58 protein-coding genes and 2 tRNA genes (2 of these 60 running past the window's edge) are annotated in these 54,974 nt (G+C 65.0%); 19 read left to right on the plus strand and 41 right to left on the minus strand.

Features of this window, described 5'->3' with window-relative positions; all coding sequences use genetic code 11:
* The 8 genes from G570_RS00870 to G570_RS00905 form a co-directional block, all read right to left on the minus strand.
* Window positions 1-233: the start of a glycoside hydrolase family 3 protein gene (locus tag G570_RS00870; protein WP_037498158.1), read on the minus strand. 2,248 nt of this gene lie to the left of the window's left edge; the window shows 233 of its 2,481 coding nt (coding positions 1-233); its start codon is at window positions 231-233; its stop codon lies beyond the left edge, outside the window.
* A 61-nt stretch (window positions 234-294) separates the two neighbouring features.
* A complete protein-coding gene (locus G570_RS00875) occupies window positions 295-1,491 on the minus strand; it encodes an MFS transporter (RefSeq protein ID WP_245600230.1) in 1,197 nt (398 codons plus the stop codon).
* Window positions 1,488-2,537: a LacI family DNA-binding transcriptional regulator gene (locus tag G570_RS00880; RefSeq protein ID WP_084607409.1), complete on the minus strand. Its 1,050-nt coding sequence runs from the start codon at window positions 2,535-2,537 to the stop codon at window positions 1,488-1,490. Before G570_RS00880 ends, G570_RS00875 begins: the two co-directional genes overlap by 4 nt.
* A 58-nt stretch (window positions 2,538-2,595) precedes the next feature.
* A complete protein-coding gene (locus G570_RS00885; protein ID WP_037498165.1) occupies window positions 2,596-4,095 on the minus strand; it encodes a tryptophan halogenase family protein in 1,500 nt (499 codons plus the stop codon).
* Entirely contained in the window at window positions 4,092-5,114 is a 1,023-nt protein-coding gene (locus tag G570_RS00890) for a cupin-like domain-containing protein (protein ID WP_037498167.1), read from the minus strand. Before G570_RS00890 ends, G570_RS00885 begins: the two co-directional genes overlap by 4 nt.
* Before the next feature lie 3 nt (window positions 5,115-5,117).
* Window positions 5,118-5,828, minus strand: a complete 711-nt coding sequence (locus G570_RS00895; RefSeq protein WP_037498169.1) for a SapC family protein — start codon at window positions 5,826-5,828, stop codon at window positions 5,118-5,120.
* A 5-nt stretch (window positions 5,829-5,833) separates the two neighbouring features.
* A complete protein-coding gene (locus tag G570_RS00900; RefSeq protein WP_245600231.1) occupies window positions 5,834-7,369 on the minus strand; it encodes a tryptophan halogenase family protein in 1,536 nt (511 codons plus the stop codon).
* A 107-nt stretch (window positions 7,370-7,476) separates the two neighbouring features.
* On the minus strand, window positions 7,477-10,467 hold the full coding sequence (locus tag G570_RS00905) for a TonB-dependent receptor (RefSeq protein WP_037498171.1): 2,991 nt from the start codon (window positions 10,465-10,467) through the stop codon (window positions 7,477-7,479).
* Between the two features lie 308 nt (window positions 10,468-10,775).
* On the opposite strand from G570_RS00905, the gene G570_RS00910 reads away from it, so the two are divergent.
* Window positions 10,776-11,282, plus strand: coding sequence for a hypothetical protein (locus G570_RS00910; RefSeq protein WP_051503902.1), 507 nt, complete (start codon window positions 10,776-10,778; stop codon window positions 11,280-11,282).
* A gap of 229 nt (window positions 11,283-11,511) precedes the next feature.
* Window positions 11,512-12,156 carry a DUF1223 domain-containing protein gene (locus G570_RS00915; RefSeq protein ID WP_169731714.1) on the plus strand — a complete coding sequence of 215 codons (645 nt, stop codon included), beginning with the start codon at window positions 11,512-11,514 and terminating at the stop codon, window positions 12,154-12,156.
* An 18-nt stretch (window positions 12,157-12,174) separates the two neighbouring features.
* On the opposite strand, the gene G570_RS00920 is transcribed toward G570_RS00915, so the two are convergent.
* Window positions 12,175-12,264 (minus strand) — tRNA-Ser (locus tag G570_RS00920).
* Between the two features lie 144 nt (window positions 12,265-12,408).
* Here G570_RS00920 and G570_RS00925 point away from each other — a divergent pair.
* A complete protein-coding gene (locus G570_RS00925) occupies window positions 12,409-13,176 on the plus strand; it encodes a Crp/Fnr family transcriptional regulator (RefSeq protein WP_169731715.1) in 768 nt (255 codons plus the stop codon).
* Here G570_RS00925 and pyrC read toward each other — a convergent pair.
* The gene (pyrC, locus tag G570_RS00930) at window positions 13,173-14,192 is read right to left on the minus strand and encodes a dihydroorotase (RefSeq protein WP_037498172.1); all 1,020 of its coding nucleotides are present in this window, start codon (window positions 14,190-14,192) and stop codon (window positions 13,173-13,175) included. The two genes, G570_RS00925 and pyrC, sit on opposite strands and share 4 nt — an antisense overlap.
* A 22-nt stretch (window positions 14,193-14,214) precedes the next feature.
* Here pyrC and ygfZ point away from each other — a divergent pair, with 22 nt between their 5' ends.
* Entirely contained in the window at window positions 14,215-14,913 is a 699-nt protein-coding gene (ygfZ, locus tag G570_RS00935) for a CAF17-like 4Fe-4S cluster assembly/insertion protein YgfZ (RefSeq protein WP_037498174.1), read from the plus strand.
* Here ygfZ and G570_RS00940 read toward each other — a convergent pair.
* The 6 genes from G570_RS00940 to G570_RS00965 all read right to left on the minus strand — a co-directional run bounded on the left by G570_RS00940 (window position 14,898) and on the right by G570_RS00965 (window position 20,496).
* Window positions 14,898-15,557: a cyclase family protein gene (locus tag G570_RS00940; RefSeq protein ID WP_037498176.1), complete on the minus strand. Its 660-nt coding sequence runs from the start codon at window positions 15,555-15,557 to the stop codon at window positions 14,898-14,900. The two genes, ygfZ and G570_RS00940, sit on opposite strands and share 16 nt — an antisense overlap.
* On the minus strand, window positions 15,547-16,092 hold the full coding sequence (locus tag G570_RS00945; RefSeq protein WP_037498177.1) for a DUF4304 domain-containing protein: 546 nt from the start codon (window positions 16,090-16,092) through the stop codon (window positions 15,547-15,549). Before G570_RS00945 ends, G570_RS00940 begins: the two co-directional genes overlap by 11 nt.
* Window positions 16,093-16,104: 12 nt before the next feature.
* The gene (locus tag G570_RS00950; protein WP_342665214.1) at window positions 16,105-16,365 is read right to left on the minus strand and encodes a CBU_0592 family membrane protein; all 261 of its coding nucleotides are present in this window, start codon (window positions 16,363-16,365) and stop codon (window positions 16,105-16,107) included.
* A complete protein-coding gene (locus G570_RS00955; protein ID WP_037498179.1) occupies window positions 16,362-16,727 on the minus strand; it encodes a GFA family protein in 366 nt (121 codons plus the stop codon). The genes G570_RS00950 and G570_RS00955 overlap by 4 nt, the downstream gene beginning before the upstream one ends.
* Complete coding sequence (gene acnA, locus G570_RS00960) at window positions 16,724-19,402, minus strand: aconitate hydratase AcnA (protein WP_037498181.1); 2,679 nt, start codon at window positions 19,400-19,402, stop codon at window positions 16,724-16,726. Before acnA ends, G570_RS00955 begins: the two co-directional genes overlap by 4 nt.
* 116 nt (window positions 19,403-19,518) lie before the next feature.
* Complete coding sequence (locus tag G570_RS00965) at window positions 19,519-20,496, minus strand: magnesium transporter CorA family protein (RefSeq protein ID WP_037503278.1); 978 nt, start codon at window positions 20,494-20,496, stop codon at window positions 19,519-19,521.
* Between the two features lie 65 nt (window positions 20,497-20,561).
* Between G570_RS00965 and G570_RS00970 the strand changes: the two genes are divergently transcribed.
* The gene (locus G570_RS00970; protein WP_037498183.1) at window positions 20,562-21,125 is read left to right on the plus strand and encodes a DUF2585 family protein; all 564 of its coding nucleotides are present in this window, start codon (window positions 20,562-20,564) and stop codon (window positions 21,123-21,125) included.
* Here the strand turns inward: G570_RS00970 and G570_RS00975 are convergent.
* From G570_RS00975 to G570_RS00985, 3 genes are all read right to left on the minus strand, one after another.
* The gene (locus tag G570_RS00975) at window positions 21,122-21,655 is read right to left on the minus strand and encodes a DUF4142 domain-containing protein (RefSeq protein WP_037498186.1); all 534 of its coding nucleotides are present in this window, start codon (window positions 21,653-21,655) and stop codon (window positions 21,122-21,124) included. The genes G570_RS00970 and G570_RS00975 overlap by 4 nt on opposite strands.
* Before the next feature lie 17 nt (window positions 21,656-21,672).
* Window positions 21,673-23,064 carry a class II fumarate hydratase gene (fumC, locus tag G570_RS00980; RefSeq protein ID WP_037498189.1) on the minus strand — a complete coding sequence of 464 codons (1,392 nt, stop codon included), beginning with the start codon at window positions 23,062-23,064 and terminating at the stop codon, window positions 21,673-21,675.
* A gap of 186 nt (window positions 23,065-23,250) precedes the next feature.
* A complete protein-coding gene (locus G570_RS00985) occupies window positions 23,251-23,733 on the minus strand; it encodes an SspB family protein (RefSeq protein ID WP_037498197.1) in 483 nt (160 codons plus the stop codon).
* Between the two features lie 54 nt (window positions 23,734-23,787).
* On the opposite strand from G570_RS00985, the gene G570_RS00990 reads away from it, so the two are divergent.
* Window positions 23,788-24,165 (plus strand): histidine triad nucleotide-binding protein, encoded by a 378-nt coding sequence (locus G570_RS00990; protein WP_037503282.1) that lies wholly within the window; start codon window positions 23,788-23,790, stop codon window positions 24,163-24,165.
* A 101-nt stretch (window positions 24,166-24,266) separates the two neighbouring features.
* Window positions 24,267-25,838 (plus strand): amino acid permease, encoded by a 1,572-nt coding sequence (locus tag G570_RS00995; RefSeq protein ID WP_037498200.1) that lies wholly within the window; start codon window positions 24,267-24,269, stop codon window positions 25,836-25,838.
* A gap of 72 nt (window positions 25,839-25,910) precedes the next feature.
* On the opposite strand, the gene G570_RS01000 is transcribed toward G570_RS00995, so the two are convergent.
* A complete protein-coding gene (locus G570_RS01000; protein WP_037498203.1) occupies window positions 25,911-26,906 on the minus strand; it encodes an adenosine kinase in 996 nt (331 codons plus the stop codon).
* A gap of 104 nt (window positions 26,907-27,010) precedes the next feature.
* Between G570_RS01000 and G570_RS01005 the strand changes: the two genes are divergently transcribed.
* On the plus strand, window positions 27,011-27,373 hold the full coding sequence (locus G570_RS01005; RefSeq protein WP_037498206.1) for a hypothetical protein: 363 nt from the start codon (window positions 27,011-27,013) through the stop codon (window positions 27,371-27,373).
* Here G570_RS01005 and queG read toward each other — a convergent pair.
* Window positions 27,370-28,398, minus strand: coding sequence for a tRNA epoxyqueuosine(34) reductase QueG (queG, locus tag G570_RS01010; protein WP_037498210.1), 1,029 nt, complete (start codon window positions 28,396-28,398; stop codon window positions 27,370-27,372). The genes G570_RS01005 and queG overlap by 4 nt on opposite strands.
* Before the next feature lie 20 nt (window positions 28,399-28,418).
* Between queG and G570_RS01015 the strand changes: the two genes are divergently transcribed.
* Together G570_RS01015 and G570_RS01020 are read left to right on the plus strand one after the other, a co-directional pair.
* Window positions 28,419-29,372: an ABC transporter ATP-binding protein gene (locus tag G570_RS01015; protein WP_037498212.1), complete on the plus strand. Its 954-nt coding sequence runs from the start codon at window positions 28,419-28,421 to the stop codon at window positions 29,370-29,372.
* Between the two features lie 5 nt (window positions 29,373-29,377).
* Window positions 29,378-30,589 carry an ABC transporter permease gene (locus G570_RS01020; RefSeq protein WP_037503285.1) on the plus strand — a complete coding sequence of 404 codons (1,212 nt, stop codon included), beginning with the start codon at window positions 29,378-29,380 and terminating at the stop codon, window positions 30,587-30,589.
* On the opposite strand, the gene G570_RS01025 is transcribed toward G570_RS01020, so the two are convergent.
* From G570_RS01025 to G570_RS01040, 4 genes are read right to left on the minus strand one after another with little or no spacing between them, the layout of a single operon-like run.
* Window positions 30,586-31,326, minus strand: coding sequence for an isocitrate lyase/PEP mutase family protein (locus G570_RS01025; protein WP_037498215.1), 741 nt, complete (start codon window positions 31,324-31,326; stop codon window positions 30,586-30,588). The two genes, G570_RS01020 and G570_RS01025, sit on opposite strands and share 4 nt — an antisense overlap.
* On the minus strand, window positions 31,323-31,697 hold the full coding sequence (locus G570_RS01030; RefSeq protein ID WP_037498218.1) for a VOC family protein: 375 nt from the start codon (window positions 31,695-31,697) through the stop codon (window positions 31,323-31,325). Before G570_RS01030 ends, G570_RS01025 begins: the two co-directional genes overlap by 4 nt.
* A 19-nt stretch (window positions 31,698-31,716) precedes the next feature.
* Complete coding sequence (locus G570_RS01035) at window positions 31,717-32,520, minus strand: LytR/AlgR family response regulator transcription factor (protein WP_037498222.1); 804 nt, start codon at window positions 32,518-32,520, stop codon at window positions 31,717-31,719.
* Window positions 32,520-33,722 (minus strand): sensor histidine kinase, encoded by a 1,203-nt coding sequence (locus G570_RS01040; protein ID WP_084607725.1) that lies wholly within the window; start codon window positions 33,720-33,722, stop codon window positions 32,520-32,522. Before G570_RS01040 ends, G570_RS01035 begins: the two co-directional genes overlap by 1 nt.
* A gap of 60 nt (window positions 33,723-33,782) precedes the next feature.
* Here G570_RS01040 and G570_RS01045 point away from each other — a divergent pair, with 60 nt between their 5' ends.
* From G570_RS01045 to G570_RS01055, 3 genes are read left to right on the plus strand one after another with little or no spacing between them, the layout of a single operon-like run.
* A complete protein-coding gene (locus tag G570_RS01045; RefSeq protein ID WP_037498225.1) occupies window positions 33,783-34,358 on the plus strand; it encodes an HD domain-containing protein in 576 nt (191 codons plus the stop codon).
* Between the two features lie 13 nt (window positions 34,359-34,371).
* Window positions 34,372-36,303, plus strand: coding sequence for a M1 family metallopeptidase (locus G570_RS01050; protein ID WP_245600233.1), 1,932 nt, complete (start codon window positions 34,372-34,374; stop codon window positions 36,301-36,303).
* Window positions 36,304-36,359: 56 nt separating this feature from the next.
* On the plus strand, window positions 36,360-38,693 hold the full coding sequence (locus G570_RS01055; RefSeq protein ID WP_084607411.1) for a putative bifunctional diguanylate cyclase/phosphodiesterase: 2,334 nt from the start codon (window positions 36,360-36,362) through the stop codon (window positions 38,691-38,693).
* A gap of 4 nt (window positions 38,694-38,697) precedes the next feature.
* On the opposite strand, the gene G570_RS01060 is transcribed toward G570_RS01055, so the two are convergent.
* The 4 genes from G570_RS01060 to G570_RS01075 are packed head-to-tail and all read right to left on the minus strand — an operon-like array spanning window position 38,698 to window position 42,495.
* Entirely contained in the window at window positions 38,698-39,036 is a 339-nt protein-coding gene (locus G570_RS01060; RefSeq protein ID WP_037498228.1) for a hypothetical protein, read from the minus strand.
* A gap of 44 nt (window positions 39,037-39,080) precedes the next feature.
* A complete protein-coding gene (locus G570_RS01065; protein ID WP_051503907.1) occupies window positions 39,081-41,129 on the minus strand; it encodes a hybrid sensor histidine kinase/response regulator in 2,049 nt (682 codons plus the stop codon).
* Between the two features lie 47 nt (window positions 41,130-41,176).
* Complete coding sequence (locus G570_RS01070; RefSeq protein ID WP_037503302.1) at window positions 41,177-41,683, minus strand: flavin reductase family protein; 507 nt, start codon at window positions 41,681-41,683, stop codon at window positions 41,177-41,179.
* Between the two features lie 32 nt (window positions 41,684-41,715).
* The gene (locus tag G570_RS01075; protein ID WP_051503908.1) at window positions 41,716-42,495 is read right to left on the minus strand and encodes a hypothetical protein; all 780 of its coding nucleotides are present in this window, start codon (window positions 42,493-42,495) and stop codon (window positions 41,716-41,718) included.
* Between the two features lie 263 nt (window positions 42,496-42,758).
* On the opposite strand from G570_RS01075, the gene hutH reads away from it, so the two are divergent.
* The gene (gene hutH / locus G570_RS01080) at window positions 42,759-44,261 is read left to right on the plus strand and encodes a histidine ammonia-lyase (RefSeq protein WP_037503306.1); all 1,503 of its coding nucleotides are present in this window, start codon (window positions 42,759-42,761) and stop codon (window positions 44,259-44,261) included.
* Between the two features lie 3 nt (window positions 44,262-44,264).
* Here the strand turns inward: hutH and G570_RS01085 are convergent, their stop codons facing one another.
* The 3 genes from G570_RS01085 to G570_RS01095 all read right to left on the minus strand — a co-directional run bounded on the left by G570_RS01085 (window position 44,265) and on the right by G570_RS01095 (window position 45,409).
* Complete coding sequence (locus G570_RS01085; protein ID WP_037498232.1) at window positions 44,265-44,678, minus strand: hypothetical protein; 414 nt, start codon at window positions 44,676-44,678, stop codon at window positions 44,265-44,267.
* 153 nt (window positions 44,679-44,831) lie between these two features.
* Window positions 44,832-45,230 carry a DUF2147 domain-containing protein gene (locus G570_RS01090; protein WP_037498235.1) on the minus strand — a complete coding sequence of 133 codons (399 nt, stop codon included), beginning with the start codon at window positions 45,228-45,230 and terminating at the stop codon, window positions 44,832-44,834.
* Between the two features lie 88 nt (window positions 45,231-45,318).
* A tRNA-Ser gene (locus tag G570_RS01095) sits at window positions 45,319-45,409 on the minus strand.
* A gap of 89 nt (window positions 45,410-45,498) precedes the next feature.
* On the opposite strand from G570_RS01095, the gene G570_RS01100 reads away from it, so the two are divergent.
* Genes G570_RS01100 through G570_RS01110 form a run of 3 tightly spaced genes read left to right on the plus strand, consistent with a single transcriptional unit; the run spans window position 45,499 to window position 47,083 of the window.
* Window positions 45,499-45,897 (plus strand): metallopeptidase family protein, encoded by a 399-nt coding sequence (locus tag G570_RS01100; protein WP_037498238.1) that lies wholly within the window; start codon window positions 45,499-45,501, stop codon window positions 45,895-45,897.
* The gene (gene ccmA / locus G570_RS01105) at window positions 45,894-46,448 is read left to right on the plus strand and encodes a heme ABC exporter ATP-binding protein CcmA (protein WP_037498241.1); all 555 of its coding nucleotides are present in this window, start codon (window positions 45,894-45,896) and stop codon (window positions 46,446-46,448) included. Before G570_RS01100 ends, ccmA begins: the two co-directional genes overlap by 4 nt.
* Complete coding sequence (locus G570_RS01110) at window positions 46,445-47,083, plus strand: heme exporter protein CcmB (RefSeq protein WP_037498244.1); 639 nt, start codon at window positions 46,445-46,447, stop codon at window positions 47,081-47,083. The genes ccmA and G570_RS01110 overlap by 4 nt, the downstream gene beginning before the upstream one ends.
* Here the strand turns inward: G570_RS01110 and G570_RS01115 are convergent.
* From G570_RS01115 to G570_RS01145, 8 genes are read right to left on the minus strand one after another with little or no spacing between them, the layout of a single operon-like run.
* On the minus strand, window positions 47,080-47,949 hold the full coding sequence (locus G570_RS01115; protein WP_037498248.1) for a class I SAM-dependent methyltransferase: 870 nt from the start codon (window positions 47,947-47,949) through the stop codon (window positions 47,080-47,082). The genes G570_RS01110 and G570_RS01115 overlap by 4 nt on opposite strands.
* Window positions 47,946-49,172 carry a M16 family metallopeptidase gene (locus tag G570_RS01120; RefSeq protein WP_037498251.1) on the minus strand — a complete coding sequence of 409 codons (1,227 nt, stop codon included), beginning with the start codon at window positions 49,170-49,172 and terminating at the stop codon, window positions 47,946-47,948. Before G570_RS01120 ends, G570_RS01115 begins: the two co-directional genes overlap by 4 nt.
* A complete protein-coding gene (locus G570_RS01125; RefSeq protein WP_037498254.1) occupies window positions 49,165-49,755 on the minus strand; it encodes an SURF1 family protein in 591 nt (196 codons plus the stop codon). Before G570_RS01125 ends, G570_RS01120 begins: the two co-directional genes overlap by 8 nt.
* Window positions 49,752-50,132 (minus strand): DUF983 domain-containing protein, encoded by a 381-nt coding sequence (locus G570_RS01130; protein WP_037498256.1) that lies wholly within the window; start codon window positions 50,130-50,132, stop codon window positions 49,752-49,754. The genes G570_RS01125 and G570_RS01130 overlap by 4 nt, the downstream gene beginning before the upstream one ends.
* Window positions 50,132-50,974: a cytochrome c oxidase subunit 3 gene (locus G570_RS01135; RefSeq protein ID WP_037498260.1), complete on the minus strand. Its 843-nt coding sequence runs from the start codon at window positions 50,972-50,974 to the stop codon at window positions 50,132-50,134. Before G570_RS01135 ends, G570_RS01130 begins: the two co-directional genes overlap by 1 nt.
* A gap of 30 nt (window positions 50,975-51,004) precedes the next feature.
* Window positions 51,005-51,553, minus strand: a complete 549-nt coding sequence (locus tag G570_RS01140) for a cytochrome c oxidase assembly protein (protein ID WP_037498262.1) — start codon at window positions 51,551-51,553, stop codon at window positions 51,005-51,007.
* Between the two features lie 6 nt (window positions 51,554-51,559).
* Window positions 51,560-51,691, minus strand: coding sequence for a helix-turn-helix domain-containing protein (locus tag G570_RS14025; protein ID WP_281169491.1), 132 nt, complete (start codon window positions 51,689-51,691; stop codon window positions 51,560-51,562).
* On the minus strand, window positions 51,688-52,518 hold the full coding sequence (locus tag G570_RS01145) for a heme o synthase (protein WP_245600311.1): 831 nt from the start codon (window positions 52,516-52,518) through the stop codon (window positions 51,688-51,690). The genes G570_RS14025 and G570_RS01145 overlap by 4 nt, the downstream gene beginning before the upstream one ends.
* A 172-nt stretch (window positions 52,519-52,690) precedes the next feature.
* Between G570_RS01145 and G570_RS01150 the strand changes: the two genes are divergently transcribed.
* A complete protein-coding gene (locus G570_RS01150) occupies window positions 52,691-53,311 on the plus strand; it encodes a peptidylprolyl isomerase (protein ID WP_037498264.1) in 621 nt (206 codons plus the stop codon).
* A 217-nt stretch (window positions 53,312-53,528) separates the two neighbouring features.
* Window positions 53,529-53,873 (plus strand): hypothetical protein, encoded by a 345-nt coding sequence (locus G570_RS13530; RefSeq protein ID WP_156930269.1) that lies wholly within the window; start codon window positions 53,529-53,531, stop codon window positions 53,871-53,873.
* Window positions 53,874-54,079: 206 nt separating this feature from the next.
* On the opposite strand, the gene ctaD is transcribed toward G570_RS13530, so the two are convergent.
* Window positions 54,080-54,974: the 3' portion of a cytochrome c oxidase subunit I gene (ctaD, locus tag G570_RS01160; protein ID WP_037498267.1), read on the minus strand. The gene runs 782 nt beyond the window's last position; the window shows 895 of its 1,677 coding nt (coding positions 783-1,677); the start codon falls outside the window, past its right edge; its stop codon occupies window positions 54,080-54,082.

Here is a 54,974-nt window from a genome sequence, read left to right on the forward strand (position 1 = left end):
CTGATATCGGCCTGGATCAACTGGCCGACCTTCTGCTCCACCGTCATGTTCGAGAGCATCCGGTCGATGCGGCGTTCGGTCGCCGGATCGGTCAGCGCCTTCGGGCTATGCGCCGCGGGCCATTTCTTGGGATGGGCGACGGCATCGGCACCTTGCTGCGCATGACCCGTCACAGGACTGAGCGCGGTCGCGACCAACAACGACAGGCCCACGGCCCGACCCAGCTTGCCCATACTCGCATCCTCACCATTGTTAACGTTATCAATTGCACTTTGCCTGCAGCGGCGCACTTGATCAAGCGCTGCGTTTGCGGGTCACGGCGAATAGGAGAATTCCGGCTGCCAACGATAGGCCGCTCAGCAGCAGGAAAAGCCCGGAGAAGCCGAAATTCGGCACCATCGAAATGGTCAGCCACGGCATCAGCAACGACGGCGCCGTGTTGGTGAGATTGAATATGCCCAGATCGCGGCCGCGGCGCGCGGGATCCGACAGCACCCGCAACGTCTGCGCGGAATGGAGCGACAGGAAGATCGTCGAACCAAGCCCGAATATCACGTAGGAGGCAGTGGCCTGTACGGGATCGACTGCCAGCGCCATCCCGGCAAGGCCCAGCGACGCCGCCAATGCCGTCGCGATCAGCGGCAGGATCGGGCGATCGCGCCGGTCCGCCCAGCGCCCGACCGCCAGTGCCAACGGGACAGCGACACTGAGCACGATGCCGAATGTCCGCGCGATCGTCGCATCGTCGCTGCCTGGATCGACCGTCCGGAAATAATAGTAGAGATAGGCGAACAACGCCGCTTCCGAAATCTGGACCAAAAAGCGGGCTAGCCACATGCCGACGCGAAGCCCCTGCCCTCGCTTCACCGCAGGCTGTCGGTTCTGGTCCTGGCCGCTCGGTACCGCTTCGACCGGGGAGCCGACGACCAGTGCCGGCACGACGCAGACCACCACCATCAGGGCGACAATGACCAGCCGCCCGTCGGGCCCGCTGAGACCCGGGATGGTGACGATCGCGCCGGCGATCGATCCCATCGCCGGTGAAAAAGCGAGCAGCCCGCCGAGCGTGCCCAACTGCTGCGGCGGGACATGATCGGCCGCCCAGGCCGCGAGCGGCGACAGCATCATGTTGAGCGCCAACTGCCAGCACATGATGAGTAGCAGCAAATCCATCGGCTTTTTCGCCAAGGGCACTGCAAGCAGGAGCAGGACGCTGAGCAGCAACCCCGCCACGATCCACGGTTTCCGTCGCCGGCTGCGGTCGCTCAACCAGCCGAAAAGGATGCCCCCGGCACTTGCCGCCAATGCGCCAAAAAAGGTGATGATGGCCAGCCACTTCACCTTTTCATCACCGACGATCAGGGCCAGCCGGACCGGCAGCAGGATGGTGAGGAACGGTACGTAGGCGACCGCTCCGCCGGCCCAGGCAATGGCGTAGAGCCATAGGAAGGAGGCGGGCTGGTTACGGTCGGGTTGGCGCAGGAAGGTCACTTGGGCGGAGCGGTAGACTGACGCACCACCAGTTCGGCCTCCACCACGACCGGCTGATCGGGGATGGGTTCGCCCCGCTTGCGGGCAATGATCAATTCCATCGCACGCGACGCGGTCGCCGACACCGGCTGGTCGACGGCGGTCAGCGGCGGATCGACGAAGCGGACGACCGGCGTATTGTCGAAGCTGATCAGGGAGAGGTCGCGCGGAACGTCCAGCCCCAGTTCGCGCGCTACCGCCGCGCAGGCTAAAGCCATCCGGTCGTTGCTGGCGATGATCGCCGTCGGCGGCGTTGCCGAACCGAGCAGGCTGCGCGCCGCTGCCTCGCCCGATTCATAGCTGAAGTCGCCTTGCGCAAGCAGCGCATCGGTCGCAAGTCCGCGCCGCGCCATTTCGGCTTGCCATCCGCTCACGCGCCAATTGCTGAGCGAATATTCGGGCGAGCCGGCAATCATCGCGATCCGCCGGTGTCCGAGGTCGGCGAGGTGCGCGGTCGCCAGCACGGCGGCGTGCTCGTCGTCCATGGTCATGATGATCCCGCCATGCGCCTCGTTGGCGCCGATGCAGACAAATTCGATTCCCTCCGCCGCCAGCAATTCCGCGATCAGCGGGTTTTCGCTGTGCGGCGGCGTGAGGATGACGCCGTCGGGCTGCAGCGCGGCGATGGTCGCCTTCAGCTCGCGTTCGACATGGTCGCTGTGCGTGTCGACCAGCTCGAACATGAAGCGGTAGCCATATTCGGCACCCTTCAGCATGCCGCCAAGAAGCATCTGGTCGATCCAGTCGGTGCCCTGCCGTTCGCGCCAGTCGGCGATGGTGCGGTCGCGGTCGTTGAGGGCGAGCACCAGGTAGGATCGCGAGCCGCTCATCCGCTGGGCCGCCAGCGACGGCACATAGCCCAGCTTGTCGATCGACGCCTGCACGCGGCGCTGCATCTCGGGACGGACGTTGGGTTCGTTATTGATGACGCGGCTGACGGTTTGCAGCGACACACCGGCGTCGGCTGCGACATGCTTGATCGTCACGGACTGACGGCGACGTGCCATCAACATACCCCCCGCGCCGGATGCGCCGCGCGCTGTGTCGCGGTGGAATGCGCCGCGGTCAAGCGGCGCTGGCCTTGGGCGCGCCGCAATAATGCGCCACATAGTCGGCGTGCGGAGGCAGTTCGGCAACGGTCCGGGAGACCGATTCCCGGATGCCGCCGAGCAACCTCGCCAACTCCGCGTCGGTGAGTTTCCTTGCGACCGGATGATAATCGTGCGGGCGGATGCCCTGGCCCATCATGACCTGCACCCAGCTGTTTTCCTGGAACAGTTCTTCGTTGCGGCGGAACACCCGGCCCGTTTCGCGGAACAATGCGATCTTCTGGGCGAGCGTATCGGGCACGTCCATGTCGGCGACATAGCGCCAGAAGTCGCTGTCGCGGCGGTTGGTGACCTTGTAGTGCAGGATGATGAAGTCGCGGATCTGCACCATCTCCTGATGGTGCTGGTCGTTGAATTCCTGACGGTCTCGTTCGCTGACACGGCCGTTGGGCAGCATTCGCAGGATGCGCAGGATCGAACGCTGGATGAGGTGGATGCTGGTCGATTCAAGCGGCTCTAGGAATCCGCCCGCAAGCCCGACGGAAATGACATTGTGAGACCATTGCCGACGGCGTGTGCCGGCCGCGAACTTGAGATGGTTCGGCTTTGTCAGCACATCGCCTTCAAGATTGCCAAGCAGGCGTTCGAGCGCCTTGTCGTCGTCGAGATAGCGGCTGGAATAGACGAGGCCGTTGCCGACGCGGTGCTGCAAGGGGATGCGCCATTGCCACCCGGCATCGTGCGCCATCGCACGGGTAAAGGGCACCGGCGGGCGGACCGCCGAGGTCTGGAGCGCGATGGCGCGGTCGCAGGGCAACCAGTGCGTCCAGTCTTCGAACGCGCTGCCCAGCGTCTGGCCGATCAACAGGGCCCGGAAGCCCGTGCAATCGATGAAAAGGTCGCCCTCCACCCGCTCGCCGCTGTCGAGCAGGAGGCCGGTGACATCCCCGCTCTCGCTATCCTGTTCGACCGTGGCGATGCGGCCTTCCTGCCGCATGACGCCTTCCTTTTCCGCCAGGGAGCGCAGGAAGCGGGCATAGGCGGTCGCATCGAGCTGGAAGGCGTAATTCAAGCCATTGTCCTTGAGGTGCGCGAAGCGGCTCGCCCCTGCCGCCTTCAGCTCCAGACAATAGTCGTCGTAGGGTTCGTTGTGCCCGCGCTGCAGCCCGTCGAGCCAGAAATGCTGGAACCCGGCGGTCCAATGATCCTTGCCGGTGGTTCCGAAACTGTGGAAGTAGCTTTCGCCCACGTCCTTCCAGTTATCGAACTGGATGCCGAGTTTGAACGCGGCGTTGGTCGCGCGCATGAATTCGGCTTCGTTGATGCCGAGCAGCGTGTTGAAATTGACCAGCGGCGGGATCGTGCTTTCGCCGACTCCCACCGTCCCGATCGCGTCCGATTCCACCAACTTGATCTCGGCCAGGCGGCCCAGCGTCTTGCCGAACGCGGCGGCGGTCATCCAGCCGGCGGTTCCCCCGCCGACGATGACGATCCGACGATAGGGCCAGCCGGTCATTGCGATAGTCTCCTGAGCAGATAGTGGCGCAGCTTCTGCGCCTGTTGGGCATCGAGCGGCGCAAGGATGCCGCGCGCATTGTCGGGCAGATGATCGGCGTTCGAGCGATCGTCGGCGAACACATAATGATCGAACATCGCCTGCCACTGGCGGCGCGACGCCGGCGGCAAATCGCGGACGGCCAGGATGGCGTGGTAGAGGGCATCTTCAGGATGCCCGAGCCAGCGCGGCTCGTCGTTCCACCAATAGTTGACGAGCACGTTGAAGGGATCGAGCCCTTCGACATGATGGTACCAAAGCGCCGGGATGAACAAGGCGTCGCCAGCCGCCAGCTCTGCGACCATCGCCGAGTCCAGCGCATCGCGAAACCGCGGAAACCGTTCGAAATCCGGGTCGGCGAAATCGACCATGCTCACTGGCCGTCCGCCGGGCGAATGGTCGAGCGGACCCAAGTAAAGATTGGCGAACTGGCCGGGCGGGAACAGGATGAAGCGGCGGCGACCCACAGCCGCGACGGCAACATTGTTGGCCACGTCGTTGTGCGCCGCGACGCGCGTCCGGCCGCCGATCCAGATGCCGTCGCGCGTCGACCGTCCGCCGAGCTGAAGTGCGTTGTCATCTTCGAACCCGTCGAAGAACGCTGCGATGTCGATCGAGGGCATGTAGAGCAGCGGCGGCGAAGGCATCGCCTCGGCCTTGTCGATCAAGGCAAAAGCCTCGGCAAGGGGCAGCCTTCGATCCTCGAAATTGAGCGCCATCGCGTCGTCGTAGAAAATGCGGTTTTCGCCCGGCGGACCAATTTGCAATTCGAACAGCCGGTCGCGGGCATAGCCTAGCAAATGGGACCGGGCGGCGGCGGGGCCATCCTTGCCGGCAACCACCAACGGCCAGTCCGCTGCGATTCCTCGCATGACGAACGGGCGGTCCGCCCCGGCCAGGCGCGCGTCGAGGTCGGGCCCGGCTACCTGCGCTTCCGCAATGCGCGGAAGGTCGGCAACGAGGGACGCGACAGCCCCCATCGGCTAGCGGCGATTCCGCCGGTCGACGAGCGACGGCATGTTGGCGAGCGACGCCAGCGCCATGAACATCGGCATCAGATGGCCTTCGCGGTGAAGCTCGGCCACCGCCCCGTCTTCCAGTTCCTGCAGCCGATCCTCGTTGATGAGGTGGTAGCCGACCAACCGGTTTTCGGTGCCGTCGTCAAGCGTGATGTCGAGCGCGAACGGCTCGAGCAGTTGATGTCGCTCGAGCGCGTCGAAAAAGCCACGGCTGGCGCGCACCCCGACGTTCAACTGGTCGAGCATGTCGCTGACCTTTTCGAGGTAGCGGGTCGGTTTGCCGTCATCCTCGAAGACCCGCATGCCTTCGGGGTCGCCGACCCGGGGATGGTCAAGATCGATGTGGATTTGCGCCGGGGCGTCCGGATCGGCGGCGCGACCGATCAGGAACGGCTGGATGGCAAGCGCCATCGGACGATATCGCGCCGTCCAGCGACCCTCTTCGAAGTACAGGTTGTCACCCTGTTCGAACCCCATCAGCACCAGCGCGTGGAATCGGCCGCTTTCGGGATCGCGCTGGAACAGGATCGGGAATTCATTCTGCACCCGGCGGAATTCCAGCGGGACGGTGAAGCAGCTCATCACCTGGTCGCCCAGCGCCTCGCTTGGCGTGCCGAGGACCCTGAGGTCGCGATGGTCGGCAGGGTTGACCGGAACATGGGTCGTCAACGTCATTCTCCTCAGGCGCGGCGGCGAAGCGGCTCGGCCGCCAGCGCATCCAGATAGGCTCGATTGGTCGGCAGCGCAGCCAGCAATGCACGTTCTTTCTGGCGGAGCGCGGCGATTTGTCCGACGACCCGTGCGTCGGGCTGCGGCAAGCGGCCCTCCGTCCGTCCGCCCATGCCGTAATAGACGAACTGGTAGCTCGCAGCCGGAAACATTTCCTGTGCCAGTGCAAAGTCGAGATGGCTTGGCGGCTGGTCCTTCCACAACTGCATCAGGGAGGCCAGCCGATCGGGCACCGTCGCGGCATCGCGCTGCGCGCGCCAATAGGGCTGGTCGCGCTCGCTTAGGACATAATGAAGCTTGAGGAATTCGACGATCGAATCCCAACGCGCGCGGAACGTGCGGTTGAACCGATCGGAAAGCGCCGACAACGGGGCGGTGCTCGACGGGAAGCCGTCGGTCAGCATGTCGAGCGACGCTTCGATCAGCACGATCGCCGATGCTTCCAACGGTTCGACGAAGCCGGCGCTCAAGCCGACGGCAACGCAATTGCCGATCCAGAAACGTTCGCGGTGGCCGGTCGGGAATTTGATCAGACGCGGCTCGGCAAGCTCTGCCCCGCCGACACGGTCTGCGACATATGTACGCAGCGTCCGGAGCGCAGCCTCATCGTCGAGGAAGGCCGAGGAATAGACGCAGCCAACGCCGCGGCGCGTCGGTAGGCCGATGTCCCATATCCATCCTGCGTCGTGGGCAGTGGCAACCGTCGCCGAAGCGATCGGTGCGTCGGGCGCGGTCGCGACCTGGACGGCGAGCGCCCGGTCGTTGAGCATCACGTTCGACCGGTCGACCCAGCCCGACCCCAGATGGCGATCGATCAACAGCGCGGCGAACCCGGTGCAATCGATGAAGAAATCCGCTGCGATCGCTTCGCCGTCCGACGTGACGACCGCGTCGATACGGTCGCCTTCGCGCTGAACGCTCGCAATCCTTGCGCGTCGGTGTTCCACCCCTAACCGATCCACGGCATGCTGCGTCAGCATGGCCGCGAACTTCCCGGCGTCGAGGTGGTAGCCGTAATTGAGCGCCCCGGCGTAGGGCCCCATCGACCGCTGGCGTGGCGCCAGTCCTGCTGCCACCACCGCGTCCTGACTGGTCATGGTTGCTGCGAACAAGCCGCTGCCCGTCGCTTGCCACGCGGCCAGCAACTGACGAGCGTCGTCGGTTTCCGGCGGGGTCGTGAAGGGATGGAGATATTCGTCGTCGCCGCCGCGCCAACCGCGAAAAAGCGACCCCTGCTTGAACGAGGCGTCGCACGCGGTGAGGAAGTGGGCTTCGTCGATACCCACGCGGCGCAGCGTCTCGCGCATGGTGGGCCAAGTGCCCTCACCGACACCGATGGTCGGCGTATCGGGATCTTCGACCAGGGTAACGTGGGAGTCGAAGCCTTCATCGCGGGCCCATGCGGCGAGGCGGCAGGCCGACAACCATCCTGCCGTTCCGCCGCCTGCAATCAGGATTTTCGCAATTGGCCTTTCCACCTCGGCCACATTCTTTCCTTCGTCCCGATGAGTTCCCGGCTGGCCAGAGTGACGGGTCGGGAAGACCCTGATCACTCTGGCACGGGAAGAACCGGATCGAAACCCCAGTTACGCTCCTAGAAAGAGTAGCGCAGGCCCAGAGCGTAGCGGGCGTAGCCCGGGATCACGAACGTGACGTTGTTCGTGGTCCGCGAATAGCCGCGACGGTTGCTGCCGGTGAGGTTGATGCCTTCGGCGAAGACCGTGAGGCCCTTGCGGAACTCATAGCTCGCGCTCGCATCGACCTGGCCATAGGCTTCGACATAGCTCGGATCCTGGCCGTAGCCCGACAGGAACTTGTCGCGCCAGTTGTAGGCGACACGCGCCTGGAACCCGTTCTTGTCGTAGAACAGCACGGCGTTGGCGCTGTCCGACAGGCCCGAAATCGCAAACTGCGGCGAGCCCACCGGCAGGCTGTTGTCGAACTTGCCGCCGCCACGAACGCGGGTGTAGTTCAGGATCACGCCGAAGCCGGTGTCCCAGAAGCTGTGCTGGATAGCCGCTTCGATGCCGTGGAGCTTCTGAATGATGTCGCCGTTGACCTGCGTCGACAACTGAAAGTTGATCAGCGGATCTTCCGGCAGCGCAAAGATGTCGCCGGTCGTGTGACCTTGGCTGTCGGTGCCGGTGGCATTGGTCGAACCCGGATAGTTGGCGAAGATGTAGTCGCGGATCTGTTCCGACGTTGCGCCCGCACCGAGGGCCGCCACGGCCGCCAGGTAGCGCGGACCGCCGATCGGCGTCCTCAAACCGGCCAGGTTGGTGCTGGTCACTTGGTCAAAGATGAAGTTGCTGACCCGCTTGCGGAAGTAGCCGAGCGACACGTAGCTCGCCGGGCCGTAATACCATTCGGCCGACAGGTCGATGTTCTTCGACTTGTAGGGCAGCAGGCCCGGGTTGCCCGCCGAGGCGAGGCCGCCGGTGGCGCGCAGTTCGTTGTAGGTGAGCGCGCCCATCTGCGAATAGTTCGGCCGGGCGATCGTGTGGCTGTACGACGCACGAAGCTTCACGTCCTTGATCGGCGACATGTCGAAGTCGACGTTCGGCAGCCATTCCTTGTAGCTGCCCTTCAGCGAAGCAGCACTAGCGTTGTTGCCGTAGAGGAACGAGAATTCGTTGGCCGAAACCCATGCCGTATTGTCTGGCGTCTGCGAAAGGCCCGTCGAATTGATCCGGGTCTTCTCATAGCGCAGACCGAGCGTCAGGTGCGCCGGATTGCCGAACAGGTCGAACTTGTTGTTCAGCTGAACGTAGGGCGCCAGCGTGCGCTCCTTAATCCGGCTGTCGACGCGGGTATAATCGGCAAGACAGGTCGGACCGCCGTTGCAGGCGCCGAAGGTTTCAATGAACGTCTTAGTCAGTGCATCGGTGTCGAAGTAGAGGAACGCCGGCAGGATGTCGCCGTTCGCGCCCTTCAGCCCACCGAACAGGTCCGACGTCTTGATGGACGAGAAGATGTCATCTGGGACGTAGTAGGAAAGCGGCGGATTGCCGGCCGCCGGCACCAGCGGCTGCGCGCCGCCCCACGAAGCCTGTTCGAACACGCCGAACGCCGAACGCACGCCATTGTCGGTATAGGACACGCCGAAATCGAGGCTATCGAGGAAGCTGGTGTCGAAATCGTAACGGCCGCGGCCCTGAGCCTGCCAGATTTCGTCGCGGAAATAGCCGTTGCGATAGGAGTTGCCCGTCGCGAAATAGCCGGCCGGGTCGAGCGTATCGACACCGGTCGCTTCGTTATAGTTGATCTGCGGCAGGTAGGTGGTGAAGTCGATCCGCTTTTGCGTCGCGCCGAAGATGGCGGCCTGGACCGACTGGCTCGACCCATATTTGCTGGCCGGCAGCGAACGCGCAGTCGAACGGTGTCCGTCGAATTCCAGCGTCAGGCGGTCGGTCGGTTCCCACTTGGCGTTGAGGCCGAGCGAGTTGTTGAGGTTCTTGTTGGCCGTTTTCGCGCCTTCCAGCGCGATGTCGGTCGGCGACGCATAGTCGTCCTGGAAGTACAGCGGCGGTGCCGGATTGCCCTTGTCCCAGCCGCTGCTGAGCGCCGCACGCGCGAACCACAGGCCGACGCGATGCTTGTCGGCACGGACCTTGTTACGGCTGTGCGTGAAGTCGACGGTGAAGGTCAAGTTGTCGACCGGGCGAACCTGCAGCGTGGCCTGGCCGTTGATCCGCTGACGGTCGAGATCCATGAACGAATAGCCCATGGTGATCGGGGTCTGGACCACGGCGCCATCGTCCGGCGCGGGGTTGGCATTGCCATAGGCCCAGCTGCCGCCAGGCGCCTGGACGGTCGCCCACGATTGATAGAGCACGTCGGCCGCATTTTCGGTCGACTTGCGGCGCTGGTAGCTGCCCGAAATGGCGATCCCGACCTTGCCGTCGGCAAAGGTGTCACTGAACACGCCCGACAGTTCCGGCGCTGCCTTCGACCCTTCGCGGCGAGAGGAATCATAGACGCCCTTGACCGAGAAGCTGCCCTTGCGACCCGGCGCATCGAGCGGGCGCGTGGTCTTGATGTTGATCAGCGAGCCGATGCCGCCCGAAGGAACGGTCGCACGGCCCGACTTGTAGACTTCGAGGCCGGCAATGCCTTCAGAAGCGAGGTTGCCGAAGTCGAACGCACGGCTCGACGGCGCGCTCACGCCGTCGCCCAGGGTCGAGGTCGGCATCTGGCGGCCATTGAGCGTGACGAGGTTGAATTCCGGACCGAAGCCGCGGACCGTGACATACTGGCCTTCGCCGTTGGCGCGGTCGATCGACACGCCTGTGACGCGCTGCAGCGATTCGGCGAGGTTGGAGTCGGGGAATTTGCCGATGTCTTCGGCCGAAATCGCATCGACGATGCCCTGCGCGTTGCGCTTGACGTTCTGCGCGCTGCGGAGCGAGGCGCGGATGCCGGTGACGACGATGTCCTGGCTCGACGATTCCGGCGCCGGCGCCGCGGTGGCGTTATCGCCTTCAGCGGCCTGATCTTGCGCATAAGCGGCCTGAGGCGCCACCAGCGCCAGCATCGAGACACCGATTGCCAACCCGGCCAGCGAACGCTCGCGAATCACGGACATTAAACCCCTCCCTAATTTGATCGCGTCTATGGCGATTTGGCTTGGTGATGATTGTGAACGTTCACTTTGTCAACGCGCCGTAACATTCTCGCAGTGCATTGGGCGTGCACTGTTGCGCCAATAGCGCACCTCTTTCAAATGCGTCGGACGCGCGGTTGTTTGGCCGCATGGTCGTGATGACTGCGTCATTTTCACATCACTTTGAAGCAAAAGCATCGGACATCCGGCTATTCGAATTTTCGCGATGGAATTGGAACGACGTTCTGCCATTCATCGCGCACCCAGTTTTGGTATCAGGGGGAATATTGATGAAATCTGTTAATGGTCTTGCGGTCGCTGTTGCCGCCATCATGCTTAGCGGCTGCGCCACCGTCATGAACGGGACCAAGGTCGACTATGAAACCAAGTCGGAGCCCAACGGCGCCACGGTGAAGTTCTCGAACGGGTCGACCTGCACCACGCCGTGCACGCTCAACCTGCGCCGCAAGGACGATCTTCGCGCCGACATCAGCCTTGCCGGGTACAAGCCGACCTACGTGCTGATCCAGTCGAAGCTCGGCGGCCAGTCGTTCGGCAACATCATCCTTGGCGGCGGCGTCGGCGCCATCGTCGATGGTGCCAACGGTTCGTCCAACCGCCTTTATCCGCGTCCGCTGATCGTCCGCCTGGCGCCCGAAGGCTCGAGCGGCGAAGCCGTGCTGCTCGACGCCAAGGGCAATGTCGTGTCGACCGTCAAGGCGCACAACGACAAGGTTCGCGTCGACGTCGCCAAGACGATCGGCCCGAAGCTGGCTGGCCTCGAAGACCCGCAATAAGCCGGCTTGAGGTTTTGAGGGGGCGGGGTGCCGATCGGCGCCCCGCCCTTTTCGTTGTTTGCAGAACCTGCGGCCCATCCGTGCGCCGCTGTCGCAGGCCGGTAACCGTCAGTCGGGCAGGGGCGAATGGACGGGACAGGAGATGCTGATGATCCGGTCCATAGCCCTGACGACGTTAATCGGCGCCGCTGCGCTCGGCGCTAGCTTGAAAAGCCAAAATGCCGGCCCAGTGAAAACTGCCAGCAGTTCTGGTGGCCTGAGCGTGATCGAGCTTTATGAAAGCCAGGGGTGCAGCAGTTGTCCCCCGGCGATCCGCAATGCCAACGCGCTGGCCGATCGCAAGGACATGCTGGTCCTGACCTTTTCGGTGACCTACTGGGACTATCTGGGGTGGAAGGACATATATGGCCAACCCGCTTTTACCCAGCGCCAGCACGACTACGCCAACGGCTCGGGTCGCTCGCGGGTCTCCACTCCGCAGATGATCATTAATGGGCGGACCGCGCTGGTCGGCGACCGCCCGGACGAAATCCGCGCAGACCTTGCCAAGACCGGCCGTATCCCGACCTTGTCCGTGACAAGTACCAACCCCGGCACCATTAGCCTGCGGTCGAGCGGCAAGCCGCAAGGGCGGTCGGACGTCTGGCTCGTCCGCTACGATCCTCACAGCCTCAATGTGCCCATCCGATCGGGCGAAAACGCCGGCCGCACGATCGCGCATCGGAACGTGGTATTCGGTCTCAAGAGGCTGGGCGGATGGGACGGTTCCGCCCGGACGTTCGATGTTCCTGCGGCAGGTCGACCCGGCCTCGCCGAAGCGATCCTCGTGCAAGCACCAAACGGCGGACCGCTGCTGGCGGCGGCGAAGCTCTAAGGCAATCGAAAAGAAAGGTGGCGGAGACGGAGGGATTCGAACCCTCGATACAGTTTCCCGTATGACGCTTTAGCAAAGCGTTGGTTTCAGCCACTCACCCACGTCTCCGCAGCGGCATCGGCGCGGGCTGTAGCCTAGGCTTTTTCAAGGTTCAACCGCCCTTGTCGAACAAAGTGAACCGCCAATGCCGTTGTAGACGTGAAACGAAATCCAACGTCGAACATTGTACCGGTGTTACAGGGGATGCCGACGATGTCAGATGTTCTGGATAGCCGCACGATGGATCGGCTCGAACAGGCCTATAGCGACAACAGACTGCTGGCGACCTTTCCGGACGATCTGCGTGGCGCGCTCGACGGGCGCCTCGAGGTTATCGACCTGGACGTCGGCGACGTCGTGCTCCGCCGCGGCCAGCAGGTATCCTACTCGACCTTCCCGGTCGGCCCGACGATGGTGTCGCTGATCGTCGACCTCGAGGACGGTCGGTCGGTCGAAGTGGCGTCGATCGGCCGCGAGGGCGCGGTCGGCGGGATCATCAGCTGCGGCAACATCCCTGCCTTTTCGCGTGCCGAGACGATGGTCGCAGGGCCCGCGGTGCGCGTCCCGCTCGACGTCGTGGAGGAAGCCAAGTCGGGTTCGGGCCACCTGCGCAACCTGTTCTGCCGCTACGCCGACTATCTGCTGGCCCAGATCATGCAGACCGTCGCCTGCAACAGCTTCCACCCGATCGAGGCGCGCGCCGCGCGTTGGCTGCTGACCGCGATGGACCGGGCCGGCAGCCGGCTCGAGCTGACGCAGGAATCGCTGGCCGGGCTGCTGGGGGTTCAGCGCACGACGGTCAATGCCGTCGCCAGGCAGTTGCAGGACGACGGGCTGATCAGCACCCGTCGCGGCGTCATCCATGTGCATGACCGCGAAGGGCTCGAGCGCATCTCTTGCGAATGCTACGACCGGGTCGAGCATTTCTTCGGTGACATGATCGGGCCGGGCGGCACCGGCCGCGGTCGAGGCTGCGACTAGTCCTGGATGCGCCAGCCGAAGGCCGAGCCCGCGCCATAAGGCACCACCTCGCCTATCCGATCGGGCACGATTTCCCCGCCACGCACCAGCGTCATCAGTTCATCGTTGATCGGCAGGCCGTAAAAGGCCGGCCCGTTCAGGCTGGCGAATGCCTCCAGCCGGTCGAGGGCGCCATCCTCGTCGAATACCTGGGCATAGGCTTCGATCGCGAACGGCGCGTTGAACAGGCCGGCGCAGCCACAGCTCGATTCTTTGGCGCCCACCACATGCGGCGCGCTGTCGGTGCCGAGGAAGAACTTCGGATTGCCGCTGACTGCCGCGGCCCGAACGGCCAGGCGATGCTCCTCGCGCTTCACCACCGGCAGGCAGTAGGCGTGAGGCCGCAGCCCGCCCTGGAACAGCGCATTGCGGTTGAGCATCAGGTGCTGCGGGGTGATGGTGGCGCCGACATTGGCGGGCGCATCGGCGACGAACTGCGCGGCCTGCTTGGTGGTGATATGCTCGAACACCACCTTCAAATCGGGGAAGTCGTGGACCAGCGACGCGAGCACGCGGTCGATGAACACCGCTTCGCGATCGAACACGTCGACGTCGTGGCTCGTAACCTCGCCATGGACGAGCAGCGGCATGCCGATCGCCTGCATCCGTTCCAGCGCCGCCCAGATGTTGCGGATGTCGGTGACGCCGCTATCGCTGTTGGTGGTCGCGCCCGCCGGATAGAGCTTGGCCGCGACCCACACCCGTTCGGCATGGCCGCGCGCCAGCTCGTCGCCGCTGGCCTTGTCGGTGAGGTAGCAGGTCATCAGCGGCGTAAAGCCCTCACCTGCTGCCGCGACGATCCGGTCGCGGTAAGCCGAGGCCTGTTCGACGGTCGTGACCGGCGGGACGAGGTTGGGCATGACGATGGCGCGCGCGAACTGGCGCGCGGTATAGGGCGCGACAAGCTGCAGCATCTCGCCGTCACGAAGATGCACATGCCAGTCGTCGGGCCGGCGGATGGTGATTGTATCGGTCACGCGGGCTCCTTAGCTAAAGGGCATGGCCGCGACTACCCTCACCGACCGCGCAATCATCCGCCTTAACGGCGAGGACGTTCGTGGCTTCCTGCAGGGCCTCGTCACCAGCGACGTCACGAAGGCGCTTCCGGTCTGGGCAGGATTGCTCACGCCCCAGGGCAAATGCCTGTTCGACTTCATCGTCTGGGCCGACGGCGACGACCTGCTGATCGATTGCGAAGCGGAGCAGGCCGACGCGCTGGCGAAGCGGCTGACCATGTATCGCCTTCGCCGCCCGATCACGATCGCGCGCGATGACAGCGTCGCCGTTCATTGGACGAAGGACAGCGGCGATCCCGGCGTGTCCGATCCGCGCTTGTTTGACTTGGGTTGGCGATGGCTCGGCCCCGCCGACGAAGCCGCGACCGGTTGGCTGGAACATCGCCTGCGCCTCGGCGTGTGCGAAGGCGCGGCGGAACTGGGCGACCTGCTCTGGCTCGAATGCAACGCGGTCGAGCTGAACGGCGTCAGCTTCACCAAGGGCTGCTTCGTCGGGCAGGAGAACACCGCGCGGATGAATTGGCGGCAGAAGGTCAATCGGCGGCTGGTCGTGGTCGAAGGCGATGGCGGCGAGCGCACACGCATCGCCTATCCCGACCTGGGCCTGTCGGTCGTCCACTCCCGCGTGGACGATATTCCTGCTAATGCCATCCGGCCCGACTGGCTTCAGACGACCGCGTAAGCGCGGACGGGGAAGGTCCCCATCCCTTTGACCTTGGGCGGCACCGCGTGGAAGCGGAAGCCGCTGTCGGGTAGCGTCGTGAGGTTGGTCATATGCTCGCCGATTGGGATGTCGGCGCCCAGCAATGTCGTGTGCACCGGTCGCGCGCGCGTTCGCGTATCGTCGATATTGTGACTGTCGATCCCGACGAAGGCGGCGCCATTGGCCGCCAGCCAGTCGGCCGCTTCGGGCGTCAGATAGGGGTCGTTGCCGTAGTAAGTTTCGGTTTGCCAATGTACGTCCCATCCGGTGGCGACGAGCACTGCCTTGCCGCGCACGTCGAGCCCTTCGAACGCCGCGACGTCGACCGCCAGCCTCTGCTCGAACGGGGCGCGCACCAGCACCCCTTCAAGGTCGGCGAGCGAGGCGAGTGGAAGCTCGCTCAAGTCCTTGCCGTCAGCATAGCGATGGAACGGGCTGTCGACGTAGGTGCCGGTGTTGGCGACCATGTCGATGCGGCCGATCTGGAAGGTCGAGCCGTCGTCATAATTGGCCGCCGACGCCTCGCGCGTCCAATAGTCGCACAGGTGCGGACCGGGCAGGCCCTTGAAGGTGACCATGCCCTCTTCGATCACATGACTCAGATCGACGAGCTTACTCGACATTGGTCCCGTGCCTTTCGACCATTTGTGCAACCAGCTTCTGGTACTTCTCGCTGTGAGCGTCGGCGCGCCGTCCGTCTTTCGGTGGCGGGATGCGGACCGTCTTGGTCAGCCACGGCAAGCCGAAGCGCTTCAGGTCGTCGGCAATCTCTGCAGCGACCGCCGCACAGTCGGCATCGTCGCCCCCATCATAGCTGTACCAAAGGTCGCCGCGCACTTCGGTCAGATCGCCGATGCGCTTCATGCTTCCCGGAGCGACAAGCATCGCGACACCCTCTTCGCCTTCGAAACGCCGCATCATGCGACGCTCTCGCGATTGCAGGTCCCCATCGAACGGCGCCATGAGGCTCGACAAAGTCACTGTCATCTGGCTCGCGCGGGTGACGTTGTAGCGGGACTGCTGGAACTGGACGCCGTCGACGCGACGACCGCGGTGGCGAAGCCAGGTGCGCGACCCCTTGGGCTTGAAACCGGCTTCCTTGAGGATCGAACCCACCTTGTCGTCGAGGGCCAGCTGGATTGCGCTCTTCTTGGCCACGGTCGCTTCCTCTTATTTCGTCGGCGCGCTTTTGCCGCGAATACTCCACAATGCCACTAATCCGATTCCGGCCCAGATGATGTTGAGCACAGCCGAAGGCATCGCGCCATGCCACCAGCCGTTGGCGATGAAGCCGAGCGCGCCGACCACGTTCATGCCCTGGTAGACGTAGCTCTTCGCATCGACCTTGCCCGCCGTCAGCAGCGCATAAGCGCCAAGGATCAGCCCCGCGCCGATCCAGCCGACGATATCGATGATGAGTGCCAGCGTCACATGCTCGCTCCGTCATTATGCTGCACCGGCAGCCCCTCGATCAGCGCGGGATCGAGCAGGCGCGCATTGACTCCCATACGGTCCGGGCGCGGCATGTCGGCGTAGGGCCATTCGTCGAGCAGCGTCCAGTGGGTCAGGATGCCGCAGGTCTTGCACCGCCACATGGTCATGCAGGGCGGCTCGGCCATGTCGCTGCGGACATAGCCGTCGACCGCGCCGCGCACCGCGACTTCGCCGTCGCGGTAATAGACGCCCATGAAGCCGCTCTTGCGACAGATCGAGCAGTTGCACTGGAGGATTTCCTCCGGCGCACGGGGTAGTTCCAGCTCGACGCCGCCGCAATGGCAGCTGGCGATGATCACGCAGCCAGGTTCCGCAACACGTACTGCAGGATGCCGCCCGAGCGGAAATATTCCAGCTCGTTGTAGGTATCGATGCGGCAGCGCGCGACGATGTCGAACGTCTCGCCATCGGCGCGAGTGACCTTGACCGTGACGTCCTGGCGCGGCTCGATGTCGGCGACGCCGTCGATCGAGAAGGTCTCGCTGCCGTCGAGGTTGTAGGTCGCGGCGCTTTCGCCGTCCGCGAACTGCAGCGGCAGCACACCCATGCCGACCAGGTTCGAGCGGTGGATGCGCTCGAAGCTTTCGGTCAGCACGGCGCGGACGCCCAAGAGGTTGGTGCCTTTCGCCGCCCAGTCGCGCGACGAACCAGTGCCATATTCCTTGCCCGCCAGCACGATCAGCGGCGTGCCCTGCTGCTGATAGGCCATCGCCGCATCGTAGATCGCCTCGACCTCGCCCGACGGGCCCTTGGTGAAGCCGCCTTCCACGCCGTCGAGCATGCGGTTGCGAATGCGGATGTTGGCGAAGGTGCCGCGCATCATCACGTCATGGTTGCCGCGGCGCGCGCCATAGCTGTTGAAGTCGGCCCGCGCGACCTGGTGGTCGGTCAGGAACTTGCCTGCCGGGCTGTCGGCCTTGATCGAACCGGCCGGCGAGATGTGGTCGGTGGTGATGCTGTCGCCGAACAGCGCCAGCGCCCGCGCGCCGTCGATGTCGGTCAGCGGCTTGGGCTCCATCGTCATACCCTGGAAGTAGGGCGGATTGGCGATGTAGGTCGAACCGGCCGGCCAGCTGTAGGTGTCGCTGCCGCTCACCGGAATCGCACGCCACATGTCGTCGCCATGGAAGACGTCGGCATAACGCGACTGGAACATGTCGCGCGAGACATGCGCGTCGATCATCGCGCGAACTTCCTCGTTCGACGGCCAGATGTCCTTCAGGAAGACGTCGTTGCCGTCCTTGTCTTGGCCGATCGCGCATTTGGTGATGTCTTTGGTCACCGTGCCGAACAGGGCATAGGCGACGACCAGCGGCGGCGAGGCGAGATAGTTGGCCCGGCAATCCGGCGACACGCGGCCTTCGAAGTTGCGATTGCCCGACAGGACCGAGGCGGCGACGAGGTCGTTCTCATTGATCGCCTTCGACAGTGCGGGGGCCAGCGGGCCCGAATTGCCGATGCAGGTGGTGCAGCCATAGCCGACGAGGTTGAAGCCGATCGCGTCGAGGTCTTCGCTGAGGCCCGCCGCGTTGAGATATTCGGTCACGACCTGGCTGCCCGGGGCGAGCGAGGTCTTGACCCACGGCTTGCGGGTCAAGCCAAGCGCGCGCGCCTTGCGGGCGACGAGGCCGGCGGCGATCAGCACGCTGGGGTTCGACGTGTTGGTGCAGCTGGTGATCGCCGCGATCATCACGTCGCCATTGCCAAGGTCGAAGCTTTCGCCCTCGACGGCAACGCGGTCGGCATCGAGCGCCTTCTTGTAGGTGGCTTCCAGCTCGGCGTTGAAAAGCTCGTCGACTTCGCTCAGGCGGACGCGGTCCTGCGGACGCTTCGGGCCGGCGAGCGAGGGTTCGACGCTCGACATGTCGAGCTCGAGCGTGTCGGTGAACAGCGGGTCGGGCGAACCCGCCTCGCGCCACATGCCCTGCGCCTTGGCATAATCGCGGACCAGCGCAATGCGCTCTTCGTCGCGGCCGGTGAGGCGGAGGTAATCGATAGTGCGCTCGTCGATCGGGAAGAAGCCGCAGGTCGCGCCATATTCGGGCGCCATGTTGGCGATCGTCGCGCGGTCGGCGAGCGACAAAGCGTCGAGGCCGGGGCCGTAGAATTCGACGAAGCGGCCGACGACGCCCTTGGCGCGCAGCATCTGGGTGACGGTCAGCACCAGGTCGGTGGCGGTGATGCCTTCCTTGAGTTCGCCCGACAGGCGAAAACCCACGACTTCAGGGATGAGCATCGACACGGGCTGCCCGAGCATTGCCGCTTCGGCTTCGATGCCGCCGACGCCCCAGCCGAGCACGCCGAGGCCGTTAACCATGGTCGTATGGCTGTCGGTGCCGACCAGCGTGTCGGGGTAGGCGACGGTCTCGCCGATCTGGTCCTTGCCGGTCCACACGGTCTGGGCGATGTTTTCCAAGTTCACCTGGTGGCAGATGCCCGTTCCCGGCGGCACGACCTTGAAGTTGTCGAAGCTCTGGCTGCCCCACTTGAGGAACTCGTAGCGCTCGGCGTTGCGCTGATATTCCAGCGCGACATTGTCGGCGAAGGCCTTGGGCGTGCCGAATTCGTCGACCATGACGCTGTGGTCGATGACGAGGTGAACGGGGACCAGCGGGTTGATCTTCTGCGGATCGCCGCCGAGCTGCTTCATCGCGTCGCGCATCGCGGCGAGGTCAACAACCGCCGGCACGCCGGTGAAGTCCTGCATCAGCACGCGGGCCGGGCGATACTGGATCTCGCGGTTGATCTTCCGATCCTTCAGCCAGTCGGCCATCGCCTGCAGGTCGTCCTTGGTGACCGTCACACCGTCTTCGAAGCGCAGCAGGTTTTCGAGCAGCACCTTCATCGAATAGGGCAACCGGCTCACGTCACCCAGCGTCGCGGACGCCTTTTCCAGCGAATAATAGGCGTAGCTCTTGCCGCCGACTTCGAGGGTCGAGCGGGTGTTGAGGCTGTCCTGGCCGGTCGGGATCATGGGCGTGTGCGTCCTTATGCTTGTAGCGATGTCACGGGTCCGCACGCGGGCGCGCGCGGAAAGGTTGGCGCGCCCCTAGCAAGAAGCGCGGCCAAGGGCAAAGGGCGACGCGAAGTTTAGAGCCAGCCTTTGCGGCGAGCGATAAGGTAAGGCAGCACCGCGCTGGCCAGCATCAGGGACAGGGCGAAGGGATAGCCGTGGAGCCATTCCAGCTCCGGCATATATTTGAAGTTCATGCCGTACACGCCCGCCACCAGCGTCGGCGGCATCAAGACGACCGCGACGACCGAGAAAATCTTCATCACGAAATTCTGTTCGAGGCTGATCATCCCGAGGCTGGCGTCGAGCAGGAAGGTAAGGTTGTCGCCCAGGAAATTGCTATGATCGTCAAGCGCATGGGCGTCTTCGATCAGGCTGTTGATGTGCCGCAGCGAACTGTCGTGCTGCTGGACCCCGTCGCACGAGCGCAGGAAGGTCAGCACCCGGCTGGTCGACACCGACGTTTCACGAACCTTTGCCAGTAGCCGCTGCGCCGCCCCGATACGAAGCATCAGCGCTTCGTAGCGCAGCTCCGGGTTGCGCCGGGTCGAGCGAGCGCCACGGTCGAAAATCTGGCTGGAGATATTCTTGAGTTCGCGCCCCGCCGCCTCCAGTTCGTCGGCCAGCCGGTCGACCACGGCGTCGAGGATCCGCATCATCGCCCGGATCGGTTTCGCCGCCTGCATCGGATCGGCATAGACCTGGTCGGCCAGGACGACGAACGGCTTGGGGTCGATATAGCGCAGCGTGACCAGGTGCGTATCGGTCAGGATGAAGGTCACCGGATCGCTGGACGGTTCGCCCTCGTCGACGCCATAGAGCACCGACATGGTCATGAACATCACGCCTTCCCGCTCATAAAGGCGGCTCGACGGCTCGATCTCGAGCATTTCCTCGCGGGTCGGGACATTCTGGCCGATCAGCTGTTCGGTCCAGCGTTCCTCGTCCTTGGTCGGTTCGAGAAGGTCGATCCACACCGCCGCGCAATCGGCCGCGGAAAGTTTGGCGGGATCGACGGGGGCTGCGGGACAGCCGGGTCCGAACAGGCGTAACATCGCGCCGTTGGTGCCTGCGAACTCGCCGCTTGGCAAGTCGCCCCCGCGGCCCTAGCCAGTAGGCCATGGGGGAATGGGTTTCGCGGCGCTCGCCGCTTGTCATCATCGCTGCGATCACCACGCTGGCCGTCATCATCCTGCTGGCGATGCACCGCCCGCCGATCTGCACCTGCGGCACGGTAGAGCTATGGGGCGAGGTCGGTCCGAAGCAGAGCCAGATGCTGGCCGATTGGTATACGCCGAGCCACATCGTCCACGGCTTCCTGTTCTACGCGATCGGCTGGGCGCTGCTGCGCAGCCGACCGGTCGAACTGCGGCTGACGCTGGCGATGCTGGTCGAAGCGACATGGGAGGTCATCGAGAATACGCCGATGGTCATCGACCGCTACCGCGAGGCGACGGTCGCGCTCGGCTATAGCGGTGACAGCGTGCTCAATTCGACCAGCGATATCCTGGTCATGGCGGCGGGTTTCCTCGCGGCGCGGCGCCTGCCGGTCTGGGCGAGCGTTATCGTCGTCGTCGTGCTGGAACTGGTGCCCCTGATCGTCATCCGCGACAATCTGACGCTCAACGTCTGGATGCTGCTGGCGCCGAACGACGCCATCCTCAACTGGCAAGCCGCAGCCTAGCGCCGCAGCGCGTCGACATCCTTTTTGGTCACCGGCGCAGCCATTTGGGCCACCGGCCGAAGTGTCGGACTGCTACCCGCGGCGGCAAAATTGCGGTGTGCTTCCCAGGCATGCGCCAGCGTATCGCCGACGAGCTTGCGATAGTCGCTGTCGAAATTGACCGATTGGCGGAGGCGTTCGAGGTCGGCTGCCTGGGCGTCGGTCAACGCCGCGTTCGGCAGCAGGTCGAGCCTGCGCCCGGCGTAGCTGAGTTGCGATCCGACCCCGCCCTGATCGGCGATGATCGCCTGCGCGGCGCTGCGGGTCGAGCCGCTGGTCGACCGTTCCAGCGCCAGTTCGGACGCCTTGATCGCGAACAGGCTGCTGGTGCTGGCCAGGGACATATAGACCGCCGGGGTAAGCGACGCCGCGACACTGGGAAGGACGAAGGTCGACGTAGGCGCTGCCGGCTCCGGCTTGCCCGCGCAACCAGCGATGACCAGCATCGCGGCCGCGGAAACGGCACCAACGACGTTGCGCTTCACCCTCATATTCCCTCCCCTGCCGCTCAGCGGCCCAGCATATTCTCCGGCTTCACCACCCGGTCGAACGTCGCTTCGTCGACCAGGCCGAGATCGAGACCCGCTTCCTTCAGCGTCATCCCCTTCTTGTGGGCATGCTTGGCGATCGTCGCGGCATTGTCGTAGCCGATTTCCGGCGCCAGCGCAGTGACCAGCATCAGCGACCGGTTCATCAATTCCGAAATACGAGTCTCGTCGGCTTCCAGCCCGTCGAGCGTACGCTCGGTAAAGCTCACCATGCCGACCGACAGCAGGTTGATCGAGCGGATGACGTTCGCGCCAATGAGCGGCTTGAACACGTTGAGCTCCATATGGCCCTGAAGCCCGCCGACGGTGCAGGCGACGTGATTACCCATCACCTGCGCCGCCACCATGGTGAGCATTTCGCACTGGGTCGGATTGACCTTGCCCGGCATGATCGAACTGCCCGGCTCGTTTTCCGGCAGGCGAAGTTCGCCAAGCCCGCAGCGCGGACCCGAACCGAGAAGGCGGATGTCGTTGGCGATCTTGCTGAGCGACACCGCGATGGTGTTGAGCACGCCCGACAGCTCGACCATCGTGTCGTGCGCGGCCAGTTCGGCGAATTTGTTCGGCGCGGTTTCGAACGGCAGCTGGGTAAGGTTCGCGACTTCCTTGGCAAAGGCGTCGGCAAAGCCCTTGGGCGCATTGAGGCCGGTGCCCACGGCGGTGCCGCCCTGCGCCAGCATCATTACACGGGGCAGGCAGGCTTCGACCCGCGCGATGTTGGCTTCGATCTGCGCAGCATAGCCCGAAAATTCCTGCCCCAGCGTCAGCGGCGTGGCGTCCTGCAGATGGGTGCGGCCGATCTTGACGATGCCATCCCAGCGCTGTGCCTGCTCGGCGAGGCGATCATGGATCTTGTGAAGGGCAGGGAGGAGCTTGCGATACACGGCAATACCGGCGGCGACGTGCATCGCGGTCGGGAAGCTGTCGTTCGACGACTGGCCCTTGTTGACATGGTCGTTGGGGTGGACCGGCTCCTTGCCGCCGCGGTTGCCGGTCAGCATTTCGTTGGCCCGGCCCGCGATCACTTCATTGGCATTCATGTTGGACTGGGTGCCCGACCCGGTCTGCCAGATGACCAGCGGGAACTGCCCGTCGAGGTCGCCGCGCGCGACTTCGCCGGCCGCCTGCTGGATCGCTTCGGCAATCTGCGGATCGAGGCCGCCGAGCCGCGCGTTCACCCGCGCCGCCGCCTGCTTCACGAAACCGAGCGCATGCACGATCTCCGCCGGCATCCGCTCGCGCGGGCCGAACGGGAAATTGCCGATCGATCGTTCGGTCTGCGCGCCCCAATAGCTGTCGGCCGGGACCTCGATCGGTCCGAAGCTGTCGGTTTCGGTGCGGGTGATGCTCATGTGCGGAAAGGTCCCTCGGCTAGGAAATTATGTTGCCGATGCCCCTAGCCAGACGGAGGCGGCGAGTCGAGAAATAGGTCACGGAAAAGTCGACGCGCCATCAATGAGCAATCGCCTGACCAGTCCCCCGGACTGGCTGCGGGAATGAGTGATTTCCTCGCCAGTCCCCCGGACTGGCTGCGGGAATTACTTCTTGCGGGTGAAGTCCACGCTGACGACGTTCGACCCGTCCTCGATCGGCTCCGCGATCGGCTCGTCATTTTCGGGCTCGTCATGCTCGTCATGACCTTCGGGCGCGCCGTTGGCCTGGAATTTCAGGCTGAAGTCGACCGCCGGGTCGACGAAGTCGGTCACCGCCGCGAACGGGACGACCAGCGTCGCGGGAACCCCGCCGAAGCTAAGCCCGACAGTGAACCGGTCGTCTTCGACCTTCAGGTCCCAGAAGCGATGCTGGATGACGATCGTCATTTCGTCGGGGAAGCGCTCGGCCAGATGCTTGGGGATCGACACCCCGGCAACCCGCGTCTGGAAGGTGATGTAGAAATGATGCCCGCCCGGCAGTCCGCCCTGGTCGGCGACTTCCTGCAGCACGCGGCCGACCACGGCGCGCAGCGCCTCCTGCACGATTTCATCGTAGGGGATCAGGGACTCAGAAATTTCGTCGGACATCGTCTTTTCGTGGTAGCGATGCGGGCCAACCGGTCAAGCGGAGTCACCCAATTCATGCCCATCGATCACAAGGCCGCCTACGACGAACAGAATATATTCGCGAAAATCCTGCGGGGCGAGATTCCGAACAAGACGGTCCTGGAAACCGATCACAGCCTGGCCTTCCACGACATCAACCCGCTGGCACCGATCCACGTGTTGGTCATCCCAAAGGGTCGATACGTGTCGATGGAAGATTTTTCGGCCAATGCCAGCGACGCCGAGATCGCCGACCTTGTCCGCACGATCGGCAAGGTGGCAGCCGAAACCGGTGCCGACGCCCAGGGATACCGCATTCTCGCCAACACCGGCAAACGCGCCGGACAGGAAGTCCCGCACCTGCACGTCCATGTGTTCGGCGGGCAACCCTTGGGCCCGATGCTCAGCCGTTAGGTCGATAAACCGTTGCGCGGGTGGCAAAGCCCGCTAGGCTCCGCGCCACAAGAATAGGGCGCGAACCCAACAGGGCGCGCTCCTGACATGAGGGGAAGGCAATGTTACTCGACCGCGTCAAACCGCTGGACGCCATCCTGGCGACCGCCGAGAAAAAAGGGCTGCACCGCACGCTGGGTGCGTTCCAGCTGACCCTGTTCGGGATCGGCTGCGTCATCGGCACCGGCATATTCGTGTTGACCGCCGCCGGCGCGCAGAAGGCCGGACCGGGCCTGATGCTGGCCTTCGCCATCGCCGGCGCCATCTGTATCGTCGCCGCGCTTTGCTACGCCGAAATCGCGGCGATGATCCCGGTCGCGGGCTCCGCCTATACCTACACCTACGCCAGCATGGGCGAATTGCTCGCCTGGACCGTCGGCTGGGCGCTGGTCCTTGAATATGCGGTCGCGGCCAGTGCGGTTTCGGTCGGCTGGTCGGGCTATTTCACAGGCACGATCCTGGGCCATACGTTCGGGATAGACCTGCCGACATGGCTGACCTCGGCGCCGCTGGCGCTGGGCGGTAAGCCGGGCGGGTTCATCAACCTCCCCGCAGTGTTGATCGCGACGCTGGTAACCTGGCTGCTGATGATCGGCACCACCGAGAGCGCGCGCGTCAATGCGGTGCTGGTGGCGATCAAGGTGTCGGCCCTGACGGCCTTCATCTTCCTCACCCTGCCGAGCCCCGAGTTCGACGTCGCCAAGTTCAACCCGTTCCTGCCGGCCGGCGTGTTCGGCGGCTTCGGCACGGGCGTCGGTGCGGTCGGTGCGGCGGCCACGATCTTCTTCGCCTATGTCGGCTTCGACGCAGTGTCGACCGCGGCCGAGGAAACCAAGAACCCGCAGCGCAACGTACCGATCGGCCTCATCGGTTCGCTCCTGTTCTGCACCGTCTTCTACATTCTCGTCGCAGCCGGGGCGATCGGGACCATCGGCGGGCAGCCGATCATGGGCCCGAACGGTGTACCGTTCCCGGCCGGTTCGGAAGAGCTGGCCCGCCAGTGCGCGCTGCCGGAATATGCCAACGCGCTGGTCTGCTCGAACGAGGCGCTGGCCCATGTGCTCCGTCAGATCGGCTGGTCGAGCGTCGGCAATATGCTGGGCTATGCGGCCGGCTTCGCGCTTCCGTCGGTCATCCTGATACTGATGTTCGGCCAGACCCGCATCTTCTTCGTCATGGCGCGTGACGGCCTGCTGCCGGAACGGCTGTCGGCGGTCCACCCGAAGTGGAAGACCCCGCACATCATGACCGCCATCACCGGCGGCGTGGTAGCACTGGGTGCGGCCTTCTTCCCCGTCGGCCGTCTTGCCGACTGGGCCAATGCCGGCACGCTCTACGCCTTCATGATGGTCGCGATCTGCGTGATGATCCTGCGCCGCCGTGCACCGGACGCCGAACGCTCGTTCCGGACCCCGGCGCTGTGGCTGATCGGCCCGCTGACCGTCGCCGGCACGATCTTCCTGTTCTTCAACCTCGACGCCATGTCGATCATGGTCTTTTCGGGTTGGGCGGTGATCGGGATCATCGTCTATTTCGTCTATGGCCGCGGCGCGAGCCATCTGGGACGCGGGCTGGTCGAGGTCCACGAGCCGGAAGTCGAAGATCTGGAGCCGCCGATTCCCGGCACGCACTGATCGAGCGATCGGCTGAAACGGAAAAGGGGAGGCTCCCGCCTCCCCTTTTTTGTACCTGCGATCGGCGTGGCTTCAGGCGATGAGGTCGCCCGCCAGTGCCTTCAGGTCCTTCTCGGGCCGCGCGCCATAATGCTGGATGACTTCGGCCGCCGCGATGGCGCCGAGCTTCAGCGACGCTTCGAGGCCAAGGCCCTTGGCTTCGCCCGCCAGGAACCCCGCCGCGAACAGGTCGCCGGCGCCGGTCGTATCGACCAGCTGCTCGATCGGCTCGGCTGGGACACTGGCGCGCTCGTCGCCGCGCACTGCGACGGCACCATGTTCGCTACGGGTGACGACCAGCGTCGGGACCCGGCCAGCGAAATGGGCCACGGCTTCGTCGAAATTGGCGATGCCCGCCATTTCCTCGATCTCGGCCTGGTTGGCGAACAGGATGTCGATCTTCTTCTCGTCGATCAGGCGCAGGAAATCGCCCTTGTGGCGCGACACGCAGAAGCTGTCGCTGAGCGTGAAGGCGATACGGCGACCGGCAGCATGAGCGGCCTCAATCGCCGCTTCCATTGCTGCGCGCGGCGCCGCCGGATCCCACAAATAGCCCTCGAGATAGGTGATAGCTGCACCCTTTACCGCGTCCATGTCGATGCCCGAGGTTTCGAGCAGTTGGGCCGCGCCGAGGAAGGTATTCATCGTGCGCTGCGCGTCCGGGGTGACCAGGATCAGGCAGCGCGCGGTTGCGCCGACGTCGCTGCGCGCGGGCACGAGGAACTCGATCCCCTGCGATTCGATGTCATGCTTGTAGATCTTGCCCAGCTGGTCGTCGGCGACTTGACCGATGAAGCCGGTCTTGACGCCGAGCGCGGCGAGACCTGCCGCCGTGTTGCCCGCCGAGCCGCCGCTGACTTCGCGGCCCGGACCCATCAGGCCGTAGAGCCGCACCGCTTCGGCTTCGTCGATCAGGCGCATCGAGCCCTTGTCGAGGCCTTGGAACTCAAGGAAGGCGTCGTCGGCATTGGCGATGACGTCGACGATGGCGTTGCCGATGCAAAGCACGTCGAAACGGGTGTCGGTCATGTAGCGGGTCCTTGGAAGCGTTGGGAAAAGTCGCCGCGCCGCCTAGCTGCCATTCGCCCACCCCGCAAGCTTGCCTCGGCCATCGCGGACCGCCACAAGAGGGCATGCGCCGACTGTTTCCGATCTTCGCCCTGCCGCTTGCCGCCTGCGGCAGCCAGACCCCGCCGCCGAAATCGACCCCTGCCGCAGTCTCGGCACCCCTGCCCGCCCCGCTGCACCAGCACAACGACCTGATCGGGCTGAGCGCCAACGACCTGGTCGAACATTTCGGCTCCCCCCGCCTGCAAATCCGCGACGGCGACGGGACCAAGCTGCAGTTCGCCAGCGCAGCCTGCTTGCTCGACGCCTACCTATACCCCGGGCAGAGCGGGGGCGGACTGCCCCGTGTGACCTATGTCGATGCCTACCGCCGCGACGGGCGGAGCATGGCGCCGCAGGACTGCGCCGCGGCCATCGAAGCGCATTAGAGCCGGTCGACCGCCCACCGCGCGGCGTCGGCGACGACCGGATCTTCGCTAAGGAGGTGACGCTCTACCGACGGTCGGAGCGCCGCGTCCCTGCTGTTGCCCGCCGCAATCAGGCAATTGCGGATCATCCGGTTGACCCCGATGCGCTTGATCGGGGACCCCGCGAACATCTCGCGGAACGAGGCGTCGTCAAGCGCCAGCAGGTCGGCCAGTGCAGGCGCGACCAGTTCTGCGCGCGGCGCGAAGGCCTTGTTGGCCTGGCCCTCGCTGGCAAAGCGGTTCCACGGACACACTGCCAGGCAATCGTCGCAGCCGTAGATGTGATTGCCGATCGCCTCGCGAAATTCGTGCGCGATCGGGCCGGCGTGTTCGATTGTGAGGTAGCTGATGCAGCGCCGCGCATCGACCTTGCCCGGCGCGACGATGGCGCCCGTCGGGCAGGCGTCGATGCATCGCGTGCAGCTGCCGCAATGGAAAGCTGCCGGTTCGTCGGGCTCCAGCTCCAAGGTCGTGTAGATGATACCGAGGAACAGCCAGTTGCCATGCTCTCGGTTCAGGAGGTTGCTGTGCTTGCCCTGCCAGCCGACCCCCGCCGCGGCGGCCAGCGGCTTTTCCATCACCGGTGCCGTATCGACGAATACCTTGAGCTCGCAGCCCGCTTCGTCGGCCAGCCAGCGGCCGAGTGCCTTCAGCGCCTTCTTGACTGTCTTGTGATAGTCGCCGCCCTGCGCATAGACTGAAATGCGCCCGCGATCCCGAACCTCTGCCAGCGCCAGCGGATCGCTCGCCGGGGCATAGCTCATGCCCAGCGCGATGACCGATTTCGCATCGGGCCACAGGCCCTGCGGACTGGCGCGCTGATCGGCCCGCGCCTCCATCCAGCCCATCTCGCCATGATTGCCCTCGGCGATCCATTGCATCAGCCGCTCGCCCGCGTCCGCGGCAGCATCGGCACGCGCGAAGCCGCAGGCGACGAAACCCAATTTCGTCGCTTCGTCGAAAATCCGCTGCTTCAGGCTTGCCATGACCCTGCCAGCCTTTACCCATGTCGGCCATGGGGGAAAGAGCCATTGCCGCCGAAGCGCGGGATCTCGTCAAGGATTTCGACGACAAGCGGGCGGTCGATGGCGTCAGCCTGACTATCCCCGACGGCAGCATTAGCGGCATTTTGGGGCCCAACGGCGCGGGCAAGACCACGACCATCCGCATGATGCTCGGCATCATCGACCCGTCGTCGGGATCGCGCACATTGCTGGGACATGACCGGCCGATCGAGATCGCCCACCAAGTCGGCTACCTTCCCGAAGAGCGCGGCCTCTACCCCGCCATGACCGCCAGCGACGCCATCGCTTTCATGGGGGCCTTGCGCGGCATGAAGCTCAAAGACGCGAAGAAGCGCGGCATCGAACTGCTCGAAAGCTATGGTCATGGCGACTGGCGCGACAAGCCGATCCGCACCCTGTCCAAGGGCATGGCGCAGACCGTGCAGTTGCTCGGAACCATCGTCCATTCGCCCAAGCTGATCGTCCTCGACGAGCCTTTCTCCGGCCTCGACGCGATCAACCAGCAGAAGCTCGAGGAGCTGATCCGCAGCCAAGCCGCCGCCGGCGTCACCGTCATCTTCTCGACCCACGTCATCGCCCACGCCGAACGGCTGTGCGAGCGGGTGGCGATCATTGCCGACGGCAAGGTCGCCTTCGAAGGCGGCGTCAGCGAGGCGCGGAACCGACTGCGGCCGATCGTCCAGCTGACGACGCGCGCCGTCGACGGGCCATGGCGCGGCGCCATCCCTGCCGATGCCAAGCTGTCGGGCCGCGAATGGCGCTTCGAATTGCCTGAAAGCGGCCCCGAACCCCTGCTGAAAGCGCTGATCGACGGCGGCGCGGGCATCGAAACGCTCAGCATCGAGCGACCTGGGCTGCACGACGCCTTCATCGCCATCGCCGGGGAATCGGCGGCGCGCGAAATGGGCGATGCCCGCACGGTGGGAATGGAATGATGCGCATGAACGAAACGCTCCGCGCTGCCTTCGTCATCGGACGCCGCGACTTTGCGGCAACGGTGTTCAGCAAGACCTTCCTGTTCTTCCTGCTCGGACCGCTGTTTCCGCTGGCGATGGGCCTGATGTTCGGCGGTATCGGTGCGCGCGTCGACCGCAACGCCGCGCCGCCGACCGTGGCGGTGATCGCCAGCCCGGCCGATTACACAAAGCTGGACAAGGCGCGCGAGCAATTGTCGGGTCTGGGCGGAGACAAGCCGCTGGTTGCCCTTCGGTCGGTCGCTCCAGAACCCGGGGTCAAGGACCAGGCTCGCCATCTCCTCGATTCCGAAGAGCAGCAGGTGCTTGGCGTCCTTGAAGGCGGGCTGGCGAAACCGCACTTCACCGGTGCGGTCAATGCCGATGGGCGGACCGTCAAGCAGATGGAAATGTTCATCCGCGAAGCCCGCCGTGCCGACATCGCGGTCGACGAGGGTCCGGCGATGCAGGTCACGCTGACCCAAAGTTCGTCCGGTTCGATCGCCTTCGCACGCGGCCTGACCGCGCGGCTGGGGCAGACCATCCTCTTCCTGCTGACCGTCCTTTTGGCCGGCATGCTGCTGAGCCAGCTGATCGAGGAAAAATCGAACAAGGTGATCGAGGTTCTGGCGGCGGCGGTTCCCGTCGACGCCATCTTCCTCGGCAAGCTGTTCGCCATGCTGTGCATGTCGATCGTCGGCATCGCCGTGTGGGCGAGCGCCGGGGCGGCCGGAATCGCCTTCTACGCGCCCGGCGGGCTCGGGGCGTTGCCCCCGCCTGCGGTCGGCTGGCCCTTCTTCATCGCGCTCATCATCCTCTATTTCGCGATGAGCTACCTGCTGATCGGCGCGACCTTCCTTGGCATCGGCGCGCAGGCCTCGACGGTCCGCGAAGTCCAAACCATGTCGATGCCGGTAACGATGGCGCAGGTCTTGCTGTTCGGCTTCGCCCAGCTGGGCGTCGGCAAGCCGGACAGCGCGGAAGCCATCGGCGCGTCGATCTTCCCGCTTTCCTCTCCGTTCGCGATGATCGCCCGGGCCGCGGAATCGCCGCTGGTCTGGCCGCATCTGGCGGCGCTTGCATGGCAGGCATTGTGGGTGGCGATCATCCTCAGGCTCGCGTCCAACCTGTTTCGGCGCAGCGTGCTCAAGTCGGGCAAGCGCTTTCGCTGGCCATGGCAGCGCAGGGCGGCTGCCTAACCGATCGCGGCCCTGGCCATATCGGTCAGCGTCGACATCAAGGCGCGGTGCGGGAAGGGTCCGTGGCTGATCCTTGCCACCCCGGCAGCGGCCCAGATCTTCTTGTCCGGCGCGCCGGGAAAGGCGATGACGTTGAGCGGCAGCGGCACCGCGCGCACGATCCGTTCGATCTGCGCCGGGTCGCTGAGCCGCGGCACGAAGAAGCCGCTCGCACCGGCATCGGCAAAGGCCTTGCCGCGCTCGATCACCTCATCGACCAGCGCATCGTCGCGCGCCTCGTTCTTGATGAACAGGTCGGTGCGGGCGTTGATGAAGAAGTCGTCGCCGACCGCGACCCGGATCGCGCGAATGCGTTCGACCTGCTTGTCGAGCGGGTGGATGCCCTCCCCGCCGACCACCTGATCTTCAAAGTTGCAGCCGACCGCACCGGTCGCTTTCAATTCCGCCACGTTGACGCCCGCCTCGACCGGGTCGGTCGCATAGGCCCCTTCGAAATCCACGCTGAGCGGCAGGTCGACCGCCGCCAGGATGCGCCGCGCATTGTCGAAGACATAGTCAAGCGGGACCTGGTGGGCGTCGCCGTAGCCCGATGCATCGCCGACCGGATGGCTGCCGGTCGCCAACGCTTTCGCGCCCGCTGCGGCAACCGCGATCGCGCTGCCCGGGTCCCAGATGTTGTAGAGGACGACAGGGTCGCCCGGGACATGGAGCGCGGCGAACGTTGTAAAATCCCTCATTCACCGTCTCCCGATGCTTGCTGGTAGAGTTCGACCTTCACGCCGTCGGGATCCATGATCCAGGCGAACCGGCCGTAATCCTCATCCTGCCGACCGAGGATCTCGACGCCCTTGGCTTCAAGATCCGCGACCATCGCATCGAGGTCGTCGACGCGCAGGTTGATCATGAACGATTTGTCGCTGGGCGCGAAATAGTCGGTGTCGTCGCCGAAGGGCGTCAGCAAGGCGAAACCGTCGGCCATATCGCCCTTGAACGGGAACATGGCGCCCCATTCGCCGCCGACGCCAAGCATTTCCATATACCACGCCTTGGTCTTTTCGACGTCCTCAACCTTGTAGAAAACGCCGCCCAGCCCCGTGACCTTGGCCATGAAAATGCCCTTCGTTGGATTAGTGGACGAAGCGCGCCACCACGTCGCGATAGCTGCGGCTGACTTTCACCTGCGCGCCGCTTTCGAGCACCAGGAAACATTCGCCGTTGGTGTGCGGCTTCACCTGCCGGACCTGGTCAAGGTTGACGATGGTCGAGCGGTGGACGCGCTGGAAGCGGCGCGGATCGAGCCGCTTTTCAAGGTCCTTCATCGTCTCGCGCAGGATCAGCGTGTTTTCGCCGGTCTGGATGCACATATAGTCGCCCGCCGCGTCGATCCGCTCGATCGTGTCGACGTCGACCCGGAAGATCTGGCCTTGGTCGCGGATGTTGATCATCTTTTCGAAGCGGTTCGATGCCGGGCCTTCGCTCGGCGCGGCGTCCAATTCTTCGGCGGCCTCGGGCGCATGTTCGACCAGCGCTTCCTTCAGCCGCTCGGCCTCTTCCTTGCCGCGCTTTTCGGCGAGGCGCTGGCGAACGCGGTCCAGCGTCGCGGCAAGACGGTCTTCCTCGACCGGTTTCATCAGATAATCGACCGCCTGCGCATCGAACGCGCGCAGCGCATGGTCGCTGTAGGCGGTAACGAAGACGAACAGCGGGGGTTCGACCTCCATCAGGCCCTGGACGACCGAAAAGCCGTCGAACCCCGGCATCTGGATGTCGAGGAAGACGAGGTCGGGCTTGTGGGTCTTGATCTGGCGGATCGCTTCGCGGCCGTTGGCCGCCGTGGCGACCACTTCGACATCGTCATGCGCCTCCAGACGAAGGAGCAGGCCCTGCGTCGCAAGCGGCTCATCGTCTACGAGGATTGTGCGGATGGTCATCAAAGGTCCTTTTGGTCGGTCTCGAAGGGAATTTCGAGGATAACGCTGAACCCCCCCTTTTCGTTCGTTCGGGTCGAAAATCCATGGCCTGCCCCATAGGCCTGCGCCAGACGGTCCTGGATATTCGCCAGTCCGACGCCGGTGGATTGCGTGTCGTTGGTCATGGGCCGCGGTCCGGGCCCGCTGTCGGCCACTTCGATCCGCACCGCCTGACCCTCACGGGTCGATGTGACCCAGATGTCGGCCCCATTTTCGGCCGGCGTCACCGCATATTTAATGGCATTTTCGATCAGCGGTTGCAGCAGCAGCGACGGCAGCCGCGCGGAAATCGTGTCGGGATCGATCTTGAAATGGGGCCGCAGCCGGTCCTCGAAGCGCATCTTTTCGATTTCCAGGTAGAGCTTCAACGTCTCTACCTCCTGCACCAGCGTGACCTTGGCCGTCGGCTCGTTGACCAGCGTGTAGCGAAGGAAGCTCGACAGCCGCGACAGCATGGCATTTGCCCGCTCGGTCTGTTTCAGCAGCACCAGCGTCGAAATGCTGTTCAGCGTATTGAACAGGAAGTGCGGGTTGAGCTGGTAGCGAAGCATCGCCAGCTGCGCGGTCGATGCCTGGTTTTCCAGCTGCGCGCGTTGATCGATCTCGTCTTCCAGCAGCAGATAATAGTTGATCCCGTAATAGAGCGCCGACCAGGCGGCGAGCAGCGAGAAATTGAGGATGATCGCGCCGAAATACTGGACGCCGGCCGGCCGCGCGGTCGGATTTACGAAGGTCGCCAGGCTCCACGTTTCGATGAACGAAAAGGCGGCGGCCGACAGCAGCACCGTGGCCAGGCTGATGACCACGGTCCACATCGCCCGCATGGTGATCAGCCGCCGGTACAGCGAGGCCATCAGCAAGGTCAGCGAGTAGCCGGTCGCGGTGAGCAGCAGGATGTGGACGATGAACATCGCCCCCATCGAATTGGCGAAGCCGGACAGGATGCGCAGGAAGAAATAGCCCGACCAGCCGATCGACTGGAGCACCCAGAAGGCGCGGTTCTTGTCGTCGAAAAAAGGCCGGTCCAGCCCGACGCCGGCAAGGAAGGGACGGGCCGGGCCCTTGCCGCGCGGCCGGGGCAATTCCTTGTCCGCCGCTGCCTGCGCAATCGCCCGGACGCTTTCGCGATGCGGGTCGGTCGTGGCGGGGGCAAGCCGGTTCATCATGGGCCATATAGTCGCACCGTCCCCAACCCGCTAGAGAGGGACGATGAGGAGAGAGGCATGACCGACGAAGCCCCCCGCGCCGCCTTTCGTTCGATGGAGGAAGGAACCGAAGCCGACTGGAAGCTGATCGGCAGCCACTTCTTTCCTTATGCCGCCCAGCTGTCGGACCGGGTACTCGACCACCTGCGCCTGCTCGACGGCGATTATGGCGGCTTCCCGGTCGACCGGTTGCAGCACAGCCTGCAAACCGCGACCCGCGCCCACCGCGGCGGCGAAAGCGAGGCCTATGTCGTCATGGCCCTGCTCCACGATATCGGCGACACGCTCGGCAGCTACAATCATCCGGACATCGCCGCTGCCATCCTCAAACCGTTCGTGAGCGAAGACCTGCACTGGATCGCCCAGCAGCACGGCATCTTCCAAGGCTATTATTTCTTCCATTACCTCGGCCTCGATCGCGACATGCGCGAGGCCTTTCGCGGGCACGATCATTTCGAGGCCGCGGCCCGCTTCTGCGAGCTTTACGACCAGAGCTCGTTCGACCCCGATTACGACACCGCGACGCTGGACTTTTTCGTTCCCATGGTGAAGCGGGTGTTCGAACGGCCGATCCGGTCGATCTATACCGCCTGAAAAGGAACTGCCTTTGTCCCACCGCCTGCTGGCCATCGGCCTGTCCGCCATCCTGTTGCTATCCTGCAAGGCGGCAGAAGACCCCGGCCAGCCCGGCGCAGAGGTGGCGGGCGTCGCACCGATTCTCGACGCGCCCGATGCGGTCGACATTCACAGCTTCGCCAAGCCGCTGGAAGCGCGCGTCACCCATGTCGCGCTGGACCTTGCGGTCGATTTCAAGACCAAGCGGATCGGCGGCACCGCGACGCTCGACATCGACGCCAAGCCGACCGCCAAGGAAATCATCCTCGACGACCGCGGCCTCGAGATCGAGGCGGTCAGCGATCAGGACGGCAAGCCGCTGGCCTACAAGGTCGGCACGGTCGATCCCAACCTCGGCGCACCGCTGACCATCGCGATCAAGGACACCAGCAAGATCGCGATCCGCTACAAGGCACCGGCCGACAGCGATGCGCTGCAATGGCTCGACCCGGCGCAGACCGCTGGCAAGAAATTCCCGTTCCTGCTTAGCCAGGGCGAATCGATCGCCAATCGCAGCTGGATCCCGACGCAGGACAGCCCCGGGATCCGCCAGAGCTGGGAAGCCAAGATCAGCGTCGCCAAGCCGCTGACCGTCGTCATGTCCGCGCCCCGCGCTGCCGACCCCGTCGACAATGGCGACACGCGCACCTTCTCGTTCCGGATGGACAAGCCGGTCGCGCCCTATCTCATCGCGATCGCTGCCGGCGACCTCGCTTTCCGCGACCTCGGTCCGCGGACCGGCGTCTGGGCGGAACCGGTGACGCTCGACGCGGCAGCGAAGGAACTCGAAGACACCGAGAAAATGGTCAGCGCTGCCGAGGCGCTGTACGGTCCTTATGCCTGGGGCCGCTATGACATGCTGGTGCTTCCGCCCTCCTTCCCGTTCGGCGGCATGGAAAACCCGACCCTCACCTTCCTCACCCCGACCTTCATCGCCGGCGACAAGAGCCTCACCAGCCTGATCGCCCATGAGCTGGCCCACAGCTGGTCGGGTAACCTCGCCACCAACGCGACCTGGTCCGACTTCTGGCTCAACGAAGGCATGACCACCTACGCCGAGCGGCGGATCGTCGAGTCGGTCTATGGCCCCAAGGTCGCGGCGCAGCAGGTCGCACTCGGCGTCGACGCCATGAACAGTGCGATCGAAGACAATGGCGGCTTGAACGGCGCCGACACCCGCCTCCACATCGACCTCAGCGGGCGCCATCCCGACGACGGGCTGACCGATATCGCCTACGAAAAGGGGGCGACCTTCCTGCGGACGATCGAATCGATCGTGGGACGAGCGGCATTCGACGAATGGCTCAAGGGCTGGTTCAAGCGCCACCAGTTCCAGCCGGTGACGACCAGCATCTTCCTCGCCGATATCCGCCAATATCTGGTGAAGGGCGATCAGTCGCTCGAACAGCGACTGATGCTCGACGACTGGGTCGGCAAGCCGGGAATCCCGTCCAATATGGCCAAGCCCGATCCCAACGCTTTTGCCGAGGTGGACAAGGCCGTGGCCGCCTTCGCCTCCGGGACGCAGCCCGACGCCGCGACCTGGGCGGAGTGGACGACCGACGAGAAGCTCCGCTTCCTCAACACGCTCGGCCGCAAGCAATCGGCCGACCGCCTCCAATCGCTCGATTCGGCATTCAACCTGTCGCGTGCAACCAACAGCGAGGTGCGCTTCGCCTTCCTCAGCCTGGCGGTGGCGAATCGCTATGATCCTGCAATTCCGGGGCTCGAAGCCTTCCTGACCGACCAGGGTCGGCGCAAATTCGTTCGACCGCTGCTCACCGCGCTGGCCAAGGACAGCCAGTGGGGATTGCCGATCGCCAAGCGAATCTATCCGAAGGTGCGTCCCCTGTACCATCCAGTAACGGTGCGCGATCTGGACGAATTGGGACTGATTTCCCCGGCCCCGAACAAGTCTTCTTAACCGCGAAGTAACCCTCGTCCGCTATCCGCAAAGTCCCTATCATTGCGGGTGAGCGGATGTACGAGGCTCCTAATCGGTACAAGCGGATGGTGTCGGCACGGCTGCCCGACGGCGAGTCGATGGGTTTCGCCGCACAGGACGACCATGACGGCGCCAGCCCGCTGCGCGACGCCCAGCTGATCGCCCGCGGCCATTTTTCGCCCTTCTTCGCGGCCGCCAACAGCGTTGCCGCCGTCTTGCTGAGCATGATTCTCTACAGCCACGTGGACGGTGCCTACCTTTTCGGCTGGCTGCTCGCGGTCGTGGGCGTCAATGTCGGCGCGATGCAATTGGCCCGGATGCAGGCCATCACCCACGTCGGCCGCTCGGGCAAGCGCGTGCCTCGCTGGCTGATGATGGGCGACATCGTCGTCCGGGCGATGGTTTTCCTGTCGCTTCCCGCCATTTTCTTCGCCGGCCTGTCGCCGACGGCTCAGGTCATCGCGGCCACGCTGGTGGCCGGGACCGGCATTTCGGCCCTCGGCCTCGTCGTCCAGCCGAACTGCGTCAAGGCATGGATGGCGATCTTCACCGCCGGGCTTTGCTACCAGCTGCTCGTCGCGCGCAACCATGTCCCGTTCGACAATGTCGTCGCCATCCTGTTCGTGCTGGGCGTGGCGATCATCGGTGTCCTGGCCGTCGCGCGCTGGGCGTTCGGTCAGCTCAAGACCAACGCCGATTTCGGGTCGCAGTCGGAAAGCGCCAGCCTGCTGCTGCAGGAATATGAGCAGCGCGGCGTGGGTTGGCTGTGGCAGGTCGATAGCGAAAATCGCGTCACCTACATCTCCAGCCGAATGAGCGCGCTGATGGGTCGCCCGGCGACGCAGTTGCTCGGCCATTCGCTGCCGGCGCTGCTCGGCGGTCATGCCGAACTCGGCCGCATCCTGCTCGACCGACAGCCCTTCAGCGCGCTTGAAATGGAACTGGCGACCGCCCGCGGCCCGCGCTGGATTTCGATCGCCGGTGATCCGATCATAGACACCGCCGGCCGCTTCGAAGGCTTCCGCGGCGTCGGCAGCGACATTACCGAAGTCCGCCAGACGCAGGAGCGCCTGACCAACCTCGCCAACATGGACGTCCTGTCGGGCTTGCCCAACCGTGGCCGCGTGCGCCAGCTGCTGGGTGAAGCGCTGCGTGCGGCGACGACCGGCAATGTCCCCTGCGCGATCATGTTCCTCGACCTCGACGGCTTCAAGCCGGTCAACGACACCTTCGGACACCCGAAGGGTGATGCCGTGCTGCAGGCGGTGGCCAAGCGGCTGTGCGACGAGGTTGGCAGCGACGGCCATGTCGGCCGCATGGGCGGCGACGAATTCGCTATCGTGGTGACCGATGCCCAGTCGCGCGGCAATGTCGAGGGCCTTGCCAACCGCATCATCAAGTCGATCAAAGAACCCTATATGATCGACCAGACCGAAATCCGGATCGGGGTTTCGATCGGTTGCGCGTTCGGCCCCATTGACGGGGCCACCGTCGACGACCTGATTCTCAAGGCCGATCTTGCGCTGTACGAAGCCAAGGGCGCGGGCCGCGGCGTCGCCAAATATTTCTCGTCGGAACTGCAGTCCGAACAGGACGACCGCGTCCGCATGGAAGCCGACCTCCGCGCGGCCATCACGGCCAAGCAGTTCCACCTGGTCTACCAGCCGCTGGTCAGCGCCAAGACCCAGAAGCTGATCGGCTTCGAAGCGCTCATCCGCTGGAACCATCCGCAGCGCGGCTTCGTCCCTCCCAACGTCTTCATCCCGATCGCCGAAGAGGCTGGCCTGATGCCGACCATCGGCGAATGGGTGATCGACGAGGCCTGCCGCACCGCTTCGACATGGCCGGACAACATCACGATCGCGCTCAACGTCAGTCCCAAGCAGATCCTGCCGGCGCTGCCCAACATCGTTAGCCAGGCGCTCGGCCGCTGGCGCGTCGCCGCCAACCGCATCGAACTGGAAGTGACCGAGGGCGTGTTCCTGGGCGACAATGGCCAAACGCTGGACGTTCTGAAGCGCCTGCGCGCCCTCGGCGTCGGCATCGCGCTCGACGATTTCGGAACCGGCTATTCGTCGATCGGCTATTTGAACAAGGCGGTCTTCCACAAGCTGAAGATCGACGGCAGCTTCGTTCGCGAAGCCGGCAGCCGCGCCGACAATGTCGCCATCATCCAGTCGATCGTCCAGCTCGCCAAGAACTTCCGCATGAACGTCTGCGCCGAAGGGGTCGAGACGGCGGAAGACTTCGAACGGATGCGAGACCTGGGTTGCGATACCATCCAAGGCTATCTGTTCGGCCGACCGTTGACCTACGACCGGGCCAACCAAATGGTGATGGGCCTCGGCGCCAAGAAGATGGCTGGCTGACGCCTTAGTATCGGGTCCGCAGGAAATCGACCGCCGCGCGATATTCGCGCAAGGTCACATGGCCGTCGCGATCCTCGTCGGCGATGTCCTGAAACGCACCGACCACCGGTTGTGCTTCGTACAGCGTCAGCCAGCCGTCGCGATTGCTGTCGAAGCTTTTGACCGCCCATTGCTTGATCGCCGGGTCGCTGTCGACGAGATCCATCGCCCGCGGGTTGATGGACGCCTGGATGGCAACTGCCGGCTTCGACGGCGAAATTTCGTTGCCGCGGATGACTTCCACTCCGGGCACTCCGCTGCTGGCAGTCCCTGCCGCCGCGGCCAACAACAACAACATCGACATGGCGCAATCCTCGTTCGTTGCGCCCCCACCTGCAGTCGATAACGTCAGTTCGCGGCTTGGGTTGCGATCAGTGCCCGAATCGCCTCGTCGAGCGCCGCCGGCCGGAACGGCTTGGCGAGCAGCTGGGCATCGGGCGCCGCCGCCCGGATTTCGTCGGTTTCGCTATAGCCCGACACGAACAGGATCGGCTGTTTAGGATCGAGCGACCGGATCTGTCTTGCGACATCGGCGCCGCTCAATCCGGGCATGATATAGTCCAGGATCACCACATCAGGGCGCACGGCCTCATATTGGGCCAGCGCCTGCCGCGCGTCGCCGCACAGTCGCGTGCGGTGGCCGAATTCCTGCAGGCTGGCATCGATGAAGGCGCGCACGTCCGGGTCGTCGTCGACCACCAGAACGCACAGGCTGTCGTCGACCGCCGTGCCGTCGTTCCTCTCGGGATTGATGGTCGCTGCAATGGCTTCCCCCGCGCCCGCTCGCCGGAACAGCAAGCGCACGGTGGTGCCCTTGCCGTCCCTGCTCTCGATCCGGGCGGTCCCGCCTGACTGGCGCGCCATGCCGTAAACCATCGAAAGGCCAAGGCCGGTACCTTTACCGACATCCTTGGTCGTGAAGAAGGGTTCGAACGCACGCGCCCTGACCTCGTCGGGCATGCCAAGCCCGGTATCCTGGATCGACAGCTCGACATAATCGCCGTCGTCCAGTTCGGGGTCTCCCTCAACCGTGAGCGGGCGGGTGGCGATGGACAGCGTGCCGCCCCCAGGCATGGCATCGCGCGCATTGATCGCGAGGTTGAGCACCGCGACTTCCAGCTGCGTGGGGTCCGCCATCACCATCAGGTCCGACTGGTCGAGATCGAACATCTTGTCGATGCCGGGGCCAAGCACATTGCGCAGCAGCGGTGCCATTTCCCCGATCAGCGGCGCGATCGCGGTGGGCTGCACTTCCAGCCGCTGTACCCTGCTGAACGCCAGCAACTGCGCGGTCAGCCGGGCCCCGCGCTCGGCGGCAGAAAGCGCGCTTTCGGCATAGCGCTTGAGGCGGTCGTCCTCGACCCGCTTGGCAATGAGGTCGAGCCCGCCGACCACCACGGTCAGCAGGTTGTTGAAGTCGTGGGCGATACCCCCGGTCAGCTGGCCCAGCGCTTCCATCTTTTGCGCCTGGCGAAGCTGGTCCTGCGTTTGTTCGAGGTCCGCCGTGCGTTCGTCTACCAGCCGCTGCAGCGCGAATTCGGCTTCCTTCGCTTCCGTCACGTCGCTGGCCGTGCCGATGAATCCCACGACATTGCCGTCGCCGTCGACCCGCGGCATCGACACCGAGCGAAGCCAGCGCCATTCGCCGTCGGCCCGGCGGAACCGCCCGACCAGTTCGACCGACTCCTTACGCTCCAATTGCCTGAGATACCCTTCGATCACGTCGTCCCGGTCGTCGGGGTGGATCGCACTTTGCCAATCGTGCTGGCCACGCTCGTCGTCCGAGAAGCCGAAAAAATCGTGATAGGCCTGGTTCACGAAATCGCGGCTTCCGTCGATTCTCGTCACCCACATCGGCACGGGGGCGCTGTCCGAAATGCGCCGGAAGCGCTGTTCGCTTTCGCGCAGCGCCTGTTCCGCCGCGCGTTGTTCGGTGACGTCCTGGATGACGAGGATGAGCCCGGCGACGCTTCCGTCTTCAAGGACGTGAGGGACATAATCGGACTGGGTAGAAAGGGTGCCGCGCGTGGGATGGTCGAACGCGGCGGTAAAGAATTGCCGTTCCCCCGCCAGCGCCGCCTCCAGCCTCGGCCGACGCGATTCGAATGTCTTCGTGCCCATCACGTCGGGAAGGTGCTGGCCGAGCATCGCGCTGCGCGGCCGCTCGTACCAGTCGGCGATCGGCTTGTTGACGAAGCGATAGACGAGGTCGCGATCGATATAGGCGATCATCACCGGCAGAACGTCGGCAATGGCCAATATGCCATGGAAATCGAAGATGCCCGGGATAAGTGCGACCGATCCCGCCGCGATGGTTTCATCCGCCTTGCGGGCCGTCAAATCGTCGCTCGACCGGATCGTATCCGACCGCGACTCGCTTTGCCCCCCGCTCGCCATGCACTTAGTCTGGCGCGAAATGCCGTTGAAGTCACGCCCAGCCCGGCTCAGTCGAAGTGAAGTCGACGATAGCTGCCGCGGAAGTAAAGCAGGGGATCGAGCCCCGGATCGAAGGTCGCTTTCTTGACCTCACCCACCAGGATGAAGTGATCGCCGCCGTCGAATACTGAATGGCGGGCACATTCGAATACCGACAGGGAATCGAGCAGCACCGGGACGCCATGCTCGCCGAGCGACCAGGGGGTCTGGCCGAACCGATCCTCGACGCGGGTCGAAAAGGTGATCGATGCAGGCTGCTGTTCGGTCTGCAGGACGTTGACCGCGAAATGATCGGCCTGTCCCAGCGGTGCCGCGGTGGCGGCGCGCTTGGCCACGCACACCAGCAGCAATGGCGGATCGAGGCTGACCGAGGTGAAACTGTTGGCGGTCAGGCCGACCGGTTCACCCGCCGCATCGAGACAGGTCACAACCGTGACGCCGGTCGCAAAGCAGCCCAGCGCGTCGCGCAGGGTGCGCGGATCCGATCCCGATCGATATTCGCGGAGGTCGCCCATCGGTCCGCCATAGCGGCGGACCGCCTCGCCTGTCACCCCGCAAGGGCTCGCAACTGGACGATGTCGAGCGCTTCGAGCTGATCGGCCACTTCGTCGAGCGATGGCGACACGAAGTACATCGGCTGGAACACGTCGTTGCGGTAAGGCGTGCGCGACGCCGCTTCGAGGGTGAAGGGCAGTCGCGGCAGGTCTGCTTCCAGCGACAGGTGCGCCTCGCCGAAGCTGGACGCCAGTCCCGCGCCGAGGATCTTCACCTCCCCCTCTTCCAGCGCCAGGCCGAATTCGACGGTGTACCAGTAGAGCCGGCTCATCACCTCGCCCAACCCGGCGGCGATGGCATCCACGCCAAGCTTCCCGAGCGCTTCCATAAGGCGCGCGATGTCGGGATTGGCGAGCATCGGGACATGCCCGAAGATGTCGTGGAAACAGTCCGGTTCCTTCAGGTAATCGAGATTGTCGGCCGAGCGGATGAAGTTGCCGATCGGGAAACGACGTTCGGCCAGCATGGCGAAGAACGCGTCGTCCGGAACGATCCCGGCCACCGACACCAGCCGCCAGCCGCTCAAGCGCTCCAGCCGATCGCTGATCGCTTCCAGTTCGGGAATTCCCGGCTGGTCGAGGCCGAGCTTCGGCAGGCCATCGAGGAAAGGTTTCACGATATGCGTGCCGAGGTACGGCACCTGGCGCGCAAACAGCGTGTCCCACACGCCATGCTCTTCGGGCGTGAACCGTGCCCAGTCTTGCGGAACGAGCCATTGTCGCCAGTCGGTTCGCTGGCGGTCTGCGGTCTGGGTTCGGTCTTCATTGAACATGTCTGGCAACTCCGGGGCGGTGAAACGAAAAAGCCCCGCCGAAGCGAGGCTTGGCGGGGCGGTGGTCCGATGTGAGCGCGCGCAGCCTCAGTCGGTGGTCACCGCGCGACGATAATAATAGAGGGCAGCCGACGCGATGGCCGGTTCGTTGATGCAGGCGATGGTGGCCGTGCGGGTCATGGCGCTGGTGTATCGCGATTCAAGCATGAATGAAAGATGGCTGGCGCTTTCGCATCGCCGCCGAATCTGTCAGAGCGCTCGCCATGCTGATCCTCGTCCCGTCCCACATCGACCTCGCCACGCTGCGCCGGCTTTGGCAGGGCGCCTCTGCCACGTTGGACGACGCTGCCATGGACCGGGTCCGGGCGTCGGCCGCGTCGGTCGAGCGGATCGTTGCGGGCGGCGACACCGTCTATGGCGTCAACACCGGCTTCGGACTGCTCGCCAACACCCGTATCCCCGCCGACCGGCTGGCAGAACTGCAGCGCAACTTGATCCTCAGCCACAGCTGCGGCCTTGGCGACGCGTTGCCGCGTCACGTCGTCCGCCTGATGATCATGCTCAAATTGCTCGGTCTTGGCCGCGGCTATTCCGGCGTCAGGCCGGTCGTGATCGAAGCCTTGCAGACGCTCGTGGACCGCGACGCAATGCCGGTGGTGCCGAGCCAGGGCAGTGTCGGCGCATCGGGCGACCTTGCGCCGCTGGCCCATCTTATCTCGGCGCTGCTCGGCGAAGGCCGGATCGACCTTGCCGGCAACGTCCTGCCGGCCCGCGACGCACTTGCCCAGATCGGCCTGACGCCGCTTGAACTCGGTCCCAAGGAAGGCCTTGCGCTGATCAACGGCACCCAGGCGTCGACCGCCATCGCGCTCGACGCCCTGTTCAAGGCGGAACGCGTGTTCGGGGCCGCCATCGTCGCTGGCGCCTTGTCGGTCGACGCCCTGAAAGGCAGCCTCAAGCCGTTCGATCCGCGCATCAGCGACGTTCGCGGCCAGCCGGGCCAGATTCGGGTCGCCGCCGCCATCCGCCAACTGCTTGAGGGCTCGCCCATCGTCGACAGCCACCACCGCTGCGGGCGGGTGCAGGACCCCTACAGCTTCCGTTGCCAGCCACAGGTGATGGGCGCCGCGCTGGACCTTCTGGTCAACGCCGCCCGCACGCTGGAGATCGAAGCGGCGGCGGTGACCGATAACCCGATCGTGTTCGAGGACGAGGACATCGCCATCAGCGGCGGCAACTTCCACGCCCAGCCGGTGGCCTTTGCCGCCGACATCATCGCCATGGCGCTGTGCGAGGTGGGCAGCCTTTCGGAACGCCGCACCAGCGTCCTGGTGGATCCCAAGATGAGCGGCCTGCCTGCCTTCCTGACCGATGACGGCGGCGTCAATTCGGGCCTCATGATCCCGCAGGTGACCGCCGCGGCGTTGACCAGCGAGAACAAGACGATGGCCTTCCCGGCCTCGGTCGATTCGATCCCGACCAGCGCCGGCCAGGAAGACCATGTATCGATGGCCCCGATCGCCGCGCGCAAGGCCGGCGCGATCGCAAGGAATGCCGCCGGTATTATCGCCGTCGAACTGATCGCCGCCGCGCAGGGCGTCGACTATCACGCGCCGCTCACCACGTCGGACAGACTGCAGGCACTGCACGCCAAGGTTCGCGCCCTGTCGCCGCACCTCGAAACCGACCGTTATTGGGCGGACGAAATGGCAGCGATCCAGAACGCGATCCTCGACGGGTCGCTAGCGCACCAGGCTTGGCTCTAGCCCCTATTTTTCGAGGTTGGCCAGGATCTGGGCCGCCGTCATCGGCCCGTTGGCCATGGTGTCGGTATGCACCGCGATCATGGTCCGGAATTCAAGGCTGGCCTTCGGCCCGGTGGTCAGCCCCATTTTCTTGGCGGCTGCGTCGACCGCCTCGTCCTGCGCATCGGTTGTCTGCGGGTTGATCACCAGATAGTCCCAGCTGTCGCCGGACGTATGGACATAGATTTGGGCGGGGGCGACGCCGGCAGCGGCCGCTGCGCGATCCTGCCCCGCCATCCATTTGAGAAGCGCGAGCTGCTGTCCCGGCGCGGCCCGATACAGCGATACGATCGCCTTCCCCGGCTCGGCTGCGGCGGACGGCGTGGCGAAGGAAAGCGCGCAAGCGGCCGCGACGGCGGCGAAAAGCTTCTTGGTCATGATAACGTCCCCTGCTGATCGGCCGACCATCCGGCCCCCTCGACCCGCACCTCCTGCGGGCCGGGCGGACCGGCGTGGATCAATCAACAGGCGTCGGACTCGCCCGCCGCGAGCCTTAGCATATATCGTGGTAAACCGGAAAATAACGGAGCGTCAGCCGACCCGCCGCCAGCGCTGCTCCTTGCAGATCAGGCCGGCGATCGCGCAGCCCTTGACGCTGAGTTGGCTCGCACCGACGGCACGAATCGTGCCGGTTGCGTTCATGTTGCGCTTGGGCAGGAAGACGCGCCCGGTCCAGCCGCCCTTGCCGTCAGGCGTAAAGCCGCTCAGCAGGTTGCGCCCCACCAGGTTGGGCGTTCCGCCCGCCCGGGCATCGGCCTTGGCCTCCGCGGACGCGCTGATCACCTTCCCGCAATAGGCGGTGCCGCACTTCGCCATTTCGATGACGACGCTGCCCTTGGGATTGGTCCACTTTCCCTCGATCGGCACCGTCGGCTGCGCCATCACGGCCGCCGACATCGCCACGATGGGCATCAAAAGATACTTGCTCATGGGAGCCCAATAGCCTGATTTTGTGGCGCAAATGGTACGCTCAGCTTTCGCTGACATGAACCGCGTCGGACGCGATGCGCGCGGAATATGGCGGAGCGGGAGGGATTCGAACCCTCGATACGGTTTTGCCGTATACTCACTTTCCAGGCGAGCGCCTTCGACCACTCGGCCACCGCTCCGCATGCACTGGATGCAGGGGGCTCTAGTCGGCGGAAGCGCATCTCGCAAGCTTGCCGGAAGGGTCGGCTCACCCCTATGGCGGAAAGCGATGACGCGCCGTTTCGACCATCCGCCCACGCCAGAGGAGATCGAAGCCATTGCGCGTGCGCAGTTGCAGGCCCTGCCCGAACCGTTCGCGAGCCACTTGCGCCACGTCGTGCTTCAGGTCGACGAACTCGCCGACGAGGAATTGCTGGCCGAGCTCGGCATCGACCATCCGCTCGACCTCACCGGTGTCTATGAAGGCATCCCCATCGGCGAGCGCAGCGTCGAAACGTCGGGCACCCTACCAGACCGCATCCGCCTGTTCCGCCGTGCGATCCTCGACGAATGGGTCGAGGAGGGCGAAGAACTGGAACATCTGGTCCGTCACATTTTGATCCACGAGGCCGGACATCATTTCGGCTTCAGCGATGACGACATGCACGCGCTGGAGGAACAGGCTTGAGCCTGCTGCTCGACGGACAGCGACTGGCGCTGGTGCGCGGCGGGCGGCTGCTGTTCGACGGTCTCGGCCTGGCATTGGCGCCGGGCGAAGCGCTCCACGTCACCGGTCCCAATGGCACCGGAAAGTCGAGCCTGATCCGCCTTGTCGCCGGTCTGCTTACCCCCTCTGCGGGAAGGCTTGAGCGGGCGGACGCGGCGCTGGCCGACGAAGGACTGGCGCTCGATCGCGAACTGCCGCTGTCGCGGGCCCTGTCATTCTGGGCAGGGCCTAAGCTGGGCGAGGCGATGACCGGATTGGGCATCGATCATCTGGCCGACGTACCCGTGCGCTTGCTGTCGACCGGCCAGCGCAAGCGGGCGGTGCTGGCACGGGTGATGGCGAGCGGTGCGCCGCTGTGGCTGCTCGACGAGCCGCTGAACGGGCTCGACCGGGACGGCGCGGAGCGGCTGGCAAACGCCCTCGCCGATCATCGGCGAAGCGGCGGTGCCATCCTGGCCGCGAGCCACGTCCCGTTCCCGGGCGAGTGGCGCACGCTGGAGCTTGGCGCATGACCGCCGCCCTGATCGCCCGCGAAGTGCGCCGCGCGCTGCATGGCGCGGCATGGCTTCCGGTCGCCTTCTTCCTGCTGGTCGCGACGATGGTGCCGTTCGCGGTCGGGCCCGATGCGCAGCTGCTGGGTCGAATCGGTGGCGGCGCGCTGTGGATCGCGGCGCTGACCGCCGCGCTGCTGCCGATCGAGCGACTGGTTGAACCGGATCGCGCCGATGGTGTGCTCGATCAACTTGCGCTCGGCGGGACGAGCGAGGAAGCCATCGGCATAGCCAAGATCGTCGGCCACTGGCTGACCTTCGGACCGCTGCTACTGATCGCCGCCGTGCCCGGAAGCTTCCTCGTCGGGCTGGGCGATGGCGGGCTCCAGCGCACGCTCGTTTCGCTCGCCATCGGCACCCCGGCGCTCGCAGCCCTCGCGGTGGCGGTGGCAGCGCTGACCGCCGGCCTGCCGCGTTCGGGCGGGTTAGCGGGATTGCTGCTGATGCCGCTTGCCGTCCCGCTGCTCATTTTCGGCGCCAGCGCGACCGGCGACGGCGACAGTTCGGCGTTGAAGCTGGAAGCCGCCGTGGCCCTATTCACGCTCGCCGGCGCACCGTTCGTCACGGGCGCGGCGATCCGCGCGGCACGCGGCTAGTCGCGCGTCCAGCGGGCGAAGATCGCGGTCGGCAGCAGCAGCCCACGCGTTTCCTCGCGCACCGCCATCTCACCGCATTGGACCCGGCCGCCGAGGCCGGCGGTCATCTGGCTCAGCAATTCGCCGATGCTGAGCGCCGACATGCGGACCGCATAGACGGTGAGCACGAGGAAGCGGCTCTTATCGTCGAGCAGCTTGACGCAATCGGCCAGCAGCGGCGCCAGATGCTCTTCCAGCCGCCACACCTCGCCCTCCGGCCCGCGCCCGAACTTGGGCGGGTCGAGCAGGATGCCGTCGTAGCGGCGCCCGCGGCGCACTTCGCGCGCGGTGAACTTGGCGGCGTCGTCGACGATCCAGCGGATCGGCCGTTCGGCGAGGCCCGATAGCTGGGCGTTGGCGCGCCCGCCCTCGACCGACTTCTTCGACGCATCGACATGGACCAGCCGCCCGCCCGCCTCGCTCAGCAGCAGCGTGCCGACGCCGGTGTAGCCGAACAGGTTCATGATATCGGCGTCGTCCGCCCGCTCGCGCATCCAGTCCCATTGCGGGGCCATGTCGGGGAAGAAGCCGAGGTGCCGAAACGGCGTCAGGCTGGCGTGGAATTTGACGCCATCGCGCGCCAGCGGCCAGTCGCGCGGTACGTCGCGGTGCTTGACCCAGCGCCCGCCGCCATCCTCGTCGCTGCCGGGCACGAAGGTCGCGTCCGGATCCCAACTGTCGAGCGCGGGCTGCCACATCGCCTGCGGTTCGGGGCGAACCACGCGGACCTTGCCGTACCGCTCATATTTCTGGCCGTCGCCGCTATCGATCAGCGTGCAGGCTTCCCACGGTTCGGCGACGATCGTCTTGAGGTCGTGGAGGCTCATGCCGCGAGCGCCAGCTTCCCGCCAATCGAGGCCAGCGCCACGGGCCCGCCGAGCACCGCCTGCCCCGCCGCCCGAGCCGCCGCGACATCGACGCCGCGGAGTTCGTCCAGCATTTCGTCGAGGCTCATGATCCGCCCGACCAGCTCGATCGACCGGGCCATCGAATCCGCCCGTCCCTGCGGCGTCTCCAGGCTCATCAGCAGCCCCGCCTCGACCTGTGCCCGGGCGCGATTGAGTTCGGCTTGGGTGAGGTCGTCCGCGGCTTTCGCCACGCAGTCGCGTGCCAGCGCCATGGCTTCCGCAGCGCGCGCCTTGTCGGTCGACAGGTTGACCGCGAACAGGCCGGTATCGGCATAGCCCTGCGTCCAGGCATAGATCGAATAGGCAAGGCCGCGATCCTCGCGCAGCTCCTGGAACAGGCGCGACGACATGCCCCCGCCCACCGCCTGCGCGAACAGTGACAAGGCGGGCGCGTCGGGGCTGGCGGCGGGCAGGCCGGGATGGGCGAAGGCAAGCTGGGTCTGCTCGGTGGTCTTGCGATCGGACCGCACGCCGCCCTTGAACTCCGCTGCCGCGATCGGCGGCGGCGCGACGGGCTCAAGATCGCCGAACAGCGCTTCGGCAAGCATCAGGATATGGCCGGCATCGACCTTGCCCGCGGCCGAGATCACCAGTCGCTCGGGCCGATATTGCTCGGTCAGCCAGCCTGTGCAGTCGTCTCGGGTGAAGGCGCGAATGCTGTCGGCCTTGCCCAGCACCGGGCGCGCCAGCGGCTGCTGGCCGAAGGCGGCTTCGAACAGATGATCGTGGATCAGGTCGTCGGGCGTATCGAGGCATTCGCCCAGCTCCGACAGGATGACCAGCTTTTCGCGCTCCAGCTCGTCGGCGTCGAGCTTCGGCGCGCGGACGAGGTCGGCGATCAGCTCCAGCGCCAGCCCGACATCGGGTGCCAGCGTGCGGCCGTGGAAAACGGTCTGGTCACGGCTGGTCCAGGCATTGAGCGACCCGCCGACGTCCTCGATCGCTTCGGCGATGGCACGGGCATCGCGGCCGCGCGCGCCCTTGAACACCATATGTTCAACGAGGTGCGCGAGCCCGCCCTTGCCATCGGCCTCGCTGCGGCTGCCAACCCCGGCGTACAGGCCGATCGCCGCCGACTGCGCACCGGGCATGGGGTCGATGGCGACGGTGACGCCGTTGGCGAGGCGGGTCAGCTCAGCCATTGCCCGCCTCCCGCCACTTCCTGCGCAGCGCCAGCGCGTAGATGACCAGCGCGATCCCGGCGAACAGGAACCACTGGATGGCGTAGCTCAGGTGATTGTTGGGGATCGAATCGGGCGATGGCGGGGCGCTGGCCTGTAGGCCCGGACCCGGCGTGGCGGCGACGAGGCGCATCCGGCTGCGGCTGTCGGGCGCGATGACGCCGGTCACCAGCCCGCCCTTATAGTCGCGCCCGGCATTGGGGTCCTTCGACCAGCCCAGCTCGACCGACACGCCCGGTCCTTCGGCGCCGGTCACGCAATCGGCGATGACCAGGAATCCGGGCTCGCCCTTCACATTCTGCCCCGCCGCCGTACGCATTGCCGCGACCTTCAGGCAGTTTGCGGTGGCCGTGCGGAACAGCGGCAGCGGGTCCTTCTGCGGCACCGCCGGCCAGCTCATCGGCGGCAGCGTCTGCGCGGCGGCGTAGCTGGCCAGCAACGCTTCCTTTTGCGCCTTGCGCTGCAGCTGCCAAATGCCAAGGCCGACCATCGTCAGCGCCGCCGCGACGACGAGGATGGTCGGGATGAGCGGGACCTTCCTCATTCCGAAATCCGCCCTTCGCGCGCCTTGTGCTTATATTCCTGGTAAATCAGCCCGGCCTTGCCGACCCTTAGGCCATAAAGCGTCAGGGCGATGCCGATCGGCAGCCAGACGATGTGCACCCACCACGGCGGGCTAAAGCGCAGTTCGACGAGGATCGCCCCCGTCGCCAGAATCGCGCCGACGATCAGGATGAGGAAGGCAGCGGGTCCGTCACCCACGTTGAAGGACTGGAAGTCCAGCCCGCAGACGCGGCAGCTGGCCGCGAAACGGGCGAGGCCCGCATAAAGCGTCCTCGCCCCGCATCGGGGGCAAAGCCCCCCAAGCATCGCCGCCGCCAGCGTCGGCGCGGCGCCGTGTTCCGGCGCCTTGTCGGCCATCAGCCGCCGTGAACCGGCGCGCCCCAGCCGCCCCAGACATAGATCGAGACGAACAGGAACAGCCACACCACGTCGACGAAGTGCCAGTACCAGGCCGCCGCTTCGAAGCCGAAGTGCGCCTTGGGCGTGAAGTCGCCCTTGTAGGCGCGGATCAGGCAGACCGCGAGGAAGATGGTGCCGATGATGACATGGAACCCGTGGAAACCGGTCGCCATGAAGAAGGTCGAACCGTAGATGTTGCCCGGGTTGTCCGCGTTGTTCATCGAAAAGCTGAAGGGCGCGTGGATATATTCATAGGCCTGGATGCTGGTGAACAGCAGGCCCAGCAGGATGGTGCACCACAGGCCCTTCTTCAGGCCTTCGCGGTCGCCGTGGATCAGCGCATGGTGCGCCCAGGTCACCGTCGTGCCCGAACACAGCAGGATCAGCGTGTTGAGCAGCGGCCAGCCGAACGGGTCGAGCACTTCCATGCCCTTGGGCGGCCACACGCCCCCGACCGCTTCGGCGGCCGACGGGAACAGCGAGCTTGCGAAGTAGGCCCAGAACCAGGCGACGAAGAACATCACTTCCGACGCGATGAACAGGATCATGCCGTAGCGCAGGTGCAGCTGGACGACCGGCGTATGGTCGCCCGCCTTGCCTTCGCGAATGACATCGCCCCACCAGCTGAACATCACCGCCAGCACGCCGACAAGGCCGAGCAGGGCGACGAACTTGCCGTAAGGATTGTCGTGCATCCACATCACGCCGCCGCCGGTAAGGGCGAGCGCGGCGAAGGAGCCGATCAGCGGCCATGCGCTGGGCGGAAGGATATGATAGTCGTGGTTCTTGGTCGCGGCCATTGGTCCTGTTCCCCGTAATTGCTAGCGGCTCTAGCGCCCGCTTTCCGGTTTTTCCACCGGATAAAATGTGTAGCTCAACGTGATTTCGTCGATGCCCTTGGTTCCGTCGTCCTCGCGGATCTTCGGATCGACGAAAAACACCACCGGCATGCGCACGCTCTGGCCGCCCTTCAGCGTCTGTTCGGTGAAGCAGAAACATTCGATCTTGCTGAAATAGGGACCCGCCTGGGTCGGCGAGACGTTGAACATCGCACGCCCCGTCGTGGTGCGGCCGGTAAGGTTGGTTGCCCGGTAGTAGATGGTCGTGCGCGCGCCCGGCTGGATGCGGACGGTTTCCTGCTCGGGCTCGAACCGCCACGGCAGAGAAGGCTCGATATTGGCGTCGAACCGCACCCCGATCGATGCGCCCGCGACGGCGCCCGGCGCGGTTTCGGCGCGCTGGGTGGTCCCGGCAAAACCCGTCACTTGGCAGAACACGCGGTACAGCGGCACGCTGGCGAAGGCGAGGCCGAGCATCGCCAGCCCGAACAGCGCGGCGCGGATCCCGACGGTGCGATTTTTGTCAGCGACGCTGGTCATGGCGGCTTACTGGTTGATCGTCATCTTGGCGATCGAGATGCCGAACACCAGCGCCACGAACAGGAACAGCAGGATCGCGGTCACGCGGGCGCCGGAACGCTGGCGCTGGCGGATGGCGTCTTGATCGTCGGGGGTCATCCCAGAACCTTTGCGTCAATGGCGAGCGCCCCGAAAAGGGCGAACAGGTAGATGATCGAGAATGCGAACAGCCGCTTTTCGGGCTTCATGCCAGAAGGCTCGCTCGCCTCGTTGCGCCAGACCCGGATCGCCAGCGCCAGGAAGATCGCGTTGAGCACGACCGACACGGTGCCGTAGAGCCAGCCCGAATAACCCAGCGGCCACGGCGCGATCGCCACCGCCGCCATCGGCAGCGTGTAGAGCAGGATTTGCTGGCGGGTGTGCCTGGCCCCCGCGACCACCGGCAGCATCGGGATGCCGGCATTGGCATAGTCGGTCCGCACGAACAGGCTGAGCGCCCAGAAATGCGGCGGGGTCCACAGGAAGATGATCGCGAACAGGATCCACGCCATCAGCGGGGTCGATCCGGTCGCCGCGGCCCAGCCGATCAGCGGCGGGAAGGCGCCGGCCGCGCCGCCGATGACGATGTTCTGCGGCGTCCGGGGCTTCAGCCACATGGTATAGACGATGACGTAGAACAGGATCGAGATCGCCAGCCAGATGGCGGCGACATGGTTGGTCGCCAGGTCCATCAGCACGACCGAGCCGACGCCCAGCCCGACGCCGAAGTGCAGCGCGGTCTGTCGAGTCATGCGGCCGGCGGGAAGCGGGCGGTTCTGCGTCCGCTTCATCTTGGCGTCGATGTCGGCTTCATACCATTGGTTGAGCGCGCCGGCCGCGCCCGCCGCGATGGCGATGCACAGGATGGCGGCGAAGCCGAGGATCGGGTGGACGACGACCGGCGCCGCCATCAGGCCGCACAGGCCGGTGTAGACGACGAGGCGCATCACACCCGGCTTGGTCAGCGCGAACAGGTCGCGCCAGTCGGCGGGCAGGCGCTGGTCCTGGGAAAGCGGGATGCTGGTCACGGCTGCGCCCTATAGGGGCTCGCCCCGCCCCTGAAAAGGCCCCGCCCGCCCAATCACTTGGCATTCATGGGCGTCAGGCTAGCCTTGGCGGATGACCTATCGATTCGCGACCCTCGCCGCCCTTGCCCTGACCATCGCCGCCCCGGCGGCGGCGCAGACGGCGCCCGCCGCCGCAGCGCCCGCCGCACCGGCGGCGAAGGACGACCTGGTCCGCGTCGCGCTCGATACCGACAAGGGGCGCATCGTCATCGCCCTAGACCGCGGGCGGGCGCCGATCACGGTCGCCAATTTCCTCGCCTATGTCGACAAGGGGTGGCTGACCGGACAGCCCTTCTACCGCGCCATGCCCTATGGCGACGGCGGCCTGATCCAGGGCGGGGTGCGCGACGGGGCCAAGCTGCTGCCCGCTATCAAGCATGAGCCGACCAATGTCACCGGCCTGAAGAACGTCGCCGGGTCGGTGGCGATGGCGAGCCTGGGGCCGGGCACCGCGCGCAGCGACTTTTTCATCATGACCACCGACATCCCGGCCTTCGATGCGACCCCGACCAATGGCGGCTTCGCGGTGTTCGGCCAGGTGGTCGAGGGGATGGATGTGGTCAAAGCCATCCTCGCCGCGCCCAAGAGCCCGACCAAGGGCGAAGGCGTGATGAAGGGCCAGATGCTGGAGCCTGAGGTCAAGATCGTGAAGGCGGCGCGGGTGAAGCCTTAAGTTCGCTATCGGCTCACGAAATGCGTGTTTTTGGGCCGTTTGCGTGAAGTTTAGAATTTGGGCGCGAGCGGAGCCAGCGCGCGGATTGTGCGGGTTATTCCTACAAGGTCAAAGAGCCGTGCAGGGATGATGGCATGGCAGAGGCATTGTAGGACAGCGAAAAGCGGACCGTCCGCTAGGGGTGGAAAGCGGTCATTCGCTGAGCTAGCATTTTCTCATGTTTCGTTGGGCACTCGTGATTCCGTTTGCTGCGTTTGCAGCGGTCAGTTGCGGCTCAAATGAAGGAAGCTGCGGTTCAGTTTGGAAGGCTCCAAGCCAAACGCCGATTGATCTTCGCAGCATGGACCGGCTTCGCTTGGGCGTACCGATCGAAACGTTGAGCGAAGTCTCTCGCTGCCACGATGCAGCAACCCAACTGACCTTTAGTGGTGTTCAATTCATCGACAAAGATAAGCGGAGATATCTCGTCTTCGACACGCCGAGATTGGACGAGCAATTTGCAGTGGTCTTGAATCCGAGGGGCGAAATTATTCGGACGGGTCCGACCACACTGAACTTCTGACATTGCGTCTGCAATGGGTCGATTGCAGACATTTCATCGCTAGCCGCCACTGCCGCTCATTCTCGCCATGCAGGGGCATGGCTGACATTCGCTACGTGACGTCGGACGGGTTCGCTGAGGCGACCCGCCGGCCGGATCTCGGCAACTCTACGACAAAAGGCCCGGAACCGCTGGTGCGATTCCGGGCCTTTTGCTCGGTGCCTCGATCAGTCGATCTTCGGCAAAGTCTCGAACTGGTGGAAGGGCGGCGGGCTGGGGAGGGTCCATTCCAGCGTCGTGGCGCCTTCGCCCCAGGGGTTGTCCGGAGCCTTCTTCCCTGCCGCGAGCGACAGGATCATGTTCACGAAGAACACCGCCACGCCCGCCACGGTCACCATGTAACCATAGGTCGAGATGGTGTTCCAATGTTCGAACGCCGGAGTGTAGTCCGGAATACGACGCGGCATGCCGTCGAGGCCGAGGAAGTGCTGCGGGAAGAAGATCATGTTCACGCCGACGAACATCACCCAGAAGTGAAGCTTGCCGAGGAATTCATTGTACATCTTCCCTGTCATCTTCGGGAACCAGTAATACATGCCGGCGAACAGCGCGAAGACCGCGCCGAGCGACAGCACATAGTGGAAGTGCGCGACGACATAATAGGTGTCGTGCATGTAGTTATCGACCCCGCCGTTCGCGAGGGTGACGCCGGTGACGCCGCCCACGGTGAAAAGGAAGATGAAGCCGATCGCCCACAGCATCGGGGTTTCGAAGCTCAATGAGCCGCCCCACATGGTCGCGATCCACGAGAAGATCTTCACGCCGGTCGGGACCGCGATGATCATCGTCGCGGCGGTGAAGTACATCTTGGTGTTCACATCCATGCCGATCGTGAACATGTGGTGCGCCCACACGACGAAGCCGACCACGCCGATCGCGACCATGGCGTAGGCCATGCCGAGATAGCCGAACACCGGCTTGCGGCTGAAGGTCGCGACGATCTGGCTGATGATGCCGAAGCCCGGCAGGATCATGATGTACACTTCGGGGTGGCCGAAGAACCAGAACAGGTGCTGGTAAAGGACCGGGTCGCCGCCGCCTTCGGCATTGAAGAAGGCGGTG

This window comes from Sphingomonas jaspsi DSM 18422 (assembly GCF_000585415.1).
In the GTDB taxonomy this organism is placed as follows: Bacteria; Pseudomonadota; Alphaproteobacteria; order Sphingomonadales; family Sphingomonadaceae; genus Sphingomicrobium; species Sphingomicrobium jaspsi.

What these genes read in the sequence shown, in the direction of transcription:
- G570_RS00975 (WP_037498186.1), bottom strand. Translation starts at nt 21,655, where the DNA reads ATGAGGGTGAAGCGCAACGTCGTTGGTGCCGTTTCCGCGGCCGCGATG.
- fumC (WP_037498189.1), bottom strand. Translation starts at nt 23,064, where the DNA reads ATGAGCATCACCCGCACCGAAACCGACAGCTTCGGACCGATCGAGGTC.
- ygfZ (WP_037498174.1), top strand. Translation starts at nt 14,215, where the DNA reads ATGGCCGCGACTACCCTCACCGACCGCGCAATCATCCGCCTTAACGGC.
- G570_RS00910 (WP_051503902.1), top strand. Translation starts at nt 10,776, where the DNA reads ATGAAATCTGTTAATGGTCTTGCGGTCGCTGTTGCCGCCATCATGCTT.
- G570_RS01065 (WP_051503907.1), bottom strand. Translation starts at nt 41,129, where the DNA reads ATGGCGAGCGGGGGGCAAAGCGAGTCGCGGTCGGATACGATCCGGTCG.
- G570_RS01110 (WP_037498244.1), top strand. Translation starts at nt 46,445, where the DNA reads ATGACCGCCGCCCTGATCGCCCGCGAAGTGCGCCGCGCGCTGCATGGC.
- G570_RS01020 (WP_037503285.1), top strand. Translation starts at nt 29,378, where the DNA reads ATGAACGAAACGCTCCGCGCTGCCTTCGTCATCGGACGCCGCGACTTT.
- G570_RS01055 (WP_084607411.1), top strand. Translation starts at nt 36,360, where the DNA reads ATGTACGAGGCTCCTAATCGGTACAAGCGGATGGTGTCGGCACGGCTG.
- G570_RS01030 (WP_037498218.1), bottom strand. Translation starts at nt 31,697, where the DNA reads ATGGCCAAGGTCACGGGGCTGGGCGGCGTTTTCTACAAGGTTGAGGAC.
- G570_RS01145 (WP_245600311.1), bottom strand. Translation starts at nt 52,518, where the DNA reads ATGCGCCTCGTCGTCTACACCGGCCTGTGCGGCCTGATGGCGGCGCCG.
- G570_RS01040 (WP_084607725.1), bottom strand. Translation starts at nt 33,722, where the DNA reads ATGAACCGGCTTGCCCCCGCCACGACCGACCCGCATCGCGAAAGCGTC.
- G570_RS00895 (WP_037498169.1), bottom strand. Translation starts at nt 5,828, where the DNA reads ATGACGTTGACGACCCATGTTCCGGTCAACCCTGCCGACCATCGCGAC.
- G570_RS00990 (WP_037503282.1), top strand. Translation starts at nt 23,788, where the DNA reads ATGCCCATCGATCACAAGGCCGCCTACGACGAACAGAATATATTCGCG.
- G570_RS13530 (WP_156930269.1), top strand. Translation starts at nt 53,529, where the DNA reads ATGTTTCGTTGGGCACTCGTGATTCCGTTTGCTGCGTTTGCAGCGGTC.
- hutH (WP_037503306.1), top strand. Translation starts at nt 42,759, where the DNA reads ATGCTGATCCTCGTCCCGTCCCACATCGACCTCGCCACGCTGCGCCGG.
- G570_RS01115 (WP_037498248.1), bottom strand. Translation starts at nt 47,949, where the DNA reads ATGAGCCTCCACGACCTCAAGACGATCGTCGCCGAACCGTGGGAAGCC.
- G570_RS01045 (WP_037498225.1), top strand. Translation starts at nt 33,783, where the DNA reads ATGACCGACGAAGCCCCCCGCGCCGCCTTTCGTTCGATGGAGGAAGGA.
- G570_RS01025 (WP_037498215.1), bottom strand. Translation starts at nt 31,326, where the DNA reads ATGAGGGATTTTACAACGTTCGCCGCGCTCCATGTCCCGGGCGACCCT.
- G570_RS00970 (WP_037498183.1), top strand. Translation starts at nt 20,562, where the DNA reads ATGGGGGAATGGGTTTCGCGGCGCTCGCCGCTTGTCATCATCGCTGCG.
- G570_RS00885 (WP_037498165.1), bottom strand. Translation starts at nt 4,095, where the DNA reads ATGACCGGCTGGCCCTATCGTCGGATCGTCATCGTCGGCGGGGGAACC.
- G570_RS01075 (WP_051503908.1), bottom strand. Translation starts at nt 42,495, where the DNA reads ATGTTCAATGAAGACCGAACCCAGACCGCAGACCGCCAGCGAACCGAC.
- G570_RS01035 (WP_037498222.1), bottom strand. Translation starts at nt 32,520, where the DNA reads ATGACCATCCGCACAATCCTCGTAGACGATGAGCCGCTTGCGACGCAG.
- G570_RS01060 (WP_037498228.1), bottom strand. Translation starts at nt 39,036, where the DNA reads ATGTCGATGTTGTTGTTGTTGGCCGCGGCGGCAGGGACTGCCAGCAGC.
- G570_RS01100 (WP_037498238.1), top strand. Translation starts at nt 45,499, where the DNA reads ATGACGCGCCGTTTCGACCATCCGCCCACGCCAGAGGAGATCGAAGCC.
- G570_RS00940 (WP_037498176.1), bottom strand. Translation starts at nt 15,557, where the DNA reads ATGTCGAGTAAGCTCGTCGATCTGAGTCATGTGATCGAAGAGGGCATG.
- G570_RS00925 (WP_169731715.1), top strand. Translation starts at nt 12,409, where the DNA reads ATGTCAGATGTTCTGGATAGCCGCACGATGGATCGGCTCGAACAGGCC.
- G570_RS00995 (WP_037498200.1), top strand. Translation starts at nt 24,267, where the DNA reads ATGTTACTCGACCGCGTCAAACCGCTGGACGCCATCCTGGCGACCGCC.
- G570_RS01090 (WP_037498235.1), bottom strand. Translation starts at nt 45,230, where the DNA reads ATGAGCAAGTATCTTTTGATGCCCATCGTGGCGATGTCGGCGGCCGTG.
- G570_RS01120 (WP_037498251.1), bottom strand. Translation starts at nt 49,172, where the DNA reads ATGGCTGAGCTGACCCGCCTCGCCAACGGCGTCACCGTCGCCATCGAC.
- G570_RS00965 (WP_037503278.1), bottom strand. Translation starts at nt 20,496, where the DNA reads ATGTTACGCCTGTTCGGACCCGGCTGTCCCGCAGCCCCCGTCGATCCC.
- G570_RS00905 (WP_037498171.1), bottom strand. Translation starts at nt 10,467, where the DNA reads ATGTCCGTGATTCGCGAGCGTTCGCTGGCCGGGTTGGCAATCGGTGTC.
- G570_RS01150 (WP_037498264.1), top strand. Translation starts at nt 52,691, where the DNA reads ATGACCTATCGATTCGCGACCCTCGCCGCCCTTGCCCTGACCATCGCC.
- G570_RS01130 (WP_037498256.1), bottom strand. Translation starts at nt 50,132, where the DNA reads ATGGCCGACAAGGCGCCGGAACACGGCGCCGCGCCGACGCTGGCGGCG.
- G570_RS00880 (WP_084607409.1), bottom strand. Translation starts at nt 2,537, where the DNA reads ATGGCACGTCGCCGTCAGTCCGTGACGATCAAGCATGTCGCAGCCGAC.
- G570_RS01085 (WP_037498232.1), bottom strand. Translation starts at nt 44,678, where the DNA reads ATGACCAAGAAGCTTTTCGCCGCCGTCGCGGCCGCTTGCGCGCTTTCC.
- G570_RS01135 (WP_037498260.1), bottom strand. Translation starts at nt 50,974, where the DNA reads ATGGCCGCGACCAAGAACCACGACTATCATATCCTTCCGCCCAGCGCA.
- G570_RS01140 (WP_037498262.1), bottom strand. Translation starts at nt 51,553, where the DNA reads ATGACCAGCGTCGCTGACAAAAATCGCACCGTCGGGATCCGCGCCGCG.
- G570_RS01070 (WP_037503302.1), bottom strand. Translation starts at nt 41,683, where the DNA reads ATGGGCGACCTCCGCGAATATCGATCGGGATCGGATCCGCGCACCCTG.
- G570_RS00985 (WP_037498197.1), bottom strand. Translation starts at nt 23,733, where the DNA reads ATGTCCGACGAAATTTCTGAGTCCCTGATCCCCTACGATGAAATCGTG.
- G570_RS01125 (WP_037498254.1), bottom strand. Translation starts at nt 49,755, where the DNA reads ATGAGGAAGGTCCCGCTCATCCCGACCATCCTCGTCGTCGCGGCGGCG.
- G570_RS01000 (WP_037498203.1), bottom strand. Translation starts at nt 26,906, where the DNA reads ATGACCGACACCCGTTTCGACGTGCTTTGCATCGGCAACGCCATCGTC.
- G570_RS01015 (WP_037498212.1), top strand. Translation starts at nt 28,419, where the DNA reads ATGTCGGCCATGGGGGAAAGAGCCATTGCCGCCGAAGCGCGGGATCTC.
- acnA (WP_037498181.1), bottom strand. Translation starts at nt 19,402, where the DNA reads ATGATCCCGACCGGCCAGGACAGCCTCAACACCCGCTCGACCCTCGAA.
- G570_RS14025 (WP_281169491.1), bottom strand. Translation starts at nt 51,691, where the DNA reads ATGACCCCCGACGATCAAGACGCCATCCGCCAGCGCCAGCGTTCCGGC.
- queG (WP_037498210.1), bottom strand. Translation starts at nt 28,398, where the DNA reads ATGGCAAGCCTGAAGCAGCGGATTTTCGACGAAGCGACGAAATTGGGT.
- G570_RS00890 (WP_037498167.1), bottom strand. Translation starts at nt 5,114, where the DNA reads ATGGGGGCTGTCGCGTCCCTCGTTGCCGACCTTCCGCGCATTGCGGAA.
- G570_RS01005 (WP_037498206.1), top strand. Translation starts at nt 27,011, where the DNA reads ATGCGCCGACTGTTTCCGATCTTCGCCCTGCCGCTTGCCGCCTGCGGC.